At 48.3% G+C, this 49,211-nt stretch carries 44 protein-coding genes; 24 read left to right on the forward strand and 20 right to left on the reverse strand.

All coding sequences use genetic code 11. The annotated features are described in order from the left end of the window. Window positions 1–411 precede the first annotated feature (411 nt). From KJY73_RS15340 to KJY73_RS15350, 3 genes are read left to right on the forward strand one after another with little or no spacing between them, the layout of a single operon-like run. A complete protein-coding gene (locus KJY73_RS15340; RefSeq protein ID WP_206596017.1) occupies window positions 412–669 on the forward strand; it encodes an OadG family protein in 258 nt (85 codons plus the stop codon). Window positions 670–681: 12 nt separating this feature from the next. Then, on the forward strand, window positions 682–2,463 hold the full coding sequence (gene oadA, locus KJY73_RS15345) for a sodium-extruding oxaloacetate decarboxylase subunit alpha (protein ID WP_214344558.1): 1,782 nt from the start codon (window positions 682–684) through the stop codon (window positions 2,461–2,463). Window positions 2,464–2,468: 5 nt separating this feature from the next. Further along, a complete protein-coding gene (locus KJY73_RS15350; RefSeq protein WP_206596010.1) occupies window positions 2,469–3,599 on the forward strand; it encodes a sodium ion-translocating decarboxylase subunit beta in 1,131 nt (376 codons plus the stop codon). 116 nt (window positions 3,600–3,715) lie between these two features. Here the strand turns inward: KJY73_RS15350 and KJY73_RS15355 are convergent, their stop codons facing one another. Continuing rightward, a complete protein-coding gene (locus KJY73_RS15355) occupies window positions 3,716–3,889 on the reverse strand; it encodes a hypothetical protein (RefSeq protein ID WP_206596009.1) in 174 nt (57 codons plus the stop codon). 164 nt (window positions 3,890–4,053) lie between these two features. Here KJY73_RS15355 and dapE point away from each other — a divergent pair, with 164 nt between their 5' ends. Then, on the forward strand, window positions 4,054–5,223 hold the full coding sequence (gene dapE / locus KJY73_RS15360; RefSeq protein WP_214344559.1) for a succinyl-diaminopimelate desuccinylase: 1,170 nt from the start codon (window positions 4,054–4,056) through the stop codon (window positions 5,221–5,223). A 42-nt stretch (window positions 5,224–5,265) separates the two neighbouring features. Here the strand turns inward: dapE and KJY73_RS15365 are convergent, their stop codons facing one another. From KJY73_RS15365 to rpsT, 4 genes are all read right to left on the reverse strand, one after another. After that, entirely contained in the window at window positions 5,266–6,987 is a 1,722-nt protein-coding gene (locus KJY73_RS15365) for a GNAT family N-acyltransferase (RefSeq protein WP_214344560.1), read from the reverse strand. Window positions 6,988–7,093: 106 nt separating this feature from the next. Beyond that, the gene (locus KJY73_RS15370) at window positions 7,094–7,888 is read right to left on the reverse strand and encodes a UDP-2,3-diacylglucosamine diphosphatase (protein ID WP_214344561.1); all 795 of its coding nucleotides are present in this window, start codon (window positions 7,886–7,888) and stop codon (window positions 7,094–7,096) included. A gap of 112 nt (window positions 7,889–8,000) precedes the next feature. Then, window positions 8,001–8,309 carry a hypothetical protein gene (locus tag KJY73_RS15375; protein WP_206596005.1) on the reverse strand — a complete coding sequence of 103 codons (309 nt, stop codon included), beginning with the start codon at window positions 8,307–8,309 and terminating at the stop codon, window positions 8,001–8,003. 201 nt (window positions 8,310–8,510) lie between these two features. Then, window positions 8,511–8,774, reverse strand: coding sequence for a 30S ribosomal protein S20 (gene rpsT, locus KJY73_RS15380; RefSeq protein ID WP_188688529.1), 264 nt, complete (start codon window positions 8,772–8,774; stop codon window positions 8,511–8,513). 187 nt (window positions 8,775–8,961) lie between these two features. Here rpsT and murJ point away from each other — a divergent pair, with 187 nt between their 5' ends. The 11 genes from murJ (at window position 8,962) to KJY73_RS15435 (ending at window position 23,252) form a co-directional block, all read left to right on the forward strand. After that, on the forward strand, window positions 8,962–10,545 hold the full coding sequence (gene murJ, locus KJY73_RS15385; RefSeq protein WP_214344562.1) for a murein biosynthesis integral membrane protein MurJ: 1,584 nt from the start codon (window positions 8,962–8,964) through the stop codon (window positions 10,543–10,545). Window positions 10,546–10,616: 71 nt separating this feature from the next. After that, window positions 10,617–11,540: a bifunctional riboflavin kinase/FAD synthetase gene (ribF, locus tag KJY73_RS15390; protein ID WP_214344563.1), complete on the forward strand. Its 924-nt coding sequence runs from the start codon at window positions 10,617–10,619 to the stop codon at window positions 11,538–11,540. A 71-nt stretch (window positions 11,541–11,611) separates the two neighbouring features. Continuing rightward, window positions 11,612–14,440 carry an isoleucine--tRNA ligase gene (gene ileS / locus KJY73_RS15395; protein WP_214344564.1) on the forward strand — a complete coding sequence of 943 codons (2,829 nt, stop codon included), beginning with the start codon at window positions 11,612–11,614 and terminating at the stop codon, window positions 14,438–14,440. After that, window positions 14,433–14,930, forward strand: a complete 498-nt coding sequence (gene lspA / locus KJY73_RS15400) for a signal peptidase II (protein WP_214344565.1) — start codon at window positions 14,433–14,435, stop codon at window positions 14,928–14,930. Before ileS ends, lspA begins: the two co-directional genes overlap by 8 nt. Further along, on the forward strand, window positions 14,923–15,372 hold the full coding sequence (fkpB, locus tag KJY73_RS15405) for an FKBP-type peptidyl-prolyl cis-trans isomerase (protein WP_206596000.1): 450 nt from the start codon (window positions 14,923–14,925) through the stop codon (window positions 15,370–15,372). Before lspA ends, fkpB begins: the two co-directional genes overlap by 8 nt. A 55-nt stretch (window positions 15,373–15,427) precedes the next feature. Beyond that, on the forward strand, window positions 15,428–16,372 hold the full coding sequence (gene ispH / locus KJY73_RS15410) for a 4-hydroxy-3-methylbut-2-enyl diphosphate reductase (RefSeq protein ID WP_214344566.1): 945 nt from the start codon (window positions 15,428–15,430) through the stop codon (window positions 16,370–16,372). Window positions 16,373–16,660: 288 nt separating this feature from the next. Beyond that, complete coding sequence (gene pilV / locus KJY73_RS15415; RefSeq protein WP_332874212.1) at window positions 16,661–17,305, forward strand: type IV pilus modification protein PilV; 645 nt, start codon at window positions 16,661–16,663, stop codon at window positions 17,303–17,305. Continuing rightward, on the forward strand, window positions 17,302–18,156 hold the full coding sequence (locus KJY73_RS15420) for a PilW family protein (RefSeq protein ID WP_214344567.1): 855 nt from the start codon (window positions 17,302–17,304) through the stop codon (window positions 18,154–18,156). Before pilV ends, KJY73_RS15420 begins: the two co-directional genes overlap by 4 nt. After that, window positions 18,153–18,716, forward strand: a complete 564-nt coding sequence (locus KJY73_RS15425; protein ID WP_214344568.1) for a PilX N-terminal domain-containing pilus assembly protein — start codon at window positions 18,153–18,155, stop codon at window positions 18,714–18,716. Before KJY73_RS15420 ends, KJY73_RS15425 begins: the two co-directional genes overlap by 4 nt. 14 nt (window positions 18,717–18,730) lie before the next feature. Further along, window positions 18,731–22,804, forward strand: coding sequence for a PilC/PilY family type IV pilus protein (locus tag KJY73_RS15430; RefSeq protein ID WP_214344569.1), 4,074 nt, complete (start codon window positions 18,731–18,733; stop codon window positions 22,802–22,804). Continuing rightward, window positions 22,788–23,252, forward strand: coding sequence for a type IV pilin protein (locus tag KJY73_RS15435; protein ID WP_206595995.1), 465 nt, complete (start codon window positions 22,788–22,790; stop codon window positions 23,250–23,252). The genes KJY73_RS15430 and KJY73_RS15435 overlap by 17 nt, the downstream gene beginning before the upstream one ends. 216 nt (window positions 23,253–23,468) lie before the next feature. Here the strand turns inward: KJY73_RS15435 and KJY73_RS15440 are convergent, their stop codons facing one another. Further along, on the reverse strand, window positions 23,469–24,041 hold the full coding sequence (locus tag KJY73_RS15440) for a GspH/FimT family pseudopilin (protein ID WP_214344681.1): 573 nt from the start codon (window positions 24,039–24,041) through the stop codon (window positions 23,469–23,471). A gap of 186 nt (window positions 24,042–24,227) precedes the next feature. Between KJY73_RS15440 and nadE the strand changes: the two genes are divergently transcribed. Together nadE and glnB are read left to right on the forward strand one after the other, a co-directional pair. Next, the gene (nadE, locus tag KJY73_RS15445; protein ID WP_214344682.1) at window positions 24,228–25,064 is read left to right on the forward strand and encodes an ammonia-dependent NAD(+) synthetase; all 837 of its coding nucleotides are present in this window, start codon (window positions 24,228–24,230) and stop codon (window positions 25,062–25,064) included. Window positions 25,065–25,078: 14 nt separating this feature from the next. After that, window positions 25,079–25,417 carry a nitrogen regulatory protein P-II gene (gene glnB, locus KJY73_RS15450; RefSeq protein WP_102798264.1) on the forward strand — a complete coding sequence of 113 codons (339 nt, stop codon included), beginning with the start codon at window positions 25,079–25,081 and terminating at the stop codon, window positions 25,415–25,417. A 47-nt stretch (window positions 25,418–25,464) separates the two neighbouring features. Here glnB and KJY73_RS15455 read toward each other — a convergent pair whose 3' ends face one another. The 9 genes from KJY73_RS15455 to KJY73_RS15495 all read right to left on the reverse strand — a co-directional run bounded on the left by KJY73_RS15455 (window position 25,465) and on the right by KJY73_RS15495 (window position 32,578). Next, window positions 25,465–26,397: a hypothetical protein gene (locus tag KJY73_RS15455; RefSeq protein WP_214344570.1), complete on the reverse strand. Its 933-nt coding sequence runs from the start codon at window positions 26,395–26,397 to the stop codon at window positions 25,465–25,467. A gap of 265 nt (window positions 26,398–26,662) precedes the next feature. Then, entirely contained in the window at window positions 26,663–27,205 is a 543-nt protein-coding gene (locus KJY73_RS15460) for a DUF3833 domain-containing protein (protein WP_214344571.1), read from the reverse strand. Beyond that, window positions 27,202–27,705 carry a chalcone isomerase family protein gene (locus KJY73_RS15465; protein ID WP_214344572.1) on the reverse strand — a complete coding sequence of 168 codons (504 nt, stop codon included), beginning with the start codon at window positions 27,703–27,705 and terminating at the stop codon, window positions 27,202–27,204. The genes KJY73_RS15460 and KJY73_RS15465 overlap by 4 nt, the downstream gene beginning before the upstream one ends. Then, window positions 27,692–28,225 (reverse strand): DUF2878 domain-containing protein, encoded by a 534-nt coding sequence (locus KJY73_RS15470; protein WP_214344573.1) that lies wholly within the window; start codon window positions 28,223–28,225, stop codon window positions 27,692–27,694. Before KJY73_RS15470 ends, KJY73_RS15465 begins: the two co-directional genes overlap by 14 nt. Beyond that, on the reverse strand, window positions 28,206–29,462 hold the full coding sequence (locus KJY73_RS15475; protein WP_214344574.1) for an SAM-dependent methyltransferase: 1,257 nt from the start codon (window positions 29,460–29,462) through the stop codon (window positions 28,206–28,208). The genes KJY73_RS15470 and KJY73_RS15475 overlap by 20 nt, the downstream gene beginning before the upstream one ends. Then, window positions 29,462–30,184, reverse strand: a complete 723-nt coding sequence (locus tag KJY73_RS15480) for a DUF1365 domain-containing protein (RefSeq protein WP_214344575.1) — start codon at window positions 30,182–30,184, stop codon at window positions 29,462–29,464. Before KJY73_RS15480 ends, KJY73_RS15475 begins: the two co-directional genes overlap by 1 nt. Beyond that, window positions 30,181–31,443 carry an NAD(P)/FAD-dependent oxidoreductase gene (locus KJY73_RS15485; RefSeq protein ID WP_214344576.1) on the reverse strand — a complete coding sequence of 421 codons (1,263 nt, stop codon included), beginning with the start codon at window positions 31,441–31,443 and terminating at the stop codon, window positions 30,181–30,183. The genes KJY73_RS15480 and KJY73_RS15485 overlap by 4 nt, the downstream gene beginning before the upstream one ends. Beyond that, entirely contained in the window at window positions 31,440–32,156 is a 717-nt protein-coding gene (locus KJY73_RS15490; protein ID WP_214344577.1) for an SDR family NAD(P)-dependent oxidoreductase, read from the reverse strand. Before KJY73_RS15490 ends, KJY73_RS15485 begins: the two co-directional genes overlap by 4 nt. After that, entirely contained in the window at window positions 32,153–32,578 is a 426-nt protein-coding gene (locus tag KJY73_RS15495) for a nuclear transport factor 2 family protein (RefSeq protein ID WP_214344578.1), read from the reverse strand. The genes KJY73_RS15490 and KJY73_RS15495 overlap by 4 nt, the downstream gene beginning before the upstream one ends. 130 nt (window positions 32,579–32,708) lie before the next feature. Between KJY73_RS15495 and KJY73_RS15500 the strand changes: the two genes are divergently transcribed. The 3 genes from KJY73_RS15500 to KJY73_RS15510 all read left to right on the forward strand — a co-directional run bounded on the left by KJY73_RS15500 (window position 32,709) and on the right by KJY73_RS15510 (window position 34,619). Continuing rightward, entirely contained in the window at window positions 32,709–33,296 is a 588-nt protein-coding gene (locus KJY73_RS15500; protein WP_232848624.1) for an LON peptidase substrate-binding domain-containing protein, read from the forward strand. 68 nt (window positions 33,297–33,364) lie between these two features. Beyond that, window positions 33,365–33,967, forward strand: a complete 603-nt coding sequence (locus tag KJY73_RS15505) for a sigma-70 family RNA polymerase sigma factor (protein WP_214344579.1) — start codon at window positions 33,365–33,367, stop codon at window positions 33,965–33,967. Further along, window positions 33,957–34,619 carry a ChrR family anti-sigma-E factor gene (locus tag KJY73_RS15510; RefSeq protein WP_214344580.1) on the forward strand — a complete coding sequence of 221 codons (663 nt, stop codon included), beginning with the start codon at window positions 33,957–33,959 and terminating at the stop codon, window positions 34,617–34,619. The genes KJY73_RS15505 and KJY73_RS15510 overlap by 11 nt, the downstream gene beginning before the upstream one ends. Before the next feature lie 25 nt (window positions 34,620–34,644). Here the strand turns inward: KJY73_RS15510 and KJY73_RS15515 are convergent, their stop codons facing one another. Beyond that, window positions 34,645–35,412 (reverse strand): outer membrane protein assembly factor BamD, encoded by a 768-nt coding sequence (locus KJY73_RS15515; protein ID WP_214344581.1) that lies wholly within the window; start codon window positions 35,410–35,412, stop codon window positions 34,645–34,647. 224 nt (window positions 35,413–35,636) lie between these two features. Between KJY73_RS15515 and rluD the strand changes: the two genes are divergently transcribed. The 3 genes from rluD to clpB all read left to right on the forward strand — a co-directional run bounded on the left by rluD (window position 35,637) and on the right by clpB (window position 39,989). After that, window positions 35,637–36,611 carry a 23S rRNA pseudouridine(1911/1915/1917) synthase RluD gene (rluD, locus tag KJY73_RS15520; RefSeq protein WP_214344582.1) on the forward strand — a complete coding sequence of 325 codons (975 nt, stop codon included), beginning with the start codon at window positions 35,637–35,639 and terminating at the stop codon, window positions 36,609–36,611. Further along, the gene (pgeF, locus tag KJY73_RS15525; RefSeq protein ID WP_214344583.1) at window positions 36,612–37,325 is read left to right on the forward strand and encodes a peptidoglycan editing factor PgeF; all 714 of its coding nucleotides are present in this window, start codon (window positions 36,612–36,614) and stop codon (window positions 37,323–37,325) included. 93 nt (window positions 37,326–37,418) lie between these two features. Continuing rightward, a complete protein-coding gene (gene clpB / locus KJY73_RS15530; protein WP_214344584.1) occupies window positions 37,419–39,989 on the forward strand; it encodes an ATP-dependent chaperone ClpB in 2,571 nt (856 codons plus the stop codon). A gap of 37 nt (window positions 39,990–40,026) precedes the next feature. Here the strand turns inward: clpB and prsT are convergent, their stop codons facing one another. Both prsT and xdp1 read right to left on the reverse strand, forming a co-directional pair. After that, window positions 40,027–42,810: an XrtA/PEP-CTERM system TPR-repeat protein PrsT gene (gene prsT, locus KJY73_RS15535; protein WP_214344585.1), complete on the reverse strand. Its 2,784-nt coding sequence runs from the start codon at window positions 42,808–42,810 to the stop codon at window positions 40,027–40,029. Between the two features lie 68 nt (window positions 42,811–42,878). After that, complete coding sequence (xdp1, locus tag KJY73_RS15540; RefSeq protein ID WP_214344586.1) at window positions 42,879–43,601, reverse strand: exosortase-dependent surface protein XDP1; 723 nt, start codon at window positions 43,599–43,601, stop codon at window positions 42,879–42,881. Window positions 43,602–43,859: 258 nt separating this feature from the next. Between xdp1 and pssA the strand changes: the two genes are divergently transcribed. After that, the gene (pssA, locus tag KJY73_RS15545; protein WP_214344587.1) at window positions 43,860–44,663 is read left to right on the forward strand and encodes a CDP-diacylglycerol--serine O-phosphatidyltransferase; all 804 of its coding nucleotides are present in this window, start codon (window positions 43,860–43,862) and stop codon (window positions 44,661–44,663) included. Between the two features lie 42 nt (window positions 44,664–44,705). On the opposite strand, the gene KJY73_RS15550 is transcribed toward pssA, so the two are convergent. Further along, entirely contained in the window at window positions 44,706–45,239 is a 534-nt protein-coding gene (locus tag KJY73_RS15550; RefSeq protein WP_214344588.1) for a PEP-CTERM sorting domain-containing protein, read from the reverse strand. A gap of 95 nt (window positions 45,240–45,334) precedes the next feature. Beyond that, a complete protein-coding gene (locus KJY73_RS21930) occupies window positions 45,335–48,505 on the reverse strand; it encodes a S8 family serine peptidase (RefSeq protein ID WP_214344589.1) in 3,171 nt (1,056 codons plus the stop codon). Window positions 48,506–49,211: the final 706 nt, after the last annotated feature.

Genomic DNA, 49,211 nt, shown 5'->3' on the forward strand with positions numbered 1-49,211 from the left:
GGCCCAAAGGGCGTAGGCAGGATTGCCCGGCGTAATCCTTCCAAGTCGTTGCGCGGCCCCATAATCTGCCAGTAGAAATACCGAAGCCCTTCCATCGTGCCTATCTGTATTCTCCTTACCCTTCTGGCGCGCCTGTAAGCTTGCTGTCATCTAACCCCTGATATTCTTGCTTTATCAGAATTACAGTTGCCGCTCTTAAGGGGTAGGCCCATATCCAGCGTTTAAGGTCTCGCTAATAATCACTATAAGCATAGAACCCCTTTTGGCTGGTTTTTAAGCTTCAAATGATTAAATATGCTGAATATCTGAATAAATAGTGATTTCTTATAGCATTTTGACCGGTTGGTTTGGTTGTTTTTTGATGATCCCCATGATACTTATCTGCACTCTTTAAATCAGGGATACCACAGAATGAATGCTGAAGTTCAACAGCTACTGCTTGATGCCGGCCTATTACTATTGGTTGGAATGGCGGTAGTGTTTCTGTTCTTGTCCTTGCTGATTGGCGCTGTGAGTCTGATCAGCAAAGTATGCCGTCGTTTCCCCGAGGCTGTATCTCATGTTACGACGGCGGCTACACCAAGAAAGCCTACTGTCGCAGCCGGAATCTCAGCGGCTGAAGTGGCGGCAATCAGTGCTGCTATCCATCAACATCGCAATTCAAAATAAGCCGGAGCCCCCATGTCTAAACCCCTTGCCATTACAGAACTTGTCCTGCGCGATGGTCATCAATCCTTGCTGGCCACCCGTATGCGCTTGGAAGATATGCTACCGATAGCACAGAAGCTGGATAAGGTTGGCTATTGGTCCATGGAATCCTGGGGCGGTGCGACTTTTGATGCCTGCATCCGCTATTTGGGAGAAGATCCCTGGCATCGTATTCGTGAATTAAAGAAGGCGATGCCTAATACTCCGCAGCAAATGTTGCTGCGCGGTCAAAATCTGTTGGGTTACCGTCATTACGCCGATGATGTGGTGCGCAAATTTGTTGAGCGGGCGCACACTAACGGCGTAGATGTATTCCGTATCTTCGATGCTATGAATGATATGCGTAATCTGAATACTGCAGTGAAAGCCGCTATTGAAGTGGGAGCACATGCGCAGGGGACCATTTCCTACACGGTCAGCCCTGTGCATAACCTGGAATTGTGGCTGACGATGGCGCGTGAGCTGGAAGATATGGGCGTGCATTCTATTTGCATCAAGGACATGGCTGGCCTGTTGAAACCTTATGAATGTGAGGAGCTGGTCACCCGTCTTAAAGAAACGGTTGCCGTCCCTATTGCCATGCAGTGCCATGCCACGACAGGTCTTAGTACTGCCACCTATCAAAAGGCGATTGATGCCGGCATTGATATGCTGGACACCTCCATTTCATCCATGAGCATGACTTATGGTCACTCTGCTACCGAGACTATGGTGTCTATCGTTGAGGGAACAGAGAGAGACACCGGTTTAGATTTGGTGTTGTTGGAAGAAATAGCCGCCTACTTCCGTGAAGTGAGGAAGAAATATGCCAAGTTTGAAGGCAGCTTGCGCGGTGTAGATTCGCGTATTTTGATTGCTCAGGTGCCGGGGGGCATGTTGACCAATATGGAAAACCAACTTCGCGAGCAAGGCGCTGAAGATAAGCTTGATGATGTGCTGCGTGAAATTCCATTGGTACGTGAAGATTTGGGCTTTATTCCGTTAGTAACGCCGACTTCACAGATTGTGGGTAGCCAGGCGGTACTAAATGTATTGACCGGTGAGCGCTATAAGAGCATCACCAAAGAGACTGCCGCTGTACTTAAAGGTGAGTATGGTGCGACCGCGGCACCAGTCAATGCACAGCTGCAAGCCCGTGTGTTAAATGGTGGAGAAGCGGTGACCTGTCGTCCAGCCGATCTGATTGAAGATGAAATGGATAAACTGTCTGTCGAACTGAAGGACATTGCTAAACAAAAAGGGCTGCAACTTGCCAAAGAGCAAGTAGATGACGTGCTGACTTATGCATTGTTCCCTCAGATTGGCTTGAAATTCCTGGAAAATCGCAATAACCCTGCGGCATTTGAGCCAGCGCCTGGCACGGAAGTGTTGAGTGCACCGACAACTACACCTACCACAGCTAAAACCACTGTAGGACCTGCCACTTACTCAGTACGCGTTGACGGTAAGGTTTATCAGGTTGAAGTGGCTGAAAGTGGTGAGTTGACAGACATTAAAGCCGGCAGTGAGGAGAAAGTGCCGCAAACTGCTTCTGTTCAAGGTGGGGAAACCCTGAATGCGCCCCTGGCCGGCAATATTGTTAAGTTATTGGTGAAGCCTGGTCAGCAGGTTGCCAAAGGGGATGTGGTACTGATTATGGAAGCCATGAAAATGGAAACCGAAGTGCGCGCTGCTCATGATGGAACAGTGACTGAGCTGTTGGTGAGTGATGGTGATGCAGTTCAGTCCGGTCAACCGCTGATGATGCTGGGATAAGCCGTATGGAGAAGTTGACCATTTTGTGGCAATCCACCGCCCTGGCGAACTTTCAGGGTGGGCAGTTGATCATGATGGCAGTAGGACTACTGTTGCTGTATCTGGCCATTGTGCGTAAGTATGAACCTTTGCTGTTGTTGCCGATTGGATTTGGCGCCATTCTGACCAATATTCCCTTGGCCGGCTTCAGCGAGCCTGGTGGGTTGCTGTACTACATTTATGAGGTGGGTATTGAGTCTGGTGTGTTTCCACTGCTGATCTTTATGGGCGTGGGCGCAATGACAGATTTCGGTGCACTGATTGCTAACCCTCGCATGCTGTGGTTGGGCGCGGCTGCGCAGTTTGGCATCTTTGCTACCTTGTTCGGCGCTATTTTGCTGAATCTCATCCCTGGCTTTGATTTTAGTCTGAAGGATGCTTCCGCCATTGCGATTATCGGCGGAGCCGATGGGCCTACAGCAATCTTCCTTGCCTCCAAGCTAGCGCCTGAGTTGCTCGGTGCTATCGCAGTGGCAGCTTATTCCTATATGGCGTTGGTTCCCATTATTCAACCGCCGATTATGAAGGCGCTGACGACCCAGGCTGAGCGTGAAATTCAGATGGAGCAACTGCGCACGGTGTCTAAGCGAGAGAAGATTATCTTCCCTCTGGCGGTACTGTTATTGACTATCTTGTTTCTACCAACGGCTACACCCTTGGTGGGCATGTTCTGCCTGGGTAATCTGATGCGCGAATGCGGGGTGGTGGAGCGTTTAAGTAAAACGGCTCAGAATGAGCTTATCAACATCGTTACTATCTTTCTTGGCTTGGCGGTGGGTTCCAAACTTTCCGCGGATAAATTCTTAACGCTGGAAACCTTGGGTATATTGGGACTAGGTGCGCTGGCCTTTTCTATCGGAACCGCTGCTGGTGTGCTAATGGCGAAACTCCTTAACCGTATGAGCGGTGGCAAGGTTAACCCGTTAATTGGCGCTGCTGGCGTGTCTGCGGTGCCCATGGCGGCCAGGGTTGTGAACAAGGTCGGTCTGGAAGCGAATCCCCACAACTTCCTGTTGATGCATGCCATGGGGCCGAATGTGGCCGGTGTTCTTGGCTCGGCAGTGGCAGCAGGTATTTTGCTGGCCTTAGTTGGCTAAAGCCTAGTCTGAATTATGAACCTGTAAGGCCGTTTGTCAGACAGCAAACGGCCTTTTTTATTCAGTACTAAGTCGCGTCTGTGATGCGAATCAGGTCGATTAAGGATACGAGAAAACTACAGATGGGTTAGCCACAGCAGCAGGGTATAGAAGCCACCGATAACGGCAGAGAAGATCAGAATATACTTAAACCCCTGTTTGCCTTGAGACACGGTATAGCCGTTGTGACGCAGATACAGATACCAAATCAAACATAGAATTGCGGGGATCAAAAATAACAGTCGCAGCAACGGGCTCTCCTTTGGCTTGCCGACATTAACGCTTTGATTCTATTCCACTCATCAACATTGGCAAGGGCTAAGTGTTAGTCCTGTCATCGGCTTGTCTTATCTTTGCCATCCCATTGTCATCTATGGCGTTTGTAATAAATACAAAAGCCAGTGGATATTTTCTTATGACCATAAAAGCTTTGTCCCCGGCCCATCAGGTATTCCGTTCTGTTGCCTATGGCCAGGAGCTGATTCGTCGGCCTTCTATCACTCCATCAGACCAAGGTTGCCAATTGTGGTTGGCTGAAAAACTGAATGCCCTTGGGTTCCACTGTCAGCATATCAATGTGCATGGCGTCAGCAATCTGGTTGCCATATTGGGGCAGGGAGAGAGAACCTTGGCCTTTGCTGGCCATACGGATGTTGTGCCCCCGGGGCCTATAGACAAATGGCAGGTAGACCCATTCAGCGCGCAGATTGTTGATAGTGAAATGATTGGGCGGGGTGCCGCCGATATGAAAACCGGTATTGCCGCCATGCTCGCGGCTACCGAGCGCTTTCTGTCATCAGGCAAAGCTGTTAATCAGCGCTTTGTGTGGTTGATTACCAGTGATGAAGAGGGCGAAGCCGAGTATGGCTCCAAGGTATTGAGTGCTTATCTGCAAGAACAAGGTATTCATCTGGATTACTGTTTGGTGGGAGAGCCAACTGCCTCTCATCATACGGGGGACACTATTAAAATTGGACGACGCGGGGCGATTTCGGCACGCCTCCACGTGCGAGGAAAACAAGGGCATGTGGCCTATCCGCAGTATGCGGACAACGCAATCCACAAAATGGGCAGGGTGCTTACTGCGTTAAATGGCATAGTCTGGGATTCGGGGAGCGACGACTTTCCTGGCAGCAGTTTGCAGATAACCCATATTGATTCGGGGGCCTTTACAGACAATATTGTACCTGCTCAGTGCAGCTTGTGTTTTAACATTCGCTATAGTCATCGCTATGACCTTCAACGCTTGCAGCGGTTACTGAATGACACCTTAAAGTCTGTGACAACTGACTATGAACTGGAATGGGAACGCCCTTGTGAGCCCTATTTTACTGAGCAGGGAATAGCTAACAGTCTTATTTATGAGGTTGAGCAGGCGATTTTCCACAACACAGGTAAGTTTCCCTTACTGTCTACATCGGGGGGAACTTCTGACGGTCGCTTTTTTGCAGGAGAAGGCACTCAGGTGATTGAGTTAGGTGTGCCAAACCGAACCATACATCAGGTCAATGAACGCGTACATGTCGCTGATTTGATTGCGCTTGAGGATATTTATGCGGAGATATTGGAGCGTCTACTTGCTTAGCATAAATTCAAGCAACGCTTGTGAGAACAGAAAAAAAGCCGCTTAAGCGGCGTTTTCTTTTGTGGTACTTGCCATATAACGGGCGCGTTTGTTGGCTTTTAGCTTGGTAATGTCGACTAACACCAGTCCATCCACACAGTCATTAAAGTCGGGGTCCACGCCGAAGCTTAGGAATTTCACCCCTTCAGGTTCACAGACTTCAGTGTACTGTTTGTAGAGAGTAGGGATGGCAGCGCCCATATTGGCCAGTAAGTGTTTAAGCTGGACAAAATCTGCTTTGTAATCATCGCCTCGAAAAGCGTCCTTGAGATCCTGCGGGATCAGATAAGGGCGATTGGAACGGGCAATTCCCACTTCTCCGCCAAAATAAAGTTGGTAGAAATACACCAATAAGTCTTTGGCTGCGGCTGGCAGGCTGCCGCTGATACTAACCGGCCCAAACAGATAGCGATATTGCGGATGGCGAAGCAGGAAAGCGCCAATGCCGTACCAGAGGTAGTCAAGGCTGCGTTTTCCCCAGTATTTGGGCTGCACAAAGCTGCGGCCAAGCTCCAGACCTTGCTCAAAATATTTATCCATGTCCTGGCCGTAGTCGAACAGGCTGGCGGAGTATAAACCGGGTGAATGCTCTGCCGAGGTCAGGTGTTTTGCGTCTCCAAAACGATAAGCACCTACAATTTCCAGCTCATCTTTGTCCCATAACACCAGGTGATAGTAATGGCTGTCATATTGATCAATGTCCCGGCGTTTATTGCTGCCTTCTCCTACCGCTCTGAACGCCACTTCACGTAGCCGGCCAATTTCACGCAAGATGGGGGAGCTGCCGTTGTAGCGATACAGGTAGATGTCTTTGCCATCAGCGGTGGTGCCTAAGAGTTCGCATTCCTTGCGCATCGCTTTGGTCAGTTCACGGCGATCTTCTGGCAGTGCAATGGCTTTTTGAGTGGGGAAAATACCTTCTTTGTCGAGGCCAATACGATACAGGTGTTTCTTGAACAGTTTGACCTGCTGGCGCATGGAAATCTTCTGGCCCTGATAAGAGCCAAAGGGGATCATCTCACCAACTCGCATGGGGAGGTGTTTTTGTCGCTGTTTAAACATCTCTGCTACCAAAAACAAGGTAGCGAGAGGCTTATAGAGCATGGACACGCCATAAAACAGTGGGGAGTTTTTACCATCGATAAAAATCGGTAATACCGGCGCTTTGGCACTGGCAGCAATACGCAAAAAACCACTGCGCCAGCGGGTATCTCGGACGCCCTGAGGACGTAAACGAGACACTTCGCCGGCAGGGAAAATCACCACTACGCCTTCATCTGCCAGATGGCGTTGAATATTCGCCAGGCATTCTTTTGCCGTGCCACCATTCATATTGTTTACCGGCAGTAGCATGGGGTGCAGTGGCTCTACCGCCATCAGCATCTCATTGGCGACGATTTTAATGTCTTTACGCACTTCACTGACCAGCTTTACCAGCGCCAAGCCATCTAGTGTACCTATGGGGTGGTTGGCAATGATAACCAGTCTGCCCTGGGTAGGGATACGCTCTTTCTCGCTGTCACGTACTGAATAGCTAAAATTGAAATATTCCAGAACCTGTTCAACAAATTCCAGCCCCTGTAAATAGGGATAGTCACGGGCAAACTCTTGGAATTCTCGCTCGTGTAGCAGGCGTCTTAGTACAAACTTGGCAGAATTGAAAACCAGGGGGTTGGTTGATAGTTTGGGATAGTGTTTTTGTAGGACTTCATCAACAGTGAACATAGGCTATATCTCGGCCAATTAGTTGAACCGAGTTTAGGAGCCCACAATGACGATTTTGTGAGCTTTTTGTTGCGGTTTAATGACGGCGTATCGCCACGACCTCAGGTCAGGCGGCACGCCTGGCATTCGCCTTGCGGGGTAAAGGCTGAACCTGATTTTGAATTTGTGTCCAATACACCAGACTCAGTCTGCCTTGCTCGTCCTCGGTGAGGGCGGAACAGTTCTCTATCCAATCTCCGGTATTACAATACAAAATATCCTGTCTGCGGGTAATTTCAGGATGATGGATATGGCCACACACCAGACCATCCATGCCCATTTCTTTCGCAGTTCTGCAGCCAATATCACGGTAGCGCCCTATGGCTTCATTGGCGCCTTTAACCTTGCTTTTAATGTAGCCAGCGAGTGACCAGTAAGGCTGCCCTAACCAGCCGCGGGCATGGTTGTACCACCGGTTGATAAAGAGCAGCAAGTCGTATGCTTTATCGCCTATCCATGCATGGAATTTGCCGAAGCACACTTCCTGATCAAACTGGTCGCCATGCAGCAGCAACAATTTCTTGCCGTCCGCGGTGGTATGAATGTATTGGCGATGAATTTCTACCTCGCCGAATACCATGCCGTCATATTTCTGTGCTGGCTCATCATGGTTGCCGGGCAGATAGATAACTTTAGTACCTTCGCTGGCCAGAGAAATGAGTCTGTGGAACAACTGATTATGGGCTTTGGGCCACATAAATTGTTTGCTCATCGCCCACATATCGACGATGTCGCCGACCAGATAGAGGGTATCTATGCGGCTATGACGAAGGAAATCCAGCAGGTATTCGGCTTTACAATCTTTATAGCCAAGATGGATGTCAGACAACCAAACGGTACGGTAGTGGCGTTTCTCTGTCATAGTGGAGCCTGCGTTACTGCGACTTTTAGGCCAAGACTAGGAACAACCTCTTACAGAAAGGTGACGTTAATTTGAAAAAGTGATGACAATTACATCAATAAGGCGGGGGGAGTTACAGCAAATGGCGGATAACGGCGCTCAGTCCCTGAGTTTCAATCACCCTGTAGTGTTGGCACATTTCACCATGCTCAAAACGATGACATACATGCAGATTGTTGGTGGCTTTGTCTACTTTAACAAAGCTGGCGTGGGCATCCAGCAACTGCCCAGCTTCTCCAAAACCTCGCCAGTAAATGCCCTTTGAGACAATATTGGAACGCTCGTAAGTGATCAGCTGTGGCATAGGTATAATAGTGGCTGCCAGCAGAAACAAAATGCAGAATGTCACGGACAGCAAAGTGACTTGTTGTGCTTTGTTCATCTGAAACTCACGATGCCCTGTTAATTAAACAACGGCAAGTTTGAAGAGCGGTCGATTCTAGCAAAGGGGAGAGGGGCTGTCTTGATATGCCTCAAGCGAATAACCTGTTTCCGTGTAAGAATTTGTAAACGACAAAAAAAGCGCCATCAGGCGCTTTTTTGAATAAATCCTGGAGAAACCAGGATTTTAGAAACGGGCGTATCAGGCCAAAGCGTTGATCTTAGCAACCAGACGGCTCTTATGACGGGCAGCCTTGTTTTTGTGGATCAAGCCTTTGGTAGCCATACGGTCCAGAACTGGAACCGCAGCAGCGAAAGCGGTCTCAGCAGCAGCTTTGTCGCCGGTAGCGATAGCAGCAAGCACTTTTTTGATGCTGGTACGCGTCATGGAGCGACGGCTGGCGTTGTGCTGGCGACGTTTTTCGGCCTGGATAGCACGTTTCTTAGCAGACTTGATGTTAGCCAAGGTGAAACTCCCAAAAGATTCTTGTCAAATTTAAGGGTGCGGATTATTCCCATTATTAGCGCAGTTGTCAAATGCTTTTGGCGCTTTATTGGGCAACAGCGGCACAGCATTTTGTCTGGGTATTTGTGTTTTTCTTAGCGCGTAGAATCCCTCATAATAGAGCGCTGTTTTTTGCCTGGGGGCGCATGTGTCGGTTAAGTTGCTGAAATCCGGATTGATTGTCAGTTTTATGACGTTGGTATCCAGAGTACTTGGATTGGTCAGGGATATGGTGGTGGCCAATCTGATGGGCGCAGGCGCTGCGGCAGACGTGTTTTTCTTTGCTAACAAAATTCCCAATTTCCTGCGTCGGCTATTTGCCGAAGGGGCATTTGCTCAGGCATTTGTGCCGGTGCTCAGTGAAGTGCATGCCCAGGGTGACCAGCAAAAGCTTAAACTATTTTTAGCGCGCACGGCAGGTACGCTAGGTACCTTGGTGCTGGTGGTTACTTTATTGGGGGTGATTGGTTCTCCCGTGTTAGCTGCACTATTTGGCACAGGGTGGTTTCTGGATTATTGGCAGGGCGGCGAGAATGGGGCCAAATTTGAACTGGCCGCCTTGATGCTGAAAATTACCTTTCCTTATTTGTTCTTTATCACCCTGACAGGACTGGCTGGTGCGATTCTCAACACCCTGAATAAGTTTGCGGTGGCGGCTTTTACGCCTGTGCTGCTTAATGTTTGTATTATCGCGTGCGCCTTGTACTTATCTCCACAGCTTGAAGAGCCAGCGATTGGGTTGGCATGGGGGGTGTTTTTCGGTGGCGTGGTGCAGCTCGCATTTCAATTACCTTTTTTATTACGCACTGGACTGATGTCAAAGCCCAAGTGGGGATGGCAAGACCCCAATGTGACTAAAGTTCGCAAGTTGATGATACCCGCATTATTCGGTGTGTCGGTCAGTCAGATTAACCTATTGCTGGATACCTTGATTGCTAGTTTTCTGGTCACAGGCTCCATCAGTTGGCTCTACTACTCTGACCGTTTGTTGGAATTCCCGCTTGGCCTCTTTGGCATTGCTATCGCAACGGTCATTTTGCCGACTTTGTCGCGAAATCATGTCAGTGCCGACAGCAATCAATTTAAAGCCAATATGGATTGGGCGGTACGTATGGTTTGCCTGCTGGGGATTCCTGCGGCGGCGGGGCTAATTGTGCTGGCGGAGCCGTTGCTGAGCGTGTTGTTTGTGCGCGGCGAATTCGATGCCTCTGATGCGCGTATGGCCTCATACAGTTTGATGGCATATGGATCGGGCCTGTTGAGTTTCATGTTGGTCAAAGTGTTAGCGCCCGGTTTTTTCTCCCGCCAGGACACCAAAACGCCCGTACGTTATGGCATTTGGGCCATGGCAGCGAATATGCTGTTTAACATTATTCTGGCCATTCCTTTTGGCTATGTGGGTTTGGCTATTGCTACCGCCATGTCAGCCAGTTTGAATGCGGGTTTGCTTTATCAAAAGTTACACCGTAGTGGGGTGTATCAGATGGAAACAGATACACTATGGTTTTTGCTAAAAGTACTTAGCGCGACACTGGGCATGGTCGCTCTGCTTATTTGGTTAAAGCCAGATGCTAATACCTGGTATGGTTTATCGGTCAGCGGCCAGATTAGTCAACTTGTGATAATGATTGGAGGCGGGGTAGTCTGCTTGCTGGTGCTGGCTGTGCTACTAGGGCTAAGACCGGCCGATTTAAATAAATCACACCGATCACAGCTTGACACTGGGCTTTAATTAAGCCGACAGTCGGTTATAATCCCGTGATTTTTGCACGGGCGAAAGCCGCAACCAACAAGGGGTAGCTGGTGGAATTGATTCGTGGCCTGCATAACATCCGCGACAAACATAAAGGATGTGTGCTGACCATTGGCAAGTTTGACGGTGTGCATTTAGGCCATCAAGCGGTGCTGCGTAGCCTGATCGAGAAGGCCAGAGCCATGCAATTGCCCGCAACCGTGATGGTGTTTGAGCCTCAGCCTGAAGAAGTATTCAGTCCTGATCACGCGCCGGCCAGAATCAGTCGTCTGCGAGACAAGTACGAACAATTGCGCTTACTGGGTGTCGACCGGTTACTATGCATTCGCTTTGACCGTGCATTTTCAGAAATGTCGGCCTGTTATTTTGTCGAAGAACTGTTGGTCAGACAGTTAGGTATTCGGTTTCTTGTGGTTGGCGATGATTTTCGCTTTGGTAAGGCGCGTTCGGGTGATTTTACCATGCTGCAAGAAGAAGGGCGCCGCTGTGGCTTTGATGTGGTCAGTACTCGTAGCTTTCGCCTGGAGGATTGCCGTATCAGTTCGACCGAAGTGCGAAGCGCCCTGGCGCTGTCTGAATTTAGCCGAGCCGAGGCGATGCTGGGCAGGCCATTTAGCATCTCAGGTAAAGTGGTGCATGGTGATAAGAAAGGCCGCACCTTGGGTTTTCCTACCGCTAACGTATTGCTAAATAGGTGCAAAGCACCCTTGGCCGGTGTGTTTGCCGTGCGAGTGAATCTTAACGGACAAACATACGATGGGGTGGCTAACATCGGCAACAGACCCACGGTGAATGGCCAGCGTAGCCAACTTGAAGTGCATGTGTTCGAGTTTACCGGTGCGCTATACGGGAAGCGTATCGAAGTTGTGCCGGTAGCAAAGATCCGGAACGAAATGAAATTTGCCTCGTTAGAGGCGTTGCAACAACAAATCAGGCAGGATGCCGACAAGGCCAGGGAATTACTCTTGGCTTAAGGGCGACTTGCCCCAAACGGCGTAATGCCAACAGCGCGATGCGCCTGTTCTTATAGTGGAATTGAGGATCGATGAGCGATTACAAACATACCTTGAATTTGCCGGAAACCGAGTTTCCTATGCGTGGCAACCTGGCGCAACGCGAGCCAGAAATGCTGAAGCAGTGGACGGAAGATGGGCTGTATCACAAGATACGTGCCGCCAAAGCGGGCAACAAGCCGTTCATTTTGCATGACGGCCCTCCTTATGCCAACGGCGACATTCACATTGGTCATGCGGTAAACAAGATCCTCAAAGATATTATTGTTAAGTCAAAAACCTTGTCTGACTTCGACTCGCCATATGTGCCGGGTTGGGATTGCCATGGTCTGCCTATTGAGCTGCAGGTTGAAAAGAAAATTGGCAAACCCGGTAAGAAAGTCAGTGAAGCTGAATTCCGCCAGCATTGCCGAGAGTACGCAGAGAAGCAAATCGCCGGGCAGAAGAAAGACTTTATTCGTTTAGGTGTGTTGGGTGAATGGGATAAGCCATACAAGACCATGGATTTTCAGTCCGAGGCTGACATTATCCGAGCTTTAGGGGCGATCATTGACAAGGGCCATCTGGAGAAAGGCTTTAAGCCTGTGCACTGGTGTACCGACTGTGGGTCAGCGCTGGCCGAAGCGGAAGTGGAGTACAAGGACAAAAAATCGCCTTCTATCGATGTTGCTTTTCGCGCGGTCGATGAAGCCACTATGGTTGCCGCTTTTGCGCATCCGGAAAATCATGTGGGAGAAGGGCCAGTATCTGTGGTTATCTGGACCACGACCCCATGGACCTTGCCTGCAAACCGCGCGGTGGCCGTTAGCCCGAAGCTGGAATACGTGTTGGTTCAGGCCCAGACCGAACAAGGTAAACAGCGCTTGATTGTTGCGGCTGAACTGATGGATGCCTGTTTGGATAGGTTTGGTGCCAGCCATTATCATGCGCTGGGTTATTGCAAAGGGGCTGCGCTGGAAAACCTGCGTGTTCAGCATCCCTTCTATGATTTCGATGTGCCGGTTATTTTGGGTGACCACGTCACGACAGAATCAGGTACCGGCTGTGTGCATACCGCACCAGGCCATGGTGTGGACGACTTCAATGTCGGCCGCGGCTATGGCTTGGAAGTGGCTAATCCGGTTGGTGCCAATGGCGTTTATCTGGAAGATACGCCATTGTTTGCCGGTGAGCATGTCTTCAAGGCCAATGACCATGTAGTTGAAGTGCTTAAAGAAAAAGGCTGTCTTCTGCATCATCATGCTTATGAGCACAGTTATCCGCATTGCTGGCGCCATAAAACGCCGATTATCTTCCGTGCTACTCCGCAGTGGTTTATCAGCATGGATAAGAATGGCCTGCGTACGAATTCTCTAAAAGAAATCGCCAACACCCAGTGGATTCCTGATTGGGGGCAAAGCCGTATTGAAAAAATGGTGGAAGGTCGTCCTGACTGGTGTATTTCTCGCCAGCGTACCTGGGGCGTACCCATTCCATTGTTTGTGCATAAGGATAGCGGAGAGCTGCATCCCAACAGCCAGGCGCTGTTAGAGCAAGTCGCGAGAGCTGTTGAACAAAAAGGCATTCAGGCTTGGTGGGATTTGGATGCCGCCGAGCTGTTAGGCGCAGATGCCGAGACTTACGTGAAGGTAAAAGACACGCTGGATGTCTGGTTTGACTCAGGTGTGACTCACTACTTTGTGGTGGACAGACGGGATGATATCCCCGCTGGTGCAGACTTGTATCTGGAAGGTTCAGATCAACACCGCGGTTGGTTTATGTCTTCTCTGATGACTTCGGTAGCCGCCAAAGGACACGCACCATACAAGCAGGTGTTGACCCATGGCTTCACCGTTGATGCCCATGGCAAGAAAATGTCCAAGTCGCTGGGAAATACGATTTCCCCGCAAGATGTGATGAATAAGCTGGGGGCCGATATCCTGCGTTTGTGGGTGGCCTCCACCGACTATCGTTCAGAAATAGCGGTGTCTGATGAAATTCTCAAGCGCTCTGCTGATGCATATCGTCGTATTCGTAACACCGCTCGTTTCTTGTTGGCTAACCTGAACGGCTTTAATCCGGTCACAGATTTAGTGCCGGTAGAAGATATGGTGGCACTGGATCGCTGGATGGTTAGCCGGGCCAAAGCCGTGCAGGAAGAAATCGTGGCGGCTTATAACCGCTATGACTTCCTGGTGGTGGTACAAAAACTGATGCAGTTCTGCTCTATTGAGCTGGGTAGTTTTTATCTGGATGTTATCAAAGACAGGCAATACACCGCTAAGGCTGACGGTATTGCACGCCGCTCTTGTCAAAGTGCCATGTATCATATTGCCGAGGCCTTGGTACGTTGGATGGCGCCAATTATGAGCTTTACTGCCCAGGAAATCTGGCAGGCCATGCCGGGAGAACGGGTTAAGTACGTCTTTACCGAGAGTTGGTACAGCGAGCTGGACAACATGCAGATCGAACAGCAGCATGGCGACAGCTTCTGGCAACAGGTTCTGAGTGTCAAAGACGCCGTGAATAAAGCGTTGGAAGACGCCCGTCGACAAGGTCAGATTGGTGGCTCTTTGGAAGCCGATGTAGTGTTGTATTGTCAACCGGCTTTGGCAGGACAATTAGCAAGCCTGGAAGATGAGCTACGATTTGTACTTATCACCTCTGCCGCCCGAGTTGAGGCGGTGGATGCACGTCCTGAACAGTTGGAAGATACCGAAGTACATGGTTTGTGGGTTGAAATACAAAAGGCAGGTGGTCAGAAATGCGTGCGCTGCTGGCATCACCGCGAGGATGTAGGTAGCCATGAAGGTCATGAAGAGCTGTGTGGCCGCTGTATTGAAAACGTAGATGGTGAAGGTGAGCAGCGCCACTATGCTTGATATGTTTAAAAATACCGGGCTGCGTTTTCTGTGGCTAAGCATTGTGGTTATTTTGCTAGACCAGGTAACCAAGTTGGCGGTGTTGGATGCGATGCAATTGTATCAGTCCATCCCGCTGATGCCGTTCTTTAATCTGACCTATGTACACAATTACGGTGCAGCATTCAGTTTCCTGAGCAACGCGGGAGGCTGGCAACGCTGGTTTTTCACCGCCATTGCGGTCACCGTCAGCCTGCTGATTTTGCATTGGCTCAGACAAAGCAAGAAAACTCAGGTGATGTTACCTTGCGCCTTTGCCCTGATTCTAGGCGGCGCATTGGGTAACCTGATTGACCGTTTAGTACATGGCTATGTTGTAGACTTTCTCGACTTCTATGTTGGCAACTGGCACTGGCCGGCGTTCAACATTGCCGACAGCGCCATTTGTGTTGGTGCCGCGTTGTTGATTGTGGATGCGTTTCGCAATAACGGAGTAAAGTCAGATGAGTGATGCGATAGTGAGCGCTGACAGTGAAGTCGTGTTGCACTTTGATCTTAAGCTCGAGGACGGTTCCGCCGCTGACAGCACCAGAGTGCACAATAAACCGGCTAAGTTACGGATTGGTGATGGCAGTTTGACTGCCAGCTTTGAAGCCTGCCTTATGGGTATGAAAGTCGGTGAGCGTAAAGCCTTCACCCTGGCACCCGAGGATGCTTTCGGGATGCCCAATCCGGACAACATCCATCATATGGATCGCAATAAGTTTGGCGCGGATACGCCGCCTACGCCTGGTATGATCATCGCCTTTACACAACCTGGTGGTATTGAAATTCCTGGAATTATTCGTGATGTCGCAGGGGATTCGGTAACGGTGGACTTTAATCATCCACTGGCAGGTCAGACGGTGATTTTTGACGTAGAGATTATCCAGATCGCCAGTGTTGCTGGCTAAGCTGATAGCACAGCGATTAATTGTGCTTATTGCACTATTGTAGAGAGAAAGAACGATGCAAATTCATCTAGCCAATCCCAGAGGCTTTTGTGCCGGAGTAGATCGGGCCATTACCATAGTGGAGCGCGCGCTGGAAATTTTTGAGCCGCCCATTTATGTGCGCCATGAAGTGGTACATAACAAGTTTGTGGTCGACGGTCTGCGCGAACGTGGTGCGATGTTTGTGGATGAACTGCACGAAGTGCCGGACGACAGCATAGTGATTTTTTCTGCTCATGGTGTATCTCAGGCCGTTCGCAAAGAAGCTGAACGACGTGGGTTAAAAGTGTTTGATGCGACTTGTCCTCTAGTAACGAAAGTACATATGGAAGTGACCCGTGCCAGTCATAAGGGCATCGAATGTATTTTGATTGGTCACCAGGGGCACCCTGAGGTGGAAGGTACTATGGGGCAGTATGACAACCCCAACGGTGGGATCTACCTTGTGGAATCCGTCGACGATGTTGCGGCATTACAAGTGAAAAACCCCACTCAGTTGCATTACTGTAGCCAGACCACCTTATCTGTTGATGATACGGCCGATGTGATTGATGCTTTGCGTCTGAGGTTTCCGGCTATCGAAGGGCCTCGTAAGGATGATATCTGTTATGCCACCCAGAATCGCCAGGATGCGGTCAGGGAATTAGCCGGACGTTGTGATGTGCTGCTGGTGGTCGGTGCACAGAACAGCTCCAACTCAAATCGCCTGCGGGAACTGGCTGATAAGATGGGCGCGAAGGCCTACTTAATTGCGAATGCCGATTGTATTCAGGCAGAATGGCTTGCTGACGCCCAGCATATTGGTGTAACCGCCGGTGCTTCCGCGCCTGAAGTGCTGGTCCAAGGAGTGGTGAATCGTCTGAAGGAAAGCGGGGCCAATAGTGTTATTGAAACGCCAGGGCGTCTGGAAAATATCGAATTTGCTGTACCCAAAGAACTCAGAGTTAGAGAGATATCCTAAGTATTCACCTCTATACTTATGCATGAGTTTCAGGCGCCGAGTGGCGCCTGATTTTATTCCGGCTGATACGGTTTAACCCTTTACCGTAGGTCAATTCAGCCAAGAGGAAGGAAAAGCCAGGCAGTGTTTTTTCTCTCATCTACTGTTTTATACTTATCTGATTCTCATACCCATCGCCAAGCGAACATAACCAAAACGCCAAGTATATGCAGTACCTTGTACTAAGCTGAAATGGCGTCCAGAACAAGGTAATGTTGGATAATTCATGTGCAATACGAAGGGGTCCGTGTGAAGGTTCTCGTCAGACGTGCTGAGCACATAGTGCCGGTTAAACAACTCGGGGTCGGGATGATTGAAATCCTGGTCACCCTGTTTATTTTGTCTATTGGTTTACTGGGCGTGGCATCCCTGCAATTTATCGGCTCATTCTCTAATGCTGATGCGATGAATCGCTCGCAGGCTGTGATTATCACTCAACAGCTGGCAGAGCGATTGCGGGCCAGTGCTGATGTGTCAACCACTGACAGTAGTATGGTGGTTGATAATAGTTATTTTGCTAATAATATATATAACTTCAATAACTTAGGTGCTTGTGCCAGTGGCAATACCTATAACTGCTACTGCCTTGAAGTGCCCGCTGCTGTACCTGATTGTAGTAATGGTAATTGCACAGCTGCCGAGTTTGCCGCCTTTGATGCCTATGAAGTGTCCTGTTCTTTAGCCGGTACGAATCCTGCGGCAAAAATTTCATTAACCTGTAGCGACAATGATGCAGCGGACGCTGATGCCTGTAGTGCCGGTTCGTTACACCGAATTATGATCAGTTGGCCTGCTGAAAATTGGCAGAACATTGATAGAAAGCTAAATGCGACATGCAACCCAAATGGCACTGCTGAGCCGCAGGATTGTGTAGTGTTGGATGTTACCTTATGAAGCAAAGAGGATTTAGCCTGGTTGAACTGATGATTACCCTGGTGCTGGGTCTGCTTATTTCCGGCGCTATTGTCCAGGTGATGGTATCGAATCAGGTGACTGAACGTTTGAATCGCGCTATTGCTTCCGCTCAGGAAGGGGGACGATTTTTTATTGGTCGTATGCGCGGTGATTTAATGATGGCTGGTTTGTACGACCCTAACTCTCCCAATTTGAGTCGAATTGTCGACATTGTGGATGAAAGTGCATTTCTTAAAAATCGCCCGGTGATTCTGGCTGGTGATTTTGTTAATCGACCTGCCCTTGGTTCTGAACAAGGTATAAATGGTGCCAGTGATACCTTAGTGGTGGCTTTTCAGGGAACCCGTGATTGTCGAGGCTACAAGCTTGGCTATGCAGAGAATGAAGAATTCTTTGTGGTGAATGAGTACTTTCTTGACGGCGACAGCCTTAAGTGCCGCGGATTTGATGGCCGGGTTTTGCGAGGGCAACGTATTGCGGTGGGGAATAATGGTGATGCCGCTTTTACCTTGCTGGACCAGGTGCAGAGCTTTCAGGTGCAATATGGCATTGCCGATCATCAGGTATCCAGCAACTACTCCGGCAAACCTGTAACTTACGTGACGGCTGACCAACTGCCAGCAATGCGATTGCGCAATGCGGGTATTGTTGCCATTCGTATTGCCGTACTGGTGAAGGGCGATGGTGAGGTACTCATTGAGCCCACTCCGAGTTTTAAGTTGTTAAACGAAGATCCTATTACTCCAGCAGAGAAGCGGTTGTTCAAGAAGTTTGAGTCGACCATTTCTCTTCGAAATGTCAAAAACCACATGCGAAGTAGAAAGATATGAGACAGCAAGGTTTAGTGCTGGTTCTGGCCCTATTGGTACTTATGAGTTTGACCATTTTAGGTGTGTCAGCTGTCAGCAGTAGTTTGATGCAGAACAAAATGGCGGTGTCTATGGAGAAGCAGCTCGTTGCGTTTGACGCCGCGGAAGCCGCTATCGCCGGCGTAGTATTTGAGGCAGAAGATCCCGTTGTACTTAACGACGCCGCGCTGGTGGATCCTATATCCGAAGCCAGGCAAGGCAATCAGATCGATTTAGCTAATCAGGAACTCAGCTGTTTTGATGGCCTTAACTGGACCAATCGCCAGTTGACCTCTACCGGCTTAGCCACAGGTACTGTTCACCAGGCTGTGGGCCATTATACCGATCAGCCTGCTACTGACAGTTGGTCCAGGACGGCTTACGTTGGTCAGGAGGCCTGTTTAGGGTCGAGTAATGTTATCGGCGGCAGCAATATCAGTTGTCATGTCTTTCTGGTAAAAGGTTGTGGCCGGGTTGATGGCCAATCCTTTGCTATTGCAAATACCCTCAAAGCAGCGGTATTTGCACCGTCAGAACAGTAATGGAGGCGTAGGCCATGAACAAGTTCGGCTTAACCGTATTCAGTGCGCTGATGTCAGCCATGATCAGTATGTCTGCGTTTGGCGATGATCTTGAAATCTATCTTGGTACGGGTAGTAGTCAAGTCAGCTATCGTCCAAATGTACTCTTTATCATGGACACCTCTGGCAGTATGACAAGTAAGGATGGTGGTGATACTTCGCGAATGGCGAGAGTGCAGCAGGGCCTCAAAACCGTGCTGCAGTCGGTAACTAATATTAATGCCGGATTAATGCGTTTTTCTGATTACGGTGGGCCTGTATTGTATCCTGTGAGAGGAATAGATGAGCCGGTAGAGCCGGAGTTTGTTACCTCTATTGCCCAGCCTGGTGATGATGCTTATGAACGTAACGGGGTTGTGACGTTAAACAGCACAACTGTCAAATTGGCCGAAGGCACCGATAAGCTCGTTACCGGATTAAGATTTACTGATGTATCTGTTCCGCAAGGTGCTGTGATTACCTCGGCGTTTTTGCGTTTTACTTCTGCGCAGCTTAATACGGCCTCGGTAGCCATCAGTTTTCAGGCTGAATCCATCGCTGACTCACCGACTTTTACCTCCACCTCGAACAATATTTCCTCGCGTAGCAGAACAACAGCATCGGTGGATTGGACGGTTGATAATGATTGGCCCATCAGTGGCGAGTTGGTGAATACACCCGACATCAGTCCTGTTATTCAAGAGATTGTTGATCAGAGTGCATGGTGTGGCGGTAACAGCTTAAGCATTATTATCACCGGGCAAGGTACAGGAGCCGCAAGTACTCGTTTGATTCAAGGCTTTGAAGAGGGCAGTGGCTTGTCCGCTCAGTTGGTATTGGCTTATGACCAAACAACGGCTACCGGCTGCGTGACAGGCGAACATACATTCCAGGTTAATAGCAATTCGGACAACGTTGAAGAAAGGGCCGATGGCTATGATGCTACAGGGACAGAGCTGACTTTTGACAATGATTACAACCGCTATATCGGTATGCGTTTTGAGAACTTGTCCTTACCACAAGGCGCCGTTGTTCAGGAAGCGTACCTGGAGTTTACCGGGGCGCAGAAACGCTGGGAACCCGCATCTTTCAGAATATCGGCGGCCAATATGGATGATGCGCCCGATTTTAATCCTCACTACCGCTATATGGTCAGGAATATGGCCAAAACCAGCAGTGTATTGTGGTCTGATGTACCTAAATGGAGTAAAAACCAAGTTTATCAGAGCCCATCACTGGTTAGCATAGTACAGCAGATCGTGAACCGCAGTGGCTGGCAGCCAGGCAATGCGATGGTGTTTATTGCCTCTGATTTTAATGGCGAACGTGCCGCATTCAGTTACAAGGGGAAACCTTCAGAAGCGCCACGTTTGATTGTTAAATATCAAGGTAATGCGACGCCTGAAACTGCTTCAACCGTTCGTGAACATTTACTCAATAAAGTCGATGAGCTAAGCGCCAACGGTTATACCCCTATCGTGGACACCTTATATGAGGCCGTAAATTATTACGGTGGCAATGGCGTTGACTATGGATTGAGCCGAGGCAATTCCAATGTTTCAAGCAGTGTGCGCCGTTCAACCAGAGTGAGTCATAGGATGTCCTACATAGGAGCGGATTCGGTTTTGCCGGTGGGCTGTAACTCAGATGATTTATCTGGTTATGACTGTATCAATGAATATATTCCGTCCCCGGCAACCTACATTTCACCTATCACAGACATGCAGTGTCAAACCAACAACCATATTGTGCTGTTGTCAGATGGCGAAGCGAATAACAACCACAGCGTAAGCAAATTGCAATCCTTACTGAACAAAACTTGTGAGGCTGGATACAGTGCCGGCGAGACCTGTGGTATCGATTTGGTTAAGAATATTTCCAAGTCCGCAGATTCAGTTATTGGAACCAAAATAGTCACTCACACCATAGGTTTTGCTGCCAATGCCACGGCAAATAACTATTTGAATCAGTTAGCTATAAATGGTGGTGGAGGTTTCTACACGGCGGACAGCTCAGAAAATCTGGTTGAGGCATTCCAGAGTATCTTGAAGACAGTGAAAGATGTGAATGCGACCTTTGTTTCACCTGGTGTTGCGGTTAACCAGCTAAACCGTCTAACTCACAAAGACGAATTGTATTTCGCATTATTTAAACCTGCTGAAGGTACGATTTGGCCTGGCAACCTTAAGAAGTACAAGATCAGTGGTGATGTCATTCTGGATAGTCTGGGTCAGGATGCGGTAGACGACAGTACCGGCTTCTTCCATGACAACTCGCATAGCTACTGGTCGACTTTGGCGGATGGTAATGATGTACGGGAAGGGGGTGCGGCGAGCCGAATGAATTTGCCGCGCAATGTCTATTTCTTTAGCGGTACCGGGACTATTACGACTTCAGCTAATCAACTACATGAAAACAATACTAGCATTGTGCCTGCTGATTTAGGGATCCCGGTCAGCGCGCAACAAGATGTTCTGCGCGATTCTGTTATGAAATGGACTCGTGGCGTAGATGTGCTTGATGTTGATGCAGATGGCGATACCACTGACATCCGTTTGCAGATGGGGGACCCCATTCATTCTCAGCCAGTGATTATCAATTATTCCAATACGGACGCTGCGATTCTGGTGGCGACAAATCAAGGGTTCTTACATTCCTTTGATGCCGAAACCGGCGTTGAAAATTTTGCTGTAACACCCAAGGAGCTGATGAGCAATCTGTATGACTTCTATGAGGATAACTCCACATTCAGCCACATTTATGGCTTAGACGGTGACTTGGTATTGCGTCAGCATGAGGATGGCAGAAAACTGCTGTATGTGGGGATGCGCCGCGGCGGACGTAATTACTATGCTTTTGATGTCACAACCAAAACTTCGCCATCCTTGCTGTTTAAAATTGAAGGGGGCAGCCCGGGTTTTGAAAAGTTAGGGCAAAGCTGGTCACGCCCAACAGTAACCAAAGTCAATATGGGAGGAACCAGCAAAACCGTACTGATTTTTGGCGGAGGCTACGACGACGAGCAGGACAACAAAGTGCTACGTAGCCCTGACGTGGTTGGTAATGCTGTGTATATGGTGGACGCAGATACCGGCGCATTGCTGTGGTCTGCCAGCAGTGACAACGCGGATTTCAATCTTTCTGCCATGCAATACAGTATTCCAGCCAGAATCTCGGTCATCGACCGGGAAAATGATGGTTATGCTGATCACATGTACGTGGTAGATACGGGGGGGCAGCTTTTCCGACTGGATATTCATAATGGTCAAAGTGGCAGTGACTTTGTTACCGGGGCTCAACTTGCAAGCTTCTCTTCTGATGGCAGCGCAGCAGACAACAGAAGATTTTATTATGGTCCAGATGTATCTGAGATTAGTTTAGCCAACGAACATTACTACGCTGTCGCTCTGGGTTCCGGCTATCGGGCACACCCCCTGAATACTCAGATTCAGGACAATATGTATATGATCAAAGACAAAGGCGTATTTACCCTGGACATTGAGGGTAACTACGGACTACCTGCGACGCCAATTACGACTGCGGATTTGTATGATGCAACGGATCATTTGCTTACATCGTCCAACACCGCCCAACGAGAGTTAGAGGCGGCGGCTTTTGCAGAAAAACAAGGGTGGTTTATTCGCCTCGGCTCGGGTGGCGAAAAAGTCTTGGCATCGCCTCTAATTTTGAATTACAAGTTGTTCTTTACGACTTACTTACCTGCTTCAATCAGCCAGAGTGTATGCGCTCCACCGACGGGAAATAGTCGCGCTTACCTGGTTGAGCTGATCAATGGTAATGCGGTGAAAGACTTTAATAATAATGGTGACAAAGAGCATGTTGACCGCCATGCCGATTTGAAACAAACGGGTATTGCACCAGATACTAAGATCTTGATAGAGGATATTGTTAAACCTGTGGTGTGTCTGGGCACTGAATGTACATCAGCGGTTATTGATGAAAACCAACCTTGTGGCTCTGCATTCGAATGTTTGGCAGAGAACATATATGGCCGCTTCGAACGTGTACAACGTGGATATTGGAAAACGGAACATGAAAGAGAACAATAAGGGGTACACCCTGGTTGAGCTGATGATCGTGGTCGCTATTGTCGGCATCATCGCGGCGGTAGCGTACCCTTCATACATCAATTACACCATTAGTAGTTACCGAAGTGCTGCACAGGCGGATTTGATGGCACTGGCCGGTGCCATGGAACGTCACCGTGCGGCAAACTTTTCGTATAAAGGTGCGGCAACGGGGGGAGCTGATACTGGTAGCCCTGCCATTTTTCATGCTCACTCCCCCTCGTCGGAACCAGTGACAAACAAGAGATATTCGTTAACCATCGATGTGGTAAATGCCAGTGGCAGTAACTTTGTTCTGAAGGCAACGCCCGTATCTGGAACAAACCAGGCTGGTGATGGTGCACTGTTCTATTACAGCGATGGCCGAAAGGCATGGGATAAAGACAATGGCGGTAGTATTTCGGCAAGTGAATATTGCTGGCGTTGCTGAGGCTAATTCGACGACGGAAGTCGTAAAAGGTTATAGACAATAGAAAAGGCGCTTTATGCGCCTTTTCTATTGTCTGATGAAATGTCATTCCGAAGCTAATCAAGGAAGTGGTTAGGACTATGCTTGAATGTTCCGGTGATGCTTGCCATTGTCGTCCGAACAAACCCTAGACTCTGATGTAGCATCTTTAGATAAGCAAAAACAACAACCCCCAGTTTAGATACAGCTAAGTGAATTGCCCGCACTATCTTCATGGATACCATTATTGTCCGTATCCTCGCTCAACCTCACGCGGCCCTGCAAGCTGATAAATAGTGCCCTGGCAAATTTAGCTTCACCATCCTGATGACAGATTTTAATGGTTGCTGGGGTAGATACAGTGCCATTGCCATTAAAACGTACCGTGATCCCAGGCCCCGTTATGGTCAGACTCTTGGGTGGAAGGCCTGTGGCGGCAAGCAACTCTTCGTCTTCGCTGCGATTACCATTGCCATCCAGATCATTGAATACCATCTTAGCTTGGTCCCAATTGGTACTGCAGTTGGAAAAATCCGGAGTGGGACAGATGATGGCGGTATTTTGCTCATCGATAGCATTACTGCGAGCAAATTGAACAATGCCGCTGATTTCATTTACCTGAGAGGTAACGTTGTTGCGGATAAGTATGTCTCTAACGTTCGGCGCAACCAGCGTCAGCAGAATACCAACGATAGACAGGGTAATCATAAGTTCGAGCAAGGTTAGTCCTTGCTGAGAATATAAAGAGTGGAGCTTGTTTTGCCTTTTCATTGCGCTAACTCGGAAGCTGTATTTATCTAGCATAACGGTTTCCATACAGTTTTGGGTATGCAGACTATGTGTTAGTTATTTATCAATCCGGTCGGTTTGGCTAGCAGACTAACAGTTGGCTGTATAAACACGAGCAAGTTGTATGGTTTTTTCTTATGATAGTGGAAAAACCAAATGAGCAGGTTAATGGACGTAAAGTCAATAATAGCGGAAATGCGGGTGTTGCCCGAAATTGATCCCGCGTTTGAAATCACACGCAGGGTAAACTTCATTAAATCCCATCTTCGTCAATCTGGCTTGGATACCCTGGTACTGGGTATCAGTGGCGGCATAGACTCTTGTACGTTAGGCCGTTTAGCGCAAATTGCGGTAGATGAATTAAATGACGAACATCATGAGCACTATCGCTTTGTTGCGGTGCGTTTACCCTATGCTACTCAGGCTGATGAGGTGGATGCTCAGGATAGTATTGAGTTCATTAAGCCCAGTGTATCCCTGACGGTAAATGTGCAACCAGGAGCAGATGCCATCCACCAAGAAACCTTAGTCGCCTTGGCGGCCCAGGGGTTGTTGCCAGCAGATCTAGGGAAGCAGGATTTTGTTCGAGGTAATGTCAAAGCCAGAGTGCGTATGGTTGTGCAGTATGAGATTGCTGGCATGATGGATGCGCTGGTATTAGGCACTGATCACTCGGCGGAGAACATTACCGGCTTTTACACCAAATGGGGCGACGGAGCGTGCGATTTGGCCCCTTTGTTTGGACTAAACAAACGCCAGGTTCGTTTAGTAGCCAGAACGCTGGGAGCTCCAAGTAAGGTGATTGATAAAGCACCGACCGCCGATTTGGAAAGTCTCAGTCCACAAAAGGCCGATGAAGCAGCGCTGGGGCTCACTTACGATCAGATTGATGACTTTTTAGAAGGGCGGGCTGTCCCAGCGAGTGTTTCTGAAAAGTTAGTGTACATTTACCAGCGCACGCAACATAAACGCCGCCCCATTCCAACAATTTACGATGCTGATTGAACAGGTGACTGCTGATGAAGAAAATTGAAGCGATAATCAAACCCTTCAAAATGGATGATGTAAGGGAGGCGCTGGCTGAAGTGGGAGTGACGGGCATGACGGTCACTGAAGTAAAAGGTTTCGGTCGTCAGAAAGGCCATACCGAACTTTATCGCGGTGCTGAATATCAGGTTGATTTTTTACCTAAGATAAAAATTGACTTGGTATTGCCGGATGAGCAGGCCGAAAGGGCGATTGAAGCAATAATGCAGACAGCGCAAACTGGTAAGATCGGAGACGGTAAAATATTTGTTTATGATGTCGAGCGGGTGATTCGTATTCGAACCGGGGAAGAAAACGAAGACGCGGTGTAGCTTTCCTGTGCATCGAAAAGAAAAAAGGGCTGATACCAGCCCTTTTTTTAACGAAAGTGGATGCCGGTGATATCGTACTCATAGATATAACGTTTGCCGTACGCGTCCTGAAAGTAAAACTCCATTTCTACGTCTTTTCGTACTGCACCATTGTGTTCCAGAATTTCAATCAGGAAATATTTTGTGCTTGGTCGATTGTAATTTTTGAACTCTTTTTCCTGAATGACTCTGAATTTAGTCGGATTGCCCATTCTGTCAAAATAACTGAATAAAGTGTCCAGTCCTCGTTTGTAAATATCCTGGTGCTCTGCTGGTGAGTTAGGATCCCTATATTTAAGTAATGTAGCTGAGTTTTTGCGGTTAATCCCTTTAATAAAAAGTTGCATAATATCCTGATGAGGTTTCAGGTTCTTTGCCGTTTGTTGGCTTGCCAGTTCTTTCAGCTTCTGTTGCAAGGGCAAGATGTTCTTACTATAGGCCTGATAATCTTTAATCGGACTGACATAGTCTAGGTAGTTCAAAATCCCCTTGTCGTATTCAGCTTTAATGCTTGCATAGTCATCAGGAATATACTTCTGATAAGAAGTATAAAAGTTGAACACATCTTTATGGCTTAAATGATAAAAATCAGAAGGGTCGACAAGCTTGGAGAAAAGCAGGGTGTCAAAGTTGAGAAAGTTCTTCTGATTGCTAAATATAAATAAATCGGCGTGCCAGGTTTTTTCACCTTTTTCTATAAATAAGGTGAACTCGTAGAACACCCGATCATTCTCAGGCATAAATGTAATGCGTTTCTTATCTACTGTATGCGTCTGATTAGACGAACCTCCTTCAATAAAGGAAATTTTATACTCATCACCTAATGCTAGTATCTCGTCTGCCACCTCAATATTGAGATAGTTTTTAGCCAATATTTGCGGACTAATGAAATAAAGAAATGTGGATATGATTACCAGGGATAACCCTTTTCGCGCTGTCATGCTTACTTCCTTATGCAATGCGAATAACGTCTGAGACTATGCGACCTTGTCATGTATGGTAATGTGCATCACCTTCCATAATGCCGCGGTTGGCGATGCAGACATTAACAGCCAAGCGGCCTTGTTTCAATTTGCTAAAGGAAAGTTTCCTGAAGTTATTCAGCGAGATACTGGGCAATGACGTAGCTAGAGATAGGCGGATCGAGCGACGCTGGCTTGTAGGTGAAAGGAACAGACAATGCTTGGCTTATTAATATGCGTTGTATTAGGGCTCGCAAGGGACATTTACCGGTGCCTTGCTAAAAAACAACGTTATCTCAGCGAGAGTCACGCCAAACTTTTTCATGTATGAGCGATTCATAAGGTGATGATCGTCAAGCTGATACATCCAGTCATCGATAAAGAAATCATAACTTGTGTCGTCAATGGGAACCGAGAGTACATATTGCCAATTAAAGGCGTTGCCTGTTGCGCTTCCAGAAGCGAGGCCTACAACATCATCAGCAGTACCTGTTACCTGACCATCAGGGTGTATTTGTAGCTTCCACACTCTTACCTGAGTTTCACCATCTGAGAAGTAAAATGTCTCGTGCAGCCTTCCTTGATTTTCTTGCCAACTGGCATCTATATCCACACAAAACTGTCTGGTGAGTTTGTTGCTATAGTCCTGAACAATACCTCTGGCCGTGATTTTTCCGTCAAAGTAGGTCTGCAAATCAAAAAGAGGAGAGCTAATGCTGTGGTCCTTAAGTGATGAAGTACAGGACATTAAGGTTAGGCTAAGCATCAGCACAAAGGTGTGTTTCATGGTGTATTCTCTCCTGTCAGTTGTGCTCGCAGCTCCGGATATTCGGTATCATTGGATAACCAAATCGCGAGAAAGGCGTTAGCGAAGGCGGGAGGCTCTATCTGACCGATGGCGGCGTTGTTAAAGTAAAAATGACTAACCCCCTCTTGCGATACTTTCAGTACCAGAGTGTCACCACGACGAATGTCAGGCCATATTGCGGTGAGCTGATCTAACCAATCCTGCGCTTGCTCTGACCAAAGTCCCTGACGTTGCCACTGCTCTCGGGTTGCGTTGATTAAGTCAGCGGATTTGATATCCCGAAGATAGGTAATGCTTAGTGCCTGCGGGTAATCACCGGCCTGATAAACGCCATTTTGGCTATACAATGCCGACTCGTAGACATCCCAAAACCAAACTCTGAGCTTCGCCTGTCCAATTAGTTGAAGCTCACTGACGGGGCTTGCTAACAAAGAGAAACTGGTGAGCCAGAGCACTATCGATAGTTTAATTGGTTTCATCTTTTACCTCCTGAAAGTGTGCTGCTATATAGCAGAACAGTGGCATCAGCAGTGCCCAGACCAGGGCTAACACAAGCATGGTAAAGAACAAGCGGTGTTCAAATTGTACAGCACCTAGTTGCATACCAGCGTAGTAACTCAGAGGGCCAAATACCGCACCGAGTACGGAGGCTAGAAAGGTGTGAGGTTGCAGCCAACGCAATCCGTAGCTCAAGGTACCGGCAAAGGCAAGCCATAACCCCATTAGCCAAACAGGAATGGCTAAAACTGGAGAAGGCGAAAACGCAAAGAAGGCAAGTTTCGTCAGCAGTATGTCGGTTGATATGCCGATGGCGGCACAACTAACCAGCACGGGCCAGTCACCCATTTTGGGTGACTGGCTCAGCAGGTGTGCGATTAGCAACAACATGATTAACCACACCCAATCATTCTGACCCAGCACGGCAGTAAACCAACACACCTGAAACCACAGCAGGTTCTGCAGTGTCTGCCTGGTGGAATTAGCGGCGCGATATCTCATCCAAATGCTCCGGCTTGCTGAGCAACAATTGCACAGTACTGATACTGCGTTGCAAAAAGCCCCCTTCACAGTAACAGAAGTAAAAAGACCAAAGCCGAATAAAGCGCTCATCATAGCCATAAGTGGCTAGCAACTGCCGGTTTTGGTGCAGAGCTTGGTGCCAATGTTGCAGCGTTTTTGCGTAATGCAGGCCGATGTCCTGGCAATCTCTAATTTCCATATCCGTTGCCTGTCGGATCTCGTCCGAGAGCAACGACACTGAAGGGAGAAAGCCGCCGGGAAAAATATAGCGCTGAATAAAGTCCTGGCCTTTTGCGTAACTGGCAAGTCTGGCTTCGCTGATCGTAATGGATTGCAGTAGCATCAATCCGTCGGCTTTCAACAGCTTGCTGCACTGGCGAAAAAAGGTGGTCAGATAAGCTTTGCCTACTGCTTCAACCATTTCAATCGATACCAGCTTGTCGAATTTGCCACTAAGCTTGCGATAGTCCTGCTTAAGCAAGGTGATTTTGTCGGATAAGCCTTGCTGCTTAATAAGTGCAGCCGTGTAGCTGTATTGTTCTTCAGAAATGGTGGTAGTGGTGACTTTGCAGCCAAAGTGTTTAGCCGCAAAAATTGCCAGTCCCCCCCAACCTGTACCAATTTCCAGTAAATGATCATCAGCTTTGAGATTCAGCTTCTCGCAGATGGTTTGTAATTTGTGCTGCTGTGCTTCGGCCAGTGTGCTCTGGGCGGTTGGATATATGGCCGCAGAGTACATCATGCTGTGATCGAGAAAATGCCGGTACAGGTTATTACCTAGATCATAGTGGGCGGCAATATTCACTTTGGAGCGGGAAACCGAGTTGGCAGTGGCTAATTTGTGCAACCAGTCGGTTGGTAACCGCAGCCAACTCATCCTGCGTTCGATTTTATCCAGTAGCATCATATTGGCTGCAAATAGCCTGACAACCGCAGTGAGGTCTGGGCTTTGCCATATGCCGTCTGTGTAAGTTTCCCCGGCCGCCACAGAGCCCCCGGTGAGGACTCTGGTGTAGAACACCGGACTGAGAACATTGATTTCAGCCTGAAGTGGATGGGCGCCATCACCAAATCGCTCGACCAGCCGCCCTTCTTCCTTTATCACCAACCCGCCATGTGCTAGGTGTCCCAGTAGTTTCAATACAGTGGAACGGGCCACTTTGGTCAGCCAATTCGGTTGTACGGTTTGATTGATAAGTTGTTCGCCCGCTTGCATCAAGACTCCTTGTGACTGGATGTATGGCCGTATACCGGATTGCCCTTTAGGAAAATTTTGATGGCTTGCCAGTATATCGCGACCAGGGTTTTAAAAGTCATAGTGCTAAGCATTACGTTCAAAAGTGCACGTCGGTTCATTTTTTTCTCGTGCATTTGAATGCCTGCTTCGAAATCCGTCTGGGTGGTGGTACAACCAATTTTGACCCTGACGACGTCAGAGGGCTGATTGAACTGCCATTGATAGCGCATAGCGAGGGGATTAAATGGGGAAACATGAAAGGCTTTTTCAGTCTCCTGCTGATGTTGGAGGTCAACAAGATAGCAATGTCGTTCATTCCAGGGCGTGTTACTTACTTCAGCCAAAACATGACTGAACTTGCCGTCAGCTTGACGCAGATAGTAGAAATTAACCGGACTGAAATAGAAGCCAAACCAGCGAAGTGGAGCAAGTAGATATACGTCGCCATTCAGACTGTTACCGGCGAGTTCGGACATTTTCTGCTTGGCGACCTCAGCTAAACAACGATGAGGTTGGGTGAGATAATCTTGCCGGTCAAAGCGAAGTACAGACCAGCGCTTGCTGGAAATCCCCCAATAATCCTCCAGTTGCTCAAGCTTTTGTAGATCCAACCAGAACAGTTTAAGTCCATAACTGAATTGGTGTGCAACGGGACGGTGGCGTTTGTGCCATACCAAACCCGTATACAGTCGGTGGCTCATAGACCTACCCCAAATCGTTCACACACGTCCAGAGCGCTTCGCACACCATCTTCATGAAAACCGTTGTACCAGTACGCTCCACAAAAATGTACTCCCTGTTGTCCGCAAATCTCCTGACGGCGCTGTTGGGCTTTATGGCTGGTATGATTGAACTGGGGATGACTGTAGTTAAAGCGTTGTAGTATCTTCGCTGACTGAATATCCGCACTATTGTTCAGGGTCACACAATATGTATGCTGGCTTTGCATGCGCTGCAGTATGTTCATGTTGTAAGTGACGGAGGCTGGACGCTGCGCTTCGCCTTCTGTCCCTTTGATTCGGTAATTCCAACTAGCCCAGGCCGCTTTTCGCTTGGGTAATAGCTCAGTATCCAGATGTAGCACTACATCATTTGGCGCGTAGCGAATCGCACTAAGTATTTCCTGTTGATTTGGAGTGGCGTCTGCCAGCATGGCCAGAGCCTGGTCACTGTGACAGGCAAAAATGACTTGATCGACAATGCGCTCGGGCTGGCCTAATGCCTGAATAAGGTAGCCGTCCGGCTGTCTGATAACCTGTTGAACCGGGCTACTTAGCAAAATGCGCTCTCGGTATCCGCTGGTAATAGGGCCAATGTAGCTCCTTGACCCACCAATCAGGGTATACCACTGCGGACGGTTCACAATGTTCAGAAGCCCATGGTTATTAAAAAACTGCAGGAAAAAACGTAAGGGAAAGGCTTTTACGTCTTCCAGACTCGCAGACCAGATAGCCGCACACATGGGGAGAATGTAATTCTGCGCAAAGTTTTCACCTAATCCCTGTGCGTGGATAAATTCGCCTAGGGTCGTATCTGGCACGGTATTCTGGCTGTGTAGTTGTTTACACACTTTATTAAAGTGAATGATGTCCCCGAGCATCTTGTAGAAGCTGAGGCGCAATAAGTTACGTCGTTGTGCAAATAAGCTGTTTAAGCCATGCCCATTGTATTCAAGGTTTTGTACTCGGTTCTGTACACTGAAACTCATCTCGGTGGGTTGCTTTGCCACCTTTAATTTGTCGAGCAGGCGGATAAAGTTTGGATACGTCCAGTCATTAAAGACAATAAAGCCAGTATCAACCGCCTGTTTTTCACCATCGACACTGACATCCACGGTATGGGTGTGGCCGCCTATATAGTCATTTGCTTCGTAAAGCCATAAATCGTGTTCCTGATGCAGCAAATGTGCACAGACCAAGCCTGAAATGCCACTGCCTATAACAGCGATACGTTGCTTCATTGATTTTTCATCCTTTGACATAACCACTGCTGTGCGCCATCTGGTAAACAGGACAGCAGCCGGATAATAAATGCAAAACGCCAGGGAAAATAAACACTGGTCCGGGACGACTTGAGTCCCTCGAATATGTGCTCCGCCGCCCGCTCAGCGCTAATACAATCAGGCATGCTGAAATCATTTTTGTCGGTCAGGGGCGTTTTGACAAAGCCGGGTGAGATATTTTTTACCTGAACACCACGAGAGTTTAGATCTGTTTGTAAGCTTTTGGTCAGATAGTGCACTGCCGCTTTACTTGCACCATAGGCCTGGCTGCGGGTAAAGGGTAATAATCGCGCTAGGCTATCTACAATCGCCAGGGTTGAGCCTTTGCTAAGATTGGGGAGCAGGGCTGAGAGACAATTGACCACGCCAAAAAAGTTAGCGTCGAAAACCCGTCGGAACAGTTCTGGATCCCAGTCGTCGATATCCACGTATTCGCACGTACCGGCGTTTAGCACCACAATATCAGGCTTGATCTGTGCCAGAGCCTGTTGGCACTCTTGGGGGCTTGCGACATCGAAAGCCAGGATGGAAATGAGCGCGATTTTATCGAGTTCTGCCAGCTTACTGGCATCCCGACCGCAGGCGATGACATGCCAACCTGCTTGCGCACATTTCAACGCCAAGGCTTCACCAATCCCGGAACTGGCACCGGTAATTAAAATTTTGGTCATGAGCTAAGCCTTTGTTTCAGCCTGCGTATCACTCTGCCCAGCAGAGGCACATGCTCATACATCATGGCACCCAGGTCATAATAATCACGCTGGAAGCTGACGAGTCCATCTTCAATGTGCAGTTCACTTATTCCATCCAAACTTAACAACTTTCCACTACTGAGCATGGGATGGGCATAATGCATGGTCCAGCGAATAAACAGCTTTTGCTCGGCCTGATCCTGACTGTGAATATCAAACCGGCAGGTTATACAGTTGCTAAGCAAATTCGCGAAATAGCTTTTCAGCTGCGTTATGCCGCGATGCGAACCCACAGGGTCGACAAACTCGATCTGCTCGCTATAGATCTCAGTCAGCGAAACTAACGATTCATTGCTGAGTGATAGATATAAGTCCTGTAGTTTTTGTTGTAACGGCGTCATCAAGCTCACCACTAGGTTTTGCAATTAGTACGGGTAAATAAGTAAAAAGATCAAAAGCATCAGTTGATAGATCTTTATATGAAGAGGGTACGTATAAAGCCGCAAAGTTAACAGCTAACTGGAGATTCTCTTGGCCGGTGTACAAAAGCCTGTGGCTCTGTTTCCGTTGTCTGCGCACTTATTGCCCGGAGGGCGTTTGTCGTTGCGGATCTTTGAACCCCGTTATGTGCGCATGGTTAAAGAAGCCTGCGCGGGTCAACGTGATTTTGCAATTTGCATGCTAGATCCTAAAGGGGACAAAAATACTAACCAGCATATTTTTCCTCTCTGCACCCTCGCCAAGATTGTCGACTTTAGTACCTTGCAGGATGGGTTACTAGGTATTGTGGTGGAAGGTCAGGCGGGCTTACATATAGAACAAATCGAAACCGAGTCAGATGAGCTGAGAGTTGCCAGCTACTTCCCCCAGGAGGCATGGGATTGGACGGCAAGCCTGGAACCGCAAGCATTACAGTTGGTAACAAGCAAACTGCAGGATGTGTTTGAACGCTTTAGCGACTTACAGGAACTATATCCCACGCCAGCATTTCATGATGCTCAGTGGGTTATTTTCCGATGGCTGGAGTTGTTGCCTGTTGAGGCGTCTGTCAAACAATCACTTTTATCTGCAAAAGATTGCCGCAATGTGCTGATATTTCTGACAGAATTATTGCATTGATCTTTTTTCTGGCAGCAACGTAAAAGTAATTTAATTGAAAAGTGAATTACAAGGTTGCTGGTAGAGTCATGCTGGTCGGAATTGAGTTGAACAATCAACAGCCCCAAGTTGACATAACCAATGAAATGGTTCGTTGCCTGCAGCGTGTTGCCTCTCGGCGCTGTCAGGCGTCGTTCGCCAAGCTGTTTCATCATTTTGCTCCTCGACTACGCTCTTATGCGCTAAAACAGATGGGTAATGATGCACTGGCCATGGAGCTTGTTCAGGAAACCCTGACCAATGTTTGGCAAAAAGCGCATTTGTTTGATACCGACAAAGGCGCGCCATCCACGTGGATTTTTACCATTGCGCGGAATATTCGCTTCGACATGCTTCGTAAACAGCAACACCGCAAGGAAGACATTTGCGCCGACGATTTGTGGCCGGTGTTGTGTGAACAAACCGCAGATGCTGCACAGCCAGAGTTAGACCATCAGGTAACGCTGGAGCAAGTGGGGCAACTATTTGAAGCCTTGCCGGATAAACAAAAGCAGGTCATTGAGGCCATCTATATCGAGGGTAAATCACAACAGGAAGTGGCAGAGGCATTGGGTATACCGCTGGGCACAGTGAAATCCCGCACACGGTTGGCATTACAACGGCTTAAAGAGATGTTGTCAGATGAAGATTAAGCTACATCCCACAGACCAGCAACTGGTGTTGTTTGCTCAAGGGCTTACTGCACCTGCACAGAGCCTGATTATTTCGGCACACGTTGACATGTGTGCTGCATGTCAAAAGCGGGTTGCCGGGTTGGAGGCTGCTCTGGCTGAGCAGTTACTCAATGAACAGAGCGAACTGCCGGATATGCAAATGCAAAATATGCTGACCGAAATCCTGGCCAGCCCGGTAGCCCTTACATTGCCTTCTGAGATCCAGTATTTGGAGTTGGATGGCCGGCAGTTTGCGCTGCCAAGAAGTCTTCAGCGCTACGCTGGTAAGATCAGCGGCTGGTCACATATGGTGGGTAAATTGTGGCAGGCCAGGGTGGACCTTGGAATTGATGGTCGGGCTGATTTTATCTATATGGAGAAAGGCGGCACAGTACCAGAACATACGCACAGAGGAAGCGAGTTGACTCTGGTACTGGACGGTGAGTTTTCAGATGGGGTGGGACATTACGACACCGGTGATTTTATTCGCTGTGACAGCCACCATACGCATACTCCCAAAACTGAGGCGGAGGAGGGCTGCTTGGTTTTCAGCGTGTTGGATAAGCCGCTTCACTTTACTTCCGGTTTGGCGCGTTTGCTTAATCCATTCAGTCATTTGTTCTTTAAATAAAAAACGCGCCATCGGCGCGTTTTTTTCAAGAGTCAGCGTAGCTGCTATCGGGGAAGTTGAGTTTCAGGGTTTTAAGGGTATTTTCCTTTAACTCCGGCAGATTCAACTGTTCGTAACACTCTACCATTAATTCTAACGCTTCCTGCAGGTGAGGGGAGTCAGGGAAGTACTCCAGCACATACTGGCCGCGGTTTGCTGCTGCTACATAAGCTTGTCGCTTCATATAGTAACGGGCAATAGCCAACTCGTATTTAGCCAGGCGGTCTTTAATAAACATCATGCGCTTTTGCGAATCAGCGGCATACTTGCTGTCTGGATATTTCTCCAGGAGTTGGCGGAAATCGTTAAAAGCTTCACGGGCCATGCTGGGATCGCGATCAGAACGATCTATGCCCATCATATCCTGGAACAGGTTTGAATCGGCATCCATGTTGACCAGTCCACGCATATACTGCACATAATCAACATCGGAATGGTTGGGGTTCAAGCGCAAAAAGCGGTCTATGGTGGCTAAGGCCTGATCCGTATTACTGGTCTTATAGTAGGCATAAATCAGATCCAACTGAACCTGATGAGACAATGGACCGAAAGGATATCTGGAGTCCAACGCACTTAAGGTAGTGGCGGCACCATTAAAGTTGCCGTTAGACAGACTTTCTTTGGCTCTGTCATATAAAGCCTGAGGACCTTGATTGACTAACGCCAGGTCTTCCTCTTCTGGAGAACTGGAGCAAGCAGACAGCACTAAAGCGGCGCTGATCAATATACTTTTTGAAAAAACTCTCGTATTCATAACGCTCATTATCGTTTACGCGATTCTGCCGGGTGCAAAATTCCGCTAGAATAGACACCCTGTTTCAAAATAAGTGCCCAACATATCGACGCATTCTACCCGACTGTGTTGGCCTATGCACATGATATTGCCGGTCGAATTCCAACTGGCTTCATGTAAGCCATTGTTCCACAAGACAGAAGACGGCTGCCTTGTAGCGAATCAACTGCCCGTCGAAGCTGATGATGCAAGAAAGATTAGAGTTACACGCTGAAGTTCCAGAGTCGTTAATTGGTAAACGCTTAGATCAGGCTTTAGCTGAATTGTTCAGTGATTATTCGCGTTCACGCATTAAAGATTGGATTCTCGCCGGGCATGTGCAGATTAACCAACAAGTTTGGGACAAGCCCAGAGAAAAATTGATGGGGGGAGAACTGGTTTTAATTCAGACCTCCATAGAAGTCCAGCAACAGCACAAAGCACAGGCCATGGCGCTGAATATTCAATACGAAGACGAGCACATTCTTGTTTTGAATAAACCGGCGGATCTGGTGGTGCACCCTGGCGCTGGCAACAGCAGCGGCACTTTGCTCAATGCATTGCTCAATCATGTGCCCAACATAGGTGCCGTGCCAAGAGCCGGTATTGTGCATCGCCTGGATAAAGACACCACTGGCTTAATGGTGGTCGCGAAAACTATCCCGGCCCAGACCAACCTGGTAGAACAGCTACAGGCACGTGAAATTAGTCGCGAGTATGAAGCGGTGGTCAACGGCACTATGGTGGCTGGCGGTACGGTTGATGAGCCTATCGCCCGCCATGAAACCAAGCGCACCAGCATGGCGGTTCGGATGGGTGGCAAGCCTGCGGTTACTCATTACCGGGTTATCCAGAAGTTTCGTGCCCACACCCACTTGCGTCTGAAGCTGGAAACCGGTCGTACCCACCAGATTCGGGTGCATATGGCGCACTTGCATCACCCAATTGTTGGCGATCCATTATACGGTGGTCGTCCACGTCCACCTAAGTCTGCCAGTGAAGAGTTGCGCGATATGTTGCGGGATTTCAAACGCCAGGCGCTGCATGCCGCACAGCTTGAGCTGGCTCACCCTATCACTGGCGAGTGGTTAAGCTGGCAGGCGCCGCTGCCGCAAGATATGGTTGATTTGCTGACCACGTTACGCGCGGATACCAAAGCCCACGACCAAGGCTGGGATTAAGTGTTTATTCTTCCGGATTGGCCTGCACACAAGCGAGTTCAGGCTTTATCCACTACCCGCCAGGGTGGCATCAGCAGCGCGCCATTCGACAGTTTGAATCTCGGCCTGCATGTTGGCGACAGGGACGCTGACGTTTTAGCCAATCGCCGCCAACTACCCCATAACGAGCAGATCATCTGGCTTAATCAGGTGCACGGTAATCGCGTACATAGCTTGCGTGCTGACAGTGAGCAAGATGTGTCGGCAGATGCGTCTATTGCCTTTGATTCCGGGGTTACCTGTGCCGTGATGACGGCAGATTGCCTGCCAGTGCTGTTTTGTCATCGACAGGGACTGGCGGTTGGCGCGGCGCATGCAGGTTGGCGGGGACTGGCGGGCGGTGTGCTGGAAAATACCCTGACGGCATTACCCGGAAATCCCGACGATTATTTAGTGTGGCTTGGGCCGGCTATCGGGGCGTCGGCTTTCGAGGTTGGTGAAGAGGTCTGTGCTGCATTTGCACAAGATACTAAAGCTTTTAGGCCAACCACCAACACAGGTAAATTCCTGGCCGATATCTATCAACTGGCCAGAGCGAGGTTAGCCAGAGTAGGGGTGACATCGATTTTTGGCGGTGAGTACTGTACTTACCAGCAATCAAATCAGTTTTTTTCCTATCGTCGTGATGGTCAGACTGGGCGCATGGCCAGCCTTATTTGGTTAGAGGATCATTGATCCAGCGCAACCTAGCCCCTCGCTTCACCCTTGAATCCTGCGCAAAAGATACCCATAACTAGGACAACTTGGTTCTGAATTGAAGGGTATTTCATGCGTTTAGATAAAATGACCAGCAAGTTTCAACTTGCCATTTCTGATGCCCAGTCATTGGCACTGGGCCGTGATCATCAATATATTGAACCTGCTCACCTGATGATGGCATTACTGAATCAGGAGGGCGGTTCCGTGCGCCCGTTAATGGAGCAAATCGGCGTTAACAATAATGCACTGCGTTCTGCCTTATCTGAAATCATTGAGCGCCTGCCACAAGTGCAAGGCGTGGGTGGCGACGTGCAACTTGGCAAAGATTCCGCCGTTTTACTTAATTTATGCGACAAAATTGCGCAAAAGCGTAAAGACGATTACATCACGTCCGAGATCTTTGTGCTGGCTGCCTTGCAGGACAAAGGCAAACTGGGAGAAACCCTGCGCCACTTGGGCCTGACGGAGCAAAAGACCGAGCAGGCGATTGAGAAGCTGCGTGGCGGCCAGAAGGTGACGGATCCTAATGCCGAGGACGTACGCCAAGCTTTGGAAAAGTTTACCACCGACCTGACTGAGCGAGCCGAGCAAGGCAAGCTGGATCCTGTTATTGGTCGTGATGAGGAAATTCGCCGCACTATTCAAGTGTTGCAGCGCCGTACCAAAAATAATCCGGTGTTGATTGGTGAGCCAGGGGTGGGTAAAACCGCCATAGTAGAAGGACTGGCGCAACGTATTGTTAACGGCGAAGTTCCCGAAGGACTGAAAAACAAGCGGGTTTTATCACTGGATATGGGGGCGCTGGTTGCCGGTGCTAAATACCGTGGTGAGTTCGAAGAGCGCTTGAAAGCCGTACTCAATGAACTGGCCAAAGAAGAAGGCCGGGTCATCCTGTTTATTGATGAGCTGCATACCATGGTAGGGGCCGGAAAGGGCGAAGGTGCCATGGATGCCGGCAACATGCTTAAGCCAGCACTGGCCCGTGGCGAGCTGCACTGCGTCGGCGCCACCACTCTGGATGAGTACCGCCAGTACATAGAAAAAGATGCGGCTTTGGAGCGTCGTTTCCAAAAAGTGCTGGTGGATGAACCTTCAGTTGAAGACACCATTGCTATTTTGCGTGGTCTCAAAGAGCGTTATGAGCTGCATCACTCTGTAAATATTACCGACCCGGCTATTGTGGCGGCGGCTTCATTATCCCATCGTTATATTAGTGACCGTCAATTGCCCGATAAAGCCATTGATCTGATAGATGAAGCGGCGTCGAGTATCCGTTTGCAAATTGATTCCAAGCCCGAAGATATGGACAGGCTGGAGCGGCGTATTATCCAGCTTAAGCTTGAAGAGCAGGCACTGGCCAAGGAAACCGATGACGCCAGCCATAAACGTCTGGAATTGATTGAACAGGAACGCGAAGGTCTCGAAGTGAAGTTTAAAGAGTTCGAGAAACTCTGGAACGCCGAAAAAGAGGCCATGCAAGGCACGCAGCACATCAAGGCCGAGTTGGAGCAGGCTAAACTGGATCTGGAAATTGCCCGTCGTGCCGGCGACTTAAATCGAATGTCAGAACTGCAATATGGTCGAATTCCAGAGTTGGAGCGCCGATTGGAACGTGCTGATGAAGCACAGCATCAGGAAACCCGATTGTTGCGCAATAAGGTGACCGATGAAGAAATTGCCGAAGTTTTGTCGCGTTGGACTGGTATTCCGGTTTCCAAAATGCTGGAAGGTGAGCGCGAGAAATTACTTCGCATGGAAGATGTGCTGCATAAACGAGTGGTCGGGCAGGCAGAGGCGGTAAATGTCGTGTCCAATGCCATTCGTCGCTCCCGCGCCGGTTTGGCTGACCCCAACCGCCCCATAGGCTCCTTTCTGTTTTTAGGGCCAACCGGGGTGGGTAAAACCGAGCTATGTAAAGCCTTGGCGGAGTTTTTGTTTGATACCCAGGATGCCATGGTGCGTATTGATATGTCTGAGTTTATGGAGAAGCACTCAGTGTCACGTTTGGTCGGTGCGCCTCCAGGGTACGTTGGTTATGAAGAAGGCGGCTATCTGACTGAGGCGGTAAGGCGCAAGCCTTATTCGGTCGTATTGCTGGATGAGGTAGAGAAGGCCCACCCAGACGTATTCAATATTTTGCTGCAGGTGTTGGATGATGGCCGACTAACCGATGGTCAGGGACGTACGGTGGACTTTAAAAACACCGTGGTGATTATGACTTCCAACCTAGGGTCAGACATTATTCAGGACAAAGCTGCGCAAGGGCAGTATGAGGAAATGAAAGCGTTGGTCATGGGCGTGGTGAGTCAGCACTTCAGACCGGAATTTATTAACCGGATTGACGATACCGTGGTTTTCCATCCGCTTGGACATGCGCAAATCAAAGCTATCGCCGAGATCCAGCTAGCCTCGCTGACCAAACGTCTGAGTGATAAAGGCTACCTGTTGTCCTTAAGTACAGCGGCCCTGGATAAACTTGCCGATGCAGGTTTCGATCCGGTTTATGGCGCCAGACCACTGAAACGCGCTATTCAGCATGAGATAGAGAATCCGCTGGCGCAAAAACTGCTCAGCGGCGCCATTTTGCCTGAATCCACTATACAGGTGGACGTTGAAAATGGTGAGTTTGTAATTCAATAATCTGCTGCAAGTTAACTAGGGGCCGCAATAGCGGCCCTTACTTATTCAGGCTGTCAAGCAGCAGCACCGCATCCTGAAATTCAGGATAACTAGTACTTTTGGTGGCTTCTTGCAATTGCACCCGTGCTTCGTCAAGACGGTTGAGTTTACTTAACACGTAGCCCAGGTGATAGCGGATTTCCGGATTGCCAGCGTCCAGAACATAGGCTTCCCTCAATAGGGGCAGCGCTTGGTCATATCGACCCATTCTTGCATTTAGCCAGCCTAGTGTATCCATCAGCGCGGGGCTAGGTTGGCCAATCAATTTTGCTCGCTCAGCCGTGGTCAGCGCTTTTTCCAGGTCTGTCACGGCATACAGGTTGGCCAAGTTGTTTAGCACAGCTGGGTGGTTTTCAAACTCAGGTGTCGATAGCAACTGTTCATAGTGCTGGATGGCTTTGGCGCTTTGTTGTGTGTCCAGGTAGCTATCTGCCAGTAATTTTCTCACCCAATCCGGCTTTGCCTGAGTGCTTAGCCGTTGCTCTATCGCCTGTTGGAACTCAGCAGCGCCGATGCCTTGTCGGCTGAGCTGATAAAACATAACAATGGCTGCAAGGTTATTTTCATCTTGCTTAATAGCAAGCTGCAAATGTTGTAAGGCTTGTGGCCAATGTCTCTCCACGGTGGCGAGTTCTGCCTTTATCAGAGAAAGTTGTGTGGCTTTAATTTGCATGTTAGGCAAGGATTTCAGATAAGACTTGGCTGCTGCGAGGTCTCCAGCGTTAAGCTCAAGTCGGGTCTGTGCTAGTTTGATATCCACAGATTCTGGTGCTTTGAGCTCTGCAGTAGCCAAGGATTTTCTCGCCCCTGCAATATCTTTTATCTGAGTTTGCATAGCTGCCAAGCTTAATAGTTGTGGCGCGGAAGTGCTCCATAAGTCGTAAAGCAGATCCAAATTTGTTTTGGCACCAACGTAATTCTTTTGCGCCATGAGCACTTGCGCCTGTAGGTAGACAAGCTCTGGATCAAGGCGATTATTCTGGCGCAGTTGATTGGCCAGGGTAGATGCCTCAGGCCATTTTTGCAGCTGAACATAGATTTGTAGCAACCTGCGCGACGCTTGTGCATGCTCAGGCTCGTACAATAGTGCTTTGTTTATCCAGTTGGCTGCTTCATCTAACTGTTGCTGAGATAAAGATAAGTCTGCCATTAATAATATGGCGCGAACATTATCAGGATGTAGCTTAATGATTGCTGTTGTAAGCTGCTCAGCTTGTGCATAGTTATTTTGTTTATGGGCTAAGATGGCCAGGTTAAAGTTGGCTGATAAGTTATCAGGTGATTGTTTTAGCACGGCTTGGATGACATTTTCAGCCTGCGGAAACTGTCCGGTCTCTATCAAGACTGCGGCATGCAAATTGAGTACATCTATGTGCTCAGAATATTGTTTCAATAGTTGTTCGCTGATACTCAAGGCTTGATCTGAACGCCCTGTATCTAGAAGTAGCTTACTCTTTAGTAAATGAAAGCCAAGATTCTGGACGGGAACCTCGAGACCGGCAATGACTTGAAGCGCTTGTTCTGATTTGCCTTGCAGACTAAGTAAATTGGCGCGGGCAATCAGAATAGCCGATTGTTCAGGGAATTTTCGATTTAGTTCTCTGAGTAACTGCTCTGCTCTGAACTGATTGTTTTGCTGCAAATAAAGCTTAAATAAGGTCAGGCTTAAATCCAGATTGGACTTGGTCAGGCGTTGGTGTTGTTCCAGCAAACTAACCGCTTTATCCGGTTGACTTGCCTGGATATAAGTTTCCACCAGAATTCGCAGTGCACGGTCTTCATTGGGACGCTCTTCCAGCAGACGGCCAAGGATACTGCGTGTAGACTCTATGTTACCCTGAAGAAATTCCACCAAGCCGTGTAGATATTGATTGCTGCCTTTATATAGTTCACCAGCCGGGTCCAGCCTGGCGAGTTTACTACTGATGTCATTCAGCAGTGCCAGACTTTCCTTGGCCTTCCCTTGACGATTGAGCAACCAGGCTTTCATCAAATTAGCGGTTGGATCAGAAGGCGACAATGTCAGTAGTTTGTCATTCATCTCACCGGCTTGCTGATATTTAGCTAAGCTAAAGTAAACCTGAGCCAACCCTCGTTGAATAACTGGGTCATCATTGTCTAACTTGTAGGCCTGCTGATAATAGTTCAGCGCCTGTTCTAAGTTTCCCTGACGTTGTCTGAGTTCGCCCATCAACTCCAGAGTTTTCTCGTTATTGGGCTGCAGTTGCAAAGACTGTACAACCCATTCTTCAGCGTTGTCAGTTTGACCGGTTTGTATTAAAAAGGTGGCGATGAGGTTACGTGCCCGCACTTCATCGGGGAAAAGTTGCAAAGCCAACTTGAACTCCTGTTCAGCCAGTTCCGGTTTGTTCTCCAGCAGGTAAGCTTGCCCACGCAATAGATGCCATTCAAAACGACCTTCATCGTTAAGGCTGTAATACTGTTCTTCCAATACTAGTAGTTCGTCAACTTTACGCTGTAATAATAAGCTGGTTCCAAGTAGTGGCAATACCAAGTGTAAATCGGCGCCTAGCTCTAAGGCTTCATCAAACAGCTGCTCGGCAGCCGCCATATTACCCGCCGTAAAATAGACTTTGCCCATCAGCAAAGTTGAGGGGAGGTGGGATGGGTTTTCTTGCAGCGCATTTTTCAGATGAATAAATGCCTCCTCTATCTTGCTTTCCTCATAAGCCGATAAAGCGGACTCATAATTTTGAGAGTAATCAGCGCTCCGTAGGGGCATAGAACAGAGCAATAGCAGACAAGCGAGAAGATGTTTCATGGTGTCTCCCGGAAGCTTAAAAGACAAAGGGTAGCTGATTGGCTACCCTTATAAGTCATCAGGAAATATCAGGATACTTTATTTGTGCGGCGCAAACACAGTAAACCAAGGGCAAAAAGCAGAATGGCTGCTGGTTCAGGAACACTGGTACCTGGTGTGCCATCTGGAGTGTCAGGGCTTTGTGTGTACAAACCGCTAATTTTCATATAATCCTTACCCGACGCATAGTTTGCGCTGCCACCGAATGCCGGGTTGTACGCACCAACTAACCAGTATTTGGATGTCACAGAACTACTGACACTGCGATAAGCTGAACTCGCTGTACCTATATAATCACCTTGTGATACCCAGCCATTAGATAAAAACTGGTTCCAACTTAGATTAGCCAGGCTATTTACACTACCGCCGCCAGTATATGCAGCAAAAGACATGTCAGCGTCACCTTGATACCAACTGATACTCACACCATCTAAAGATACAGCGGTATCGAAGCTCAGCAACAGGGCGTCGAAGCCGTTACTGTTATCAACGCCATGCTCTGGACTTCCTAAATTCTCTATACCAACGCCCCCTGACCAACGGCCAAGTTGGCTCTGGGTTAGTTTGCCGCCTTGATTTGTGGCATCTGTCCAACCGGTAATCGTTAGACCAATACCATCGACATTCATACTCAGGTAGTTTGAGTTGCCAAAACCGCCAAACGCGGCATTACCTAAATTCCAAGTCTCTGTGCCTGCTGATGCTTGACCGCAAATCAGCGCCGCAATCAGTAGTAAAGATTTCTTAAACATCTTTTTCATTCCTGCCCCAATGATACTTAAAAGCTATAGCAGTATTCATTCCACTTTTTATTTTTCTATATTAATCAAAAGGATGAAGTCTTCCCTCAATGGAGAGACATGGCTCAAAGAGGTCGGTTTGTAAAAATTGTGGACAGCTGTGCAAGTGAATGCAATGAATCCATCGTGGTTGTAGGACAATCTCTGGGTTGTGCTAGAGTCATGTTGGGGACCTGTGGTATCTTCTCGCCATTAATCTGGGAGGAATCAATGACCGACACCAAGCGTAAAGGTATCTATCTGCTGCCAAACTTACTGACAACCGGCGGCCTGTTTTCTGGTTTTTATGCCATTGTTTCGGCAATGAATGGTCACTTTGAGGCGGCTGCAGTAGCCATTTTCGTTGCCATGTTATTTGACGGGTTGGACGGACGGGTAGCGCGTATGACTAACACTCAAAGTGAATTTGGCGCTGAGTATGACTCAATGGCGGATATGGTCTCATTTGGTATTGCACCTGCCTTGGTTGCCTATACATGGGGATTAACACAGCTAGGCAAACTGGGATGGCTTGCAGCCTTTGTTTATGTGGCTGGTGCAGCATTAAGGTTAGCGCGCTTTAACACGCAAATTGGCATTGCTGACAAGCGCTATTTTCAGGGATTAGCCAGCCCGGCTGCTGCGGCGTTGGTTGCAGGGTTGGTTTGGGTTGGCGTGGAGTATGAAGCGGTTGGCACTGATTATGGTGTAATAGTGGCTTTTGTTACGGCCGCAGCGGGTTTGTTGATGGTAAGTAACTTTAAGTACAATTCCTTCAAAGAGGTGAATTGGCAAGGCAAAGTTCCTTTTGTAGCGCTACTCATTGTTATGCTGGTTTTTGTGGTTGTTGCCACTCAACCGTCCCTGGTCCTTTTTATTACCTTTTTACTCTATGCTGTGGCAGGGCCTATTAATACTTTTAGAAGTGTTGATAAGGTCAAGCTCGAACATGTCGTTGGCGATGCCGATGAACAAGTTGACGCTGAATTTGGTGCAGCAGAACATAAAGAGACACCAACCAATAAAGACCAATAAAAAAAGGCGCTGATTTCAGCGCCTTCTTTATGTATTCGCTTGTTACTTTTGTAACTTACGACGCATACCCAGCATAGCTAACATCAGGCTGAACATGGCCAGTGTTGTTGGCTCAGAAACTACGCTTGCTCTACCTAGAGCTAGTTCATTAAAAAACGCCAAGTCGCCGGCATCTAAATCAAATACACTGAAGTAGTTACCCAGTGAACCGGTTTCATATAGGCCATCGAATGCCCAATTCACTAATCCTGGCAGCATGAATGTCACATCGAAGTTCAGGAATTCCAATCCAGCATGTAGGTTATTTACATCAAAGATAGCCTGAAAGAAAAGGATATCGGTTGGCGGAATATCAAAACCCAGAAAGTTAAACGACACTGCAGTGGCTACTTCACCTGTGCCAAACACCGGGTCATATAATGCACCGTTGGTGTTTATGGTAATGCTACCAATGATACCGGTACTGCCATCTGATGCTACTTCAATCAGATCTTGGGTTATCAACGCTGCATTGGCTTGCGTTGATACGGCGGCCAGGAGGCACAAGGTGGAAAGTAGTTTTTTTATTTTATTCATTTTTAGTCTCACTCATTATTCTAAGTATCGCTTTTGCGATATCTATTAATCAGTTGTGTTCAATAAGGGGCATCAGCAGATGCCCCTGTTTTTCATTAAGGCTGTACTTCCAGTACTGTTGTACCTTGTGCAACGCCTTCATCATCGAAGAAGGTCACGGCGCCCATATATAAGAAGCCAGGCTCCAAACCTCGAGTCGTGATAGTGACGTTATTGAAACGTCCTTCTATTGCTCGTGGAGTGGAACGTATGCTGGTCGTACTCTCTTGTTGGTCGGCCACCCATACTGGCATGGTGTAATCAACACTTTGATTGCCAGCCAAATCCCAGCCATGCACAAACACGATGTAGTAGTCACCAGCGGGAGCATTAGCTGCTGGTTCCGGATTGGTGAGAATTACATCTTCATTTGAGCCACCCAATGCAGAGCTACCTACAGGAGAGCAACTTCTTGCGATACAGCGATATACGTACATATCAAGATCTGTGTCTTGGGCGCTCACCAGGCTGTCACGCAAGCTGAAGCGGACCACTTTAGTACCTTCAGGGATCAGGAAGCCATGGAAGCCCAAGCCGACCTCATTGAACGCAAATTCCCTATCTTCGTCCTGTGATACAGTTCTGCTAGAGCCAAATGGTGCAACCAAGCCTGCGTAATCGAGACTGGTTGAACCGCTGTAAAGCATCTGAACAGGGAATGAGGCACGACCACGATTCAATTGCAGAGAGAGTGCTTCAGGTATATCCATCTTCACATCACTAGCAGCTTTAACTGCGAGTGGTGAGCGAACGGAATGGCCATTTTCATCGGTCCAGGTGATAGCACCAAATGCCCATTCACCGATGACTGCTTCACCGTTTTTGCTGAAGGTCACGGCATAGCTGGCCTGGCCATCGGCTGGCACAACGAGATCTTGGGTTTCAGTCTCTACGCCATTCGAATCGAAGGTCTGTACAGATACGTCGATACCCGCAGGCGCTTCTATATTGGCTACGTATGTGCCACCTAGTCCTGATACATCTTTCACTGTACGAGACAGTGTTTTGGACCCTGACAGTGCACTGATGGCCATAGAGGGATAGTTAAGCTGATTAGCTTCGGTGGCAAATCCATCACTTTCCCATTCACTACAGGTGCGCCCCGATTCAGTCTGAACAAAGCTATTTTGCGCCTGACCGCACATAAAGCCGAAGTAATCACCGGCATTCAGATCATAAGTCAGGCCAGGTTCCATGGCGTTAACTGGCGCTGCATGGCCGCTACCGAAATTAAATGGCGTTGCCGGGATGGGGCTGATCACATTCTCATTTTCGTCATGCATAACCACAACATCCTGTCTGGCCGTGGTCATCAAGGCTGATTTTATCTGCGCAGGTGACCAAGATGGATTCTGGCCTTTCAGAAGAGCTGCCATACCAGCAATATGTGGTGCAGCCATGGATGTACCGCTAAGGTATCCATATGTTTCGCCTTGTGGGCCAAACATTGGCGCTGAAGAAATTCCCGCCAGAATTCTCACCCCTGGCGCGGTGATATCCGGCTTGATCAGGTCTTCAGTATTGCCGTTAGGACCTCTGGAGGAAAAGTCAGCCATGATATTGCCAGCTTCTACCTGTTGCTGGAATGAGCCTGCACTCATCTTTATGGTGACATTTTCTCCGGCAGTAATAGCAGCATTTAAGGCTTCACCATCTGTACCGTTAATCATCACGCCTGGGATATCATAAGCGCCAGTGCCTCCCATTACAGTTACGGGGCGAGTATCACTGTAGACGATAACTGCTTTTGCACCGGCTAATTGTGCGCGCTCTACTTTTTCTGAGAAGTTACAAGTACCACGTTTTAACAAAGCAATGTTGTCTGCAATTTCAGCCGCGTTGTCTAATGCGCTAGGCTCGCCGTTGAAACAACCCAGAAGCGGTTCTGCTATTACAACCTTAGCTGTGACTTCGCCAGATTCAGACAACGGTTTGGTAATAGAGCCTTCAGTAGAAAGCAGGGTCTCTGCTGGATCTCTTGAGACAATCTCAATAGCATTAACATAGCTGATGCCATCATAGGTTGAGGCCGCTACGCTGGTTACCCAAGGTGCAGGAGTTCCCACGGTAACTGGAGCAGTGCCACTGTTACCAGCTGATACAGAGACAAATACACCAGCATTTGTTGCCCTTAACATCGCTGCGGTTTGCGGTGGGGTCAGGCTGGTACGACTGCCGCTGATTGAATAGTTGATCACATCTACACCGTCGGCAACGGCAGCATCAATTGCAGCCATTGAGTCCGAGCCGAAACAGCCTCGCTCTTCTACACCTTCAGGGCTAACGTAATCGCTATTCCAGCAAACCTTATAGGCAGCTATGCGTGCACGAGGAGCAATACCTGTTACATTACCAACATCAGTGCCGAACAGTGTTGCTGGTACATTTTCGTTACCGGCCGCAGTGGAGGCCGTGTGTGTACCGTGACTTGAAGCATCCCGAGGTGATTCAAATTCGCCTAATCCATACTGAATTTCATAGCTGGATTCAAAGCCAGCCTTGAAATAGCGAGCACCGATGAGTTTGTTATTACATTCAAAGGTGCCTTCAGCCATCTCTGCACCGGAGTCACAGACACCGTTCCAACCCAGATTTTCCGTTGAGCTGTAGCTTCCATCATCTGCAAAACTTGGATTTTCTGGCCAGATGCCAGAATCGACGACACCGACGATGACGTCCTCACCTTTAATCCCCAGCGTATGCTGGCCATTTGCACCGGTAAGACCAAGAAAGGCTGGTGTGTTAGCTGTAGTTAATTGTTGTTTTTCATCTACCCATACACCAGCTACGTCGGGATGTTGGCGTAGCTGTTCTGCCTGTGACTGAGACAGTCTGGCGGCAAAACCGTTAAAGGTATGGGTGTAGTTGTACAAGACATCGGTCGCACCAATGGCTTGAGCGACGGCTTGTTGTTTGTTTTTGAGCTGCTGGGTATACGCCACAAGTTTGGAAGACTTGGCGTTGTAAAGGTTACCCTTATTTGCGGCAAGATGATTGCTTGGCTTGAGTTCCCCCAGCTCTTGTGCCTGAGCTACGCCCGACATACCTTTCAACTGAACTATATAGGTAGCGGTTTGACTTGCGCTTTTGTTTGGTAGGGTGGCGCTTGAGATTGCTTTAAGTCCGCTGCGATCAATTTCAATTTCTTGTGCTAGAGCATTAGCTGCCGTTAGAGATACCAGTGCAGTTGAAACCAAACTGCCTAGTAGTGACTTCCTAAACGTCATTTTTATCTCCTGGTTGTTGTTTTTTTATATATATTTATTCAGAGGTAAGCTGAGCCTGTCTTGTCTAACAATGCTTACCCTTAGATCTACTCTATGAAAGTTGGAAGGCTTCGATGCAATACGACAGCAGCCGAGCATTTGGAAGCATATCCCTGCTATACAACCCCTTTCTAAATACAAGAATTAAAATATATCCAGAGAGGGGATAACAGCATTCCATAAGTGGAAGCTTTCCAATGCAAGATTTAATCCACTTGTTATCTTTTTGATTTTTAAGTGTAAAAAATGTGGTATCTCCCTGATGTGTAAGAAAAACTGACATTGTTACTCTAAGTCTCTCTATTTAAGAAAACTTAGGAAAATAACGCTTCTGTGCAAAAAGTGCGCGAACGAAAAGTTTTTTGCAAAAACCAGTTGACGGCTTCGCTGAAATCTCTAGAATGCGCACCACTTCGACGGGGTAGCCCGGCAAGCCAGGAAGGCAGAAGGATTCAGGGAGCGGCAAGCAACGAAAGAGTTAAAAAGTTGCTTGACACAGAAAACGGATGGCGTAGAATGCGCGTCCCGCTTGAGAGAGGAAAGCCTCACTTAAGCCGCCTGATAAGGCACTGTTCTTTAACAATTAGCAACGAGACAATCTGTGTGGGCACTCGTTAACGAGTGTCGGCTCAAGAAATTCATGATTTATATTTAATTGAAGAGTTTG

Origin of the sequence: Bowmanella yangjiangensis (genome assembly GCF_018531185.1) — a bacterium.
In the GTDB taxonomy this organism is placed as follows: domain Bacteria; phylum Pseudomonadota; class Gammaproteobacteria; order Enterobacterales; family Alteromonadaceae; genus Bowmanella; species Bowmanella yangjiangensis.

Bases quoted from the DNA above. Each gene is read 5' to 3' on its own strand.
- KJY73_RS15340 (WP_206596017.1), top strand. From the start codon at position 412: ATGAATGCTGAAGTTCAACAGCTACTGCTTGATGCCGGCCTATTACTA.
- oadA (WP_214344558.1), top strand. From the start codon at position 682: ATGTCTAAACCCCTTGCCATTACAGAACTTGTCCTGCGCGATGGTCAT.
- KJY73_RS15350 (WP_206596010.1), top strand. From the start codon at position 2,469: ATGGAGAAGTTGACCATTTTGTGGCAATCCACCGCCCTGGCGAACTTT.
- dapE (WP_214344559.1), top strand. From the start codon at position 4,054: ATGACCATAAAAGCTTTGTCCCCGGCCCATCAGGTATTCCGTTCTGTT.
- KJY73_RS15365 (WP_214344560.1), bottom strand. From the start codon at position 6,987: ATGTTCACTGTTGATGAAGTCCTACAAAAACACTATCCCAAACTATCA.
- KJY73_RS15370 (WP_214344561.1), bottom strand. From the start codon at position 7,888: ATGACAGAGAAACGCCACTACCGTACCGTTTGGTTGTCTGACATCCAT.
- KJY73_RS15375 (WP_206596005.1), bottom strand. From the start codon at position 8,309: ATGAACAAAGCACAACAAGTCACTTTGCTGTCCGTGACATTCTGCATT.
- ileS (WP_214344564.1), top strand. From the start codon at position 11,612: ATGAGCGATTACAAACATACCTTGAATTTGCCGGAAACCGAGTTTCCT.
- lspA (WP_214344565.1), top strand. From the start codon at position 14,433: ATGCTTGATATGTTTAAAAATACCGGGCTGCGTTTTCTGTGGCTAAGC.
- fkpB (WP_206596000.1), top strand. From the start codon at position 14,923: ATGAGTGATGCGATAGTGAGCGCTGACAGTGAAGTCGTGTTGCACTTT.
- ispH (WP_214344566.1), top strand. From the start codon at position 15,428: ATGCAAATTCATCTAGCCAATCCCAGAGGCTTTTGTGCCGGAGTAGAT.
- KJY73_RS15420 (WP_214344567.1), top strand. From the start codon at position 17,302: ATGAAGCAAAGAGGATTTAGCCTGGTTGAACTGATGATTACCCTGGTG.
- KJY73_RS15425 (WP_214344568.1), top strand. From the start codon at position 18,153: ATGAGACAGCAAGGTTTAGTGCTGGTTCTGGCCCTATTGGTACTTATG.
- KJY73_RS15430 (WP_214344569.1), top strand. From the start codon at position 18,731: ATGAACAAGTTCGGCTTAACCGTATTCAGTGCGCTGATGTCAGCCATG.
- KJY73_RS15435 (WP_206595995.1), top strand. From the start codon at position 22,788: ATGAAAGAGAACAATAAGGGGTACACCCTGGTTGAGCTGATGATCGTG.
- KJY73_RS15440 (WP_214344681.1), bottom strand. From the start codon at position 24,041: ATGAAAAGGCAAAACAAGCTCCACTCTTTATATTCTCAGCAAGGACTA.
- nadE (WP_214344682.1), top strand. From the start codon at position 24,228: ATGGACGTAAAGTCAATAATAGCGGAAATGCGGGTGTTGCCCGAAATT.
- glnB (WP_102798264.1), top strand. From the start codon at position 25,079: ATGAAGAAAATTGAAGCGATAATCAAACCCTTCAAAATGGATGATGTA.
- KJY73_RS15455 (WP_214344570.1), bottom strand. From the start codon at position 26,397: ATGACAGCGCGAAAAGGGTTATCCCTGGTAATCATATCCACATTTCTT.
- KJY73_RS15460 (WP_214344571.1), bottom strand. From the start codon at position 27,205: ATGAAACACACCTTTGTGCTGATGCTTAGCCTAACCTTAATGTCCTGT.
- KJY73_RS15465 (WP_214344572.1), bottom strand. From the start codon at position 27,705: ATGAAACCAATTAAACTATCGATAGTGCTCTGGCTCACCAGTTTCTCT.
- KJY73_RS15470 (WP_214344573.1), bottom strand. From the start codon at position 28,225: ATGAGATATCGCGCCGCTAATTCCACCAGGCAGACACTGCAGAACCTG.
- KJY73_RS15475 (WP_214344574.1), bottom strand. From the start codon at position 29,462: ATGCAAGCGGGCGAACAACTTATCAATCAAACCGTACAACCGAATTGG.
- KJY73_RS15480 (WP_214344575.1), bottom strand. From the start codon at position 30,184: ATGAGCCACCGACTGTATACGGGTTTGGTATGGCACAAACGCCACCGT.
- KJY73_RS15485 (WP_214344576.1), bottom strand. From the start codon at position 31,443: ATGAAGCAACGTATCGCTGTTATAGGCAGTGGCATTTCAGGCTTGGTC.
- KJY73_RS15490 (WP_214344577.1), bottom strand. From the start codon at position 32,156: ATGACCAAAATTTTAATTACCGGTGCCAGTTCCGGGATTGGTGAAGCC.
- KJY73_RS15495 (WP_214344578.1), bottom strand. From the start codon at position 32,578: ATGACGCCGTTACAACAAAAACTACAGGACTTATATCTATCACTCAGC.
- KJY73_RS15505 (WP_214344579.1), top strand. From the start codon at position 33,365: ATGCTGGTCGGAATTGAGTTGAACAATCAACAGCCCCAAGTTGACATA.
- KJY73_RS15510 (WP_214344580.1), top strand. From the start codon at position 33,957: ATGAAGATTAAGCTACATCCCACAGACCAGCAACTGGTGTTGTTTGCT.
- KJY73_RS15515 (WP_214344581.1), bottom strand. From the start codon at position 35,412: ATGAATACGAGAGTTTTTTCAAAAAGTATATTGATCAGCGCCGCTTTA.
- rluD (WP_214344582.1), top strand. From the start codon at position 35,637: ATGCAAGAAAGATTAGAGTTACACGCTGAAGTTCCAGAGTCGTTAATT.
- clpB (WP_214344584.1), top strand. From the start codon at position 37,419: ATGCGTTTAGATAAAATGACCAGCAAGTTTCAACTTGCCATTTCTGAT.
- prsT (WP_214344585.1), bottom strand. From the start codon at position 42,810: ATGAAACATCTTCTCGCTTGTCTGCTATTGCTCTGTTCTATGCCCCTA.
- xdp1 (WP_214344586.1), bottom strand. From the start codon at position 43,601: ATGTTTAAGAAATCTTTACTACTGATTGCGGCGCTGATTTGCGGTCAA.
- pssA (WP_214344587.1), top strand. From the start codon at position 43,860: ATGACCGACACCAAGCGTAAAGGTATCTATCTGCTGCCAAACTTACTG.
- KJY73_RS15550 (WP_214344588.1), bottom strand. From the start codon at position 45,239: ATGAATAAAATAAAAAAACTACTTTCCACCTTGTGCCTCCTGGCCGCC.
- KJY73_RS21930 (WP_214344589.1), bottom strand. From the start codon at position 48,505: ATGACGTTTAGGAAGTCACTACTAGGCAGTTTGGTTTCAACTGCACTG.